Below are 57529 nucleotides of genomic sequence, written 5' to 3'. Positions count from 1 at the left end.
CGCGCCCGACTGAGAAAGCCGCCCGAGCACGCCGGAACCCATCCTGCCGACACCGACGAGGCCGATGCGCGCCTGGCGCGCCAAACCGTTGGCTGTCACCGTTTCACAGTGCCACAGACCAGGAAACTAGTGCGACGGAGCGCTGGTCGACTCGCGGAGCACCAGCCGGGTGGGGATCGGGATGGACTCCGCGACCGTCTCGTGCTCCTCGAGGGCGATGAGCACCTGCTGCATCGTCAGCGCCCCCAACGACGCGAAGTCCTGACGGATCGTCGTGAGCGGAGGGACGAAGTAAGCCGCCTCGGGTACGTCGTCGAAACCCACGACGCTGATGACGTCGGGCACCCGGAGCCCGCGGGCACGCAACGCAGCCATGAGCCCGATGGCCATCTGGTCGTTCGCGACGAACACCGCGGAGGTCGTCTCCGCGTTCAACCGCATCCCGAATTCGTGCCCGCTCGCCGCCGACCAGTCGCCGTGGCTGATCTCGGTCGCGACCAGGCGCGCCTCGGCGAGCTCGTCGCGCCATCCCCGCTCGCGTTCGAGGGCGTCCGGGGAGACCGCTGGGCCGGCTAGATGCGCGATGTTGCGGTGGCCCAGTTCCACGAGATGCCGGACCGCCTCGCGCGCACCGCGGTACTGGTCGATGGATACGGTGAGCGGTCCGCGATGCTGGCCCGCGGCGACCGCGACGATCGGGACACCGGCCTCGAGGCTGCGCACCACGTCGAGCTGGGCGACATCCTCGGCGATGAGGACAACGGCCTCCACCCGCTCGCGCAGCAGCGACTCCACCAGTCCGCGGATCGAGCTCACGTCCGCCGACACGGACGTGACGCTGATGACGCTGTAGCGCGCCTCCCGTGCCGCCTCGTTGAAGTGGATGGCGATGGACGATGGCCCGAAGTCGGCGCTCCCCGGCGTGATCAGGCCGATCATCCGGGTCCGCCGCGTCACCAGCGCGCGAGCGGCAGGGGACGGCGTGTACCGGAGCTGCTTGATCGCCTGCTCCACCCGCTGACGGGTCGCCGGCCTCACCCCGGGCACATCGTTGAGCACGCGGGACACGGTCTGGTGCGAGACGCTGGCCAGGCGTGCCACATCGAAGATGTTCGCCACCTTCGCCGGTCTGTCCTCGGCGCTCACCTCTGCGTCCGCCTCATGCGAGGTCGCCGTCGGTCTGCGCGTCGTCCGGGTCCGCGCTGGCGACAAGGGCCAGGAGGGATTCGAAGCTCACGTCGTCGGAGTCGAGGGTGGCGATGACCTCGCGGTCGCGGAGGACGATGATCCGGTGGCCGACGCGCAGCACCTCCTCCAGTTCTGCGGAGATGAAGAGGATGGTCATCCCGGACTCCGCCAGCTCGCTGACGAGCCGCTGGATCTCCACCTTCGCCCCCACGTCGATGCCGCGGGTCGGCTCATCGAGTGCCAGGATCCGGGGAGACAGGGCGAGCAGCCGAGCGAGCATGACCTTCTGCTGGTTGCCGCCGGAGAGGGAGCCGGCAGGTCGCTCCGGGTCGGCAGGCCGGATGTCGAGCGCCTCGATCCAGCTCGCGGTGAGCTCGTCCTGGCGTGCGCGCGGGATGCGGCGCAGCCAGCCCCTCTCGGCCTGCAGTGCAAGCGTGATGTTCTCGCGGACGGTCAGCTCCCCGATGATGCCCTCGAGCTTCCGGTTCTCCGACGAGTAGGCGATCCCCGCACGCAATCCGTCGCGCGGTCCGGAGAGGTGGGTGGGAGCGCCGCCGACCAGGATCGCTCCCCCGTCGATGCCGTCGATCCCGGCGAGGAGACGGGCGAGTTCCGTCCGGCCCGAGCCGAGGAGACCTGCGAGACCGACCACCTCCCCTTCGTACAGGTCCACGTCCGCGGGCTTGAGCATGCCGCGCCGTTCGATCCGGTTCGCCGAGAGCACCGGGGTCGCACCTTCAACGCTCGGCTGAGCCTCGGGACGCACCTCCACGCTTTCGAGCTCCGCTGCCTCGCGTCCCAGCATCTTCTGCACGAGGTCGATGCGCAGCAGCTCCGTCGTCAGGTACTCGCCGACCAGCTCCCCGTCGCGGAGCACGGTCACCCGGTCGCAGATCTCGTAGACCTGCTCGAGGAAGTGCGAGACGAAGAGGATGGCGACGCCGCGCGACCGCAGCTCGCGGATCACCCGGAAGAGCTCCGTGACCTCGTCCTGATCGAGGCTCGACGTCGGCTCGTCGAGCACCAGCACCTTGAGGTCGGCGGAGACCGCGCGGGCGATCGCCACCAGCTGCTGCACTGCGAGTGAGTACGAGCCGAGGGGACTGGCCGGGTCGATGTCGAGGCCGAGACTGCCGAGCGCATCCCGCGCGTCGGACCGCATCCGTCCCCAGTCGATGCCTCCCCGTCGGCGCGGCTCGCGCCCGAGCATGATGTTCTCGGCGACGGTCAGGTTCGGCAGCAGGTCCACCTCTTGGTAGACGGTGCGGATGCCGGCCTTCTGAGCCTGCCGGGGGTTCGAGAACGTGCGCGGCACGCCATCCAGTCGCACGACGCCGGAGTCGAGCCGGATGACGCCGGTGATCGCCCGGATCAGGGTCGACTTCCCGGCCCCGTTCTCCCCCATCAGCGAGTGGACCTCGCCGGGGAACATCCGGAAGTCGACGTTCGAGAGCGCCGCGTCGCCCGCGAACCGCACGGATGCGCCGCTGACCTCCACGACCGGGTCGACATGCATCGTCGCCTCGCGCTCCTTGTCCGCCCTGGGTGACGCTGACCACACTACTATCGGCCGGTGCTCACTTCCTGCTGGTCCGGGCGACGATGAGGCGCTGGACGACGACGAACGCGAGCAGCAGGATGCCGATCGTGATCCGGGTCCACGACGCGTCGGCGCCGAGGAACGTGATGGACACCTTGATGACGCCGTAGACGAGTACGCCGACCAGCGAGCCGATGACGTAACCGCTGCCGCCGGTGAGCAGCGTGCCGCCGATGACGACGGCTGCGATCGTGTCCAGCTCCGTACCGATCCCGTTCAGGCTGTAGCCCGCCGCGGTGTAGGACGTGAACAGGAGGCCCGCGATCCCGGCGCAGGTCCCGCTGATCACGTAGACGAGGACACGGGTGCGTGCGACCGGGAGACCCATCAGCAGAGCGGACTGCTGGTTGCCGCCGACCGCATAGACCGTGCGACCGAAGCGGGTGTAGCCGAGCACCCAGATGGCCACCGCGACGACGAGCAGAGCGATGATGACCGTCGGCGTGATGTACCAGCCGCCGGCTCCCAGCTTCGTCGACTGCAGCCACAGCACCGCAGGCTCCTTGACCTGGATCGCCTCGAGGCTGACGACGAAGCACAGGCCGCGCGCGAGGAACATCGCGGCGAGCGACGCGATGAACGGCTGCACGTCGAAGTAGTGGACCATGATGCCGATGGTCAGGCCGAACAGGGCTCCCGCCGCGATCATGAGCGGGATCACCAGCGGCGTCGGGATGCCCGCGGCGAGCATCTTCGCCGCCAGAATCCCGGTGAAGGCCATGACCGCGCCGACGGAGAGGTCGATCCCGCCGCTCAGGATGACGAAGGTCATTCCGGCTGCGAGGACGATCAGGTACGCGTTGTCGACGAACAGCGACGACAGGATGCGCGGGGTGACGAAGGTGCCGAGATACAGCTGCCCGGCGGCGAGCATCAGGATGAGGATGGTCACCGCGGCGAGCACCGGCGCCCACGACGCCTTGTTCCTCAGCCGGTGACGCCAGCTGGGCGTGACGCGGACGGTGCGGGTGGGTTCGAGGATCGGGGTGGCGCTCATGCCGCGCTCCTTTCGGCTTCGGCGGGCGATACGGCGATGCGGGGCTGCGGTGGTCGCAGACGACCGAGCCAGGTGCGCACCCTCCGCGACTGCGAGAGGCAGACGATGATGACGACGATCGCCTTGAATACGGGCGTGACCGCCGGCGGGACGCCGAGGAACGTGATGGTGGACGTCAGCGTCTGCAGGATGAAGACGCCGATGACCGTGCCCGCGAGCGAGAACTTGCCGCCGGCGAGGGACGTGCCGCCGAGCACCACCGCGAGGATGGCGTCCAGCTCGATGTTCAGGCCGGCGTTGTTCGCATCCGCAGCCATGATGTTGGAGCTGTAGAGGATGCCGGCGATGCCGGCGAGTAGACCGCTGAGGCCGTACAGGCTCCAGACGATGCCGCGCGACCGGACTCCGGCGAGGCGGCTCGCCGACGGGTTGATGCCGACGGACTCCGTCAGCACGCCGAGCGCAGTCCGGCGCACGAGGAGGCTGATCACGATGATCGCGCCGATCGACACGATGAAGGCGAACGGCAGCCCGAAGACGTACCCCTGGGAGATGTACGCATAGGGAGTGCTCGTGATGGTCGTGATGAAGCCTCCGGTGATCAGCAGCGCGATACCGCGCCCCGCCAGCATCAGCACCAGCGTCGCGATGATCGGTTGGATGCCCAGCACCGCCACGAGGAAACCGTTCCAGAGCCCGAACAGCAGCCCGATCACGACGGCGGTGAGAATCGCCGCGCTCACCGTCCCGAGGCTGCTCGGCGAATCGGAGCCCTTGATGATCGTCAGCGCCACCGCGCCCGCGATCGCCATCTGCGCTCCGACCGACAGGTCGATACCGCGCGTCGCGATCACCAGTGTCATGCCGAGAGCGATGAGCATCAGCGGCGCGCTGTTGCGCAGGATGTCGATGAGCGACCCGTAGAGCTCGCCATCCTTGACGGTGATGCTGAGGAAGCTCGGGCGCGAGATCGTGTTCAGCACGATCAGCGCCAGGAGCGCCCCGATCGGCCAGACCAGCCGATGCTTGAAGATCGTCCTCATGCTGCGCCCTCCTTGGCGATCAGTGCGACGATGTCGTCGACATCCAGGTGACTCTCATTGTCCAGTTCGGCGATCTTCCGACGATCCCTCATGACTACCACCCGCTGCGACAGGCGCACCACTTCATCCAGTTCGGACGAGATGAAGATGAGAGCGAGACCTCCCGCGGCGAGCTCGACGATGAGCCGCTGGATCTCCGCCTTCGCCCCGATGTCGATGCCGCGGGTCGGCTCGTCCAGGATGAGCAGCTGAGGATCGGTGGCCAGCCAGCGCCCGAGCAGCACCTTCTGCTGGTTGCCGCCCGACAGGTTGCGGATCAGCGCGTGCGGATTGGCCGGCCGGATCCCGAGGGACTCCATGTACTTACCGACGATCCGCGACTGCTCCGCCTTCGGCACCCTCCTCAGCCACCCGCGCTTCGCCTGCACGCCCAGGATGAGGTTCTCGGCAACGGTGAGGTCGGCGATGATCCCTTCTTCCCTGCGGTCCTCCGACGAGAAGGCGATGCGCTGGTCGACGGCATGGCGCGGGCTGGTCAGTCGCGCAGCCGACCCTCGGACCGAGATGCGGCCGTGGTCGGCGCGATCGGCGCCGTACACGAGGCGCGCCAGTTCGGTGCGCCCGGAGCCGAGCAGGCCGGCGATGCCGACCACTTCGCCGTCGTAGACCGCCAGGTCGAACGGCTCGACCGAGCCCTTCCGGCCGAGCAGCGTGGCGCTCAGCACCGGAGCGCCCTCGCGGTCGACCGGCCGGTCGGCCGACCGGCCGATGGACTCGAACTCGGCCAGCTCCCGGCCGAGCATGGCCGCGATCAGCTCCGTGCGACTGATCGCGCCGACGGCGTACTCGCCGATGAGCCGACCGTTGCGCAGCACGGTGAGCCGGTCAGAAATCTCGTAGATCTGGTCGAGGAAGTGGGAGACGAAGAGGATGGCGACGCCGCGATCGCGCAGCGCCCGCATCACCGCGAACAGCTGCTCGACCTCGAACCGGTCGAGGCTCGACGTCGGTTCGTCGAGGACGAGGACCTTGCAGTCGACGACCACGGCCCGGCTGATGGCGACCAGCTGCTGCACGGCGAGGGAGTGCGACGAGAGCGGCGAGCGCGGATCGATGTCGAGGCCCAGCTCCCCGAGGAAGCGCGACGCCTCCTTGTGGGTGGCCCGCCAGTCCACACCGAAGTGTCCGCGCTTCTCGTTGCCGAGCATCACATTCTCGCCGACCGACAGGTTGGAGCAGAGGTTGACCTCTTGATAGACGGTGGCGATGCCTGCGTCCTGGGCGTCGGCCGTGCCGGCGAACGTCCGGGTCTCCCCGTCGACGGCGATGCGCCCGCTGTCGATCGGGTACACGCCGGTCAGCGCCTTGATCAGGGTGGACTTGCCGGCCCCGTTCTCGCCGAGCAGCGAATGGATCTCCCCCGGGCGCAAGGTGAAGTCGACCTGGTCGAGCGCTTTCACCCCGGGGAATGAGATGGAGATCTCTCGCATCTCGACGACGTTGTCGGTCACGTCCTGGGCCCTACTTTCTTGATCGAGAGGGCCACGGGACGCGATCGCGCCCCGTGGCCCGGCTCATCCGGTCAGTACTTGCGTGTCGGCAGCGCTTCCTTGGCGGCCGCCTGGTCGAACGCGAGGTCCTTCGCGGTGTAGGCCTTCTCGACCTTCTTGCCGTCGATCACGTCCTTGACCACGGACGCGACCTGCTCGCCGAGCAGCGGGTTGCACTCCACGACGTAGTTGAACTGGCCGTCGGCCAGGGCGGTGAGGCCGTCCTTGGTGCCATCGATCGTGACGATCTTGATGTCCTGGCCGGGCGTCAGGCCGGCGGACTTGATGGCGTCGAGCGCTCCGAGCCCCATGTCGTCGTTCTGCGCGAAGAGCAGGTTGATCTTCTTGCCGTACTTCTGCAGGAAGCCCTCCATGACGGTCTTGCCATCGGCACGCGTGAAGTTGCCCGTCTGCGAGTCCAGCGTGGTGATGGACGTGCCGCCGATGCTGGACGAGAAGCCCTTCGCCCGGTCGATCGCGGGGGCCGAACCGGTCGTCCCCTCGAGTACCACCATGTTCGTCGGGGTGCTGCCGACCGCCTTCGCAGCCCAGCTGCCGGCCGTCTCGCCTTCCTTCTTGAAGTCGTCGCCGATCCAGCTGGCGTAGAGGCTCGGGTCGGCGTCGATGGTGCGGTCCTCGAGGATCACCGGGATGTTCGCGTCCTTCGCCTCCTTGAGGACGTCGTCCCAGCCGGTCGTGACGACCGCGGCGATCACGATCGCGTCGACGCCCTGGTTGATGAAGCTGTGGACGGCGGCGATCTGGTTCTCGGGCTTGTTGTCGGCCGCGTTGAAGATCAGCTTGAAGCCGTTCTTCGACGAGAAGGCCTCCTTCATGGACTGGGTGTTGGCCGCCCGCCAACCGCTCTCCGAGCCGGTCTGCGCGAAGCCGACGGTGATGACCTTGTCGCCACCGCCCCCGCCCGCTCCACCGGCTCCACCCGCCGAGCAGCCGGTCAGTGCGACGGCCATGAGTCCGATGGCGGCGATAGCGCCCGCAAGTTTCTTCATTCCAAACCTCCTTGTTCGGGTACCGGACGTCGCCGGCGACAGTGCCTGCGAATCGGGATCCGAAGCAGGATGGTCGCAATGTTAGCCTTCACATTGGGGCCAGGAGCAACACTGTCGTGGTAACGATCTGGTAACGGCGGCTAGACGATCGGCAAGGGAACTAGGCACATTTGCGTGCCCTCGATCACTCCTGCTGCCCAAATGTGAGGGATCACAACGACCGAGGACAGGGAGCGGTCACACGGTCAACGTCTGAAGACCGGTCACCCGCAGCAGGTCGAGTCGCGCCTCATCCGTACTGCCCGCAGCGACCGTGTAGACGACGATCCGCAGATCGCTGCCGGGCACCGTGAGCACGTCGCAGTCGACCGTGATCGGGCCGGCCGGCGTGCCCGTCACGGTCTTGCGGCTCGACCGATGCTCCGCGACACGCGCCTCGGCCCAGCGGCGCTCGAACTCCGGCGACTCAGCGCGCAGCCGCGTCACGAGGTAGGCGAGGCCGGAGTCGTCCGGGTAGCGTCCCACCGCTGAGCGCAGGTCGGCGGCGAGGTCGCTCGCGAACTCCTCGGCATGCTGAGCGTCGTACTCGATGCCGCCGTGATCCGAGGTGAAGTGCCGCCAGACCAGGTTGCGCTCGATGCCGACGAAGCGGGACGGGTCGCCGTTCACCGCTGCCCAGAGCGGGTTCCACAGCAGGATGTCGTGGCTCGCCGTGAAGACGGCCATCGGCACGTCGCTCAGCCGGTCGACGATGCGCTGCACGCCGGGGCCGATGTGGCGGGGGACCATCCCGCGCGACGGGGGTGCCGCCCCGGCGACCCGGTAGAGGTGGTCGCGTTCGCCGTCCGTGAGCCGCAGCGCCACGGCCAGCGCTCCCAGCAGCTGCGGGGAAGGATTCGTCGCGCGCCCCTGCTCCAGGCGCACGATGTAGTCGACGCTGATACCGGCGAGGGCGGCCAGTTCTTCACGCCGGAGGCCGGGCGCGCGGCGGTGTCCACCGGCGGGGAGGCCGACGTCCGCCGGAGTGACCCGCGCGCGCCACGACCGAAGCACACTCGCGAACTCACTCATGAGATCCATCCTCCTCCAGAGGGGCCGGCCCAGAGTGGTACTGCCGATCCCACCGTCGAGGAGTGCCTGGGAGATCGGGCAGTGCGGGCGCAGGCTCTAAGGCATGACAACCACACTGATCACCGGGGCAAACAAGAGCCTCGGCCTCGAAACCGCCCGCCGCCTCATCGAAGCGGGTCACACCGTCTTCGCCGGAATGCGGGACACCGCCGGCGGCGACGCGGCGCGCGCGCTGGGCGCGCATCCTGTGCAGCTGGATGTCACCGACCAGGCCAGCGTGGAGGCTGCGATCGGGAGCCTGCCGCACCTCGACGTCCTCATCAACAATGCGGGCATCCTGGGCAGCTCGCACGGCGTGGACGACCTCACAACGGCCGCCATGGCCGCCGTGCTCGAGACGAACGTGGTCGGCATCGTCCGCGTCACCCAGGCCGCGCTGCCGCTTCTGCGGGAGTCGGCCAACCCGGTCATCGTCAACGTCGCCTCGGGCGTCGGCTGGCCGCGCTACCTGAGCGCGGAGGGCCACGACGAGTTCCCGGTGCGCGGCATCCCGTACGCCGCGTCGAAGGCAGCGGTCATCGCGCTGACCGTGCAGTACGCGAAGAACCTGCCGGGCTTCCGGGTGAACGTGAGCGACCCCGGCTACACCGCGACCGACTTCAACCGGCACAGCGGCCACCAGACCGTCACCGAGGGGACTGACGCGACCGTGGCGCTCGCACTGCTGGGCGCCGACGGACCGACCGGCGAGTTCCACAACCGGCACGGCCGGATCGAGTACTGAGCCTCGTCCGTCAGGCCGTGGTGACGTGGAGAATGACCACTCGCTCCGGGAGCGACCGCGGGATCTGGAGCCCGGCCACTCCGAGCGCCCGACCGCTGAGCACCACTCCTGACCCGTCCCCGTACCACTGCGGTTCGGCGCGCCCGCGGTCAGGCGTGCCGACGATCACCGGAGCCACGCGGTAGCGCTTGTCGGGGTCGAGGCCCGGCAGCGTGAACCGGCCGTGCGGAGATTCGTCCGATCGGCCCACGAAGGCGAGGAACATGAGCGCCTCCGTCTTGTCGGCGGATACCGCTCCATACAGCTGGAAGGCGGGATCGATCTCGTCCGCACGCACGAGGTCGCCGCTGTGCAGCAGGGCGCGGTGCTGCTTATAGAACTCGACCCAGTCGGCGAGGTCGTGGATGTCGCGCTCGCCCGCTCGCGCGAGGTCCCATTCGATGCCGAAGTGGCCGAACACCGCCGTTCCCGCTCGGAACGAGAGCTCGTGGGCACGCCCGGTCGTGTGGTTCACTCCTGAGCCGACGTGCGATCCGAGGAGCTCGGCCGGGAGGAGCTGCATCGTCCAGCGGTTCATCTGCTGGCGCTCGAGCGGATCGACGCAGTCGCTGACCCAGACGCGGTCGGTCCGTTCCAGGACGCCGAGGTCGACTCGGCCCCCGCCCGAGGAGCACGATTCGATCTCGAGCCCGGGAAAACGACGCTTCAGCTCGTCCATCAGTCGGTAAGCGGCCAGCGTCTGTTCATGCACGCCGGCCGCGCCCGTCGGGAACGTACCCGCGTCGATCAGGTCGCGGTTGTGATCCCACTTGATGTAAGCGATGTCGTACTCGGTGAGGATGCTCGTCATCCGGTCGAGGACGTGCTCGTACGCCTCAGGGATCCCCAGGTTCAGGACCTGCTGGTTCCGGGACCGGATCGGGAGGCGGCCACCGGTCTGCATGATCCACTCGGGATGCGCCCGAGCCAGCTCGCTGTCCTCGTTGACCATCTCCGGTTCGAACCAGAGCCCGAACTCCATGCCCTGCCCCCGGACGTGGTCGACGAGGGGCCCGAGACCATTCGGCCAGACGTCGGCGTCCACGGTCCAGTCGCCCAGGCCCCGGGTGTCGTCCCGGCGACCCGCGAACCAGCCGTCGTCGAGGACATAGCGCTCGACGCCAACGCCCGCCGCACGATCGGCGAGGCCGATCAGCCGGTCCACATCGTGGTCGAAGTAGACGGCCTCCCAGACGTTGAGCGTGACCGGGCGAGGGCGGGACGGGTGTGTCCCGCGCGCCCGCAGGAAGCGGTGGAAGCGATGCGCCTGATCGTCCAGCCCGTTCCCGTAGGCGCCGTAGAGCCACGGCCCGCGGTAACTCGCGCCCTCATCGAGCAGGATCTCGCCCGGGAGCAGCAACTCGCCCCCGCCGACCACCTGCGATCCTGTGGAGAGGCGCTCCGCGTAGTGCCGGTGATTGCCGCTGAAGGCGACGTGGACGCCCCAGACCTCTCCGTGCTCGAACCCGAAACCCGGCGTGCCGACGCTCAGGACCGTGGCTGCGTCGGAACCGGTCCGACCCTTCCGGCCTTCGCGTTCGTGAGTACCGACGACGAGTTCGCTGCGCTGCGGGATGCGCTCCTTGCTCCAGCGGCCGGCGAAGTCGAGGATCTCGCGGGCGCGTGCCGGAAGCGGAAGGGCGATGTTCAGTTCGGTCAGCGCGTAGACGCCATGCCCGAGGTTGCTCACGGTCGCACGGGCACGGAGCAGCCCACTCGCCAGGAATTCGAACTCCAGCGTGAGACCCAGCCCCGCCACCTGATCCTGCGCGTGGAACGTGACGATGGCCGGGCCCGCGTCCACGAGGCGCCCGTCGCGTCGCGGCTGGGTGCCGTCGGCGGTGACGACGGCGACGGACGCGACCGTGAACAGCGGCGACCAGCCGGCACCGCTCCGGTGGCCCGCGAGGCCGGGCCGGCCTTCCCACCCGGCGTGGTGCTCAGGGAGGATGGCCACCCGCACGGCCTGATCGACCACGTTCCCGGTGTCCGGCTCCTGGGCGGCGGCGGCCAGCGCGCTCACGCTCTCGGCGGTCTGCGGACCGAGCGATGCTCCCCAGTGCACGACCGACGGCAGCCGCGCCGCCGTGGCGTCGAGCACGACACTGACGCCGCCCGCGCTGAGGTGCAGCAGCAGATCCGGCGAGGCTGGGGTGGTCTTCGGCACGGAATCTCCATCGTCGAGGTGCATGGTCAGCGTGTCACAGGGCCGCGAATCGGAAGCCGAGCGAACGGGCTTCTGGACGCAGGAGGGCATCCGGCCAGACGTCGGGGCCGCAGGCGCGCGATCCGAGTCCGTTCTGAGCGGCGTCGAGATAAAGATACGTCGCAACCCGAGCGGGCAGCTCGTGCTGGTGGGTCGCTACGCCCACCTCCTCGGCAGTGTGTCGTGCGAGGGTGAAGCCCGGTCGTCGGCCGCGCGCATCCTGTTCCGCATCGATCCGGAGCCATTCACGTCCCCGCGCGAGGAGGTCGAGCCGTCGCAGATCGCTGCGGTGGCCGCTCTCCTGCGGCCACGCGTACGGAACGGTCAGCTGGTCGATCCCGGCCCGATAGCGACCGACGAGCACACCCCGCCGCGAGTCCGGATACGACTCCCCCGGCCCCGTGCCGAACCACTGGGCCTCATCGACCTCGAGCGGCAGGTCGAAACGGACTCCGAGACGCGGCCAGACGATGTTCCACCGGGAGCTCGGGATCAGCTGCACGCTGAGCCGTACCGTCGTTCCGTCCGTCTCCCACGATTCGTCGAGCGTCACAGCGACACGTGTGTCGGCAGCGGCCCAGCGGGTTCGCCGTTCGAGAGTGTCAGCGGTCCTCGTGACGTCGAGGACGCGAGAACGCAGCCGGTCGAGCCCTGCCTCTCGCCAGAGCGACGCGTACGAAGGCCCGGGGACCCCGAGCCCACGACCCTCCATCGGGTCGCTGACGTCGTAACTCCCCATGTGCGATCCGCCGTCGTTATCGGTCGGAGCGCGCCACAGCTGAAGGCGCGGGCCGGTGACGGGAGTACCAGCGAGGGCGATCAGCCGCCCGTCCGCGAACTCGGCCGGGCCGAGTGCGTAGCGACCGGTGACCTCCAACGGCTGCCGGCGGCCCGGACGCCTCACTGCGGCCGGCGACGTAGCCGAGACGGGCTCCTGGGGCGCGGACGGCAGAGGAGCCTGTGATGCGGCGAGCGCGTGGCCCGCCGCCGCCCACGGCGTGTCGGCCGTGAGCGCCGCCGTGACGGTGAACCAGACCTCGCCCAGGCCCCTGGCCAGAAGGTTCTCGTTGAGCACCACATCGACCACGACGGACTCGCCCGCGGGCAGTGGACGGCCGTCAGGACCCGCGACGTCGAGCACGCCGGTAGCGATCGTCGAGCCGTCGCGCTCGATCCGCCAGGCAAAGACCAGGTCACCGGTGTCCGCTGAATGACGCAGGTTGCTGACCGTCACTCTCACGTTCTGCTCGACGACATCGATGGCGAAGCGGATGGGTGCGGTCACCGCGGCAAACTCCACCAATCCCGGCGTCGGGGTGCCGTCGGACATGACCATGCCATCCATGCAGAAGTGGCCGTCGTGCACACCGCTATCGCCGAAGTCTCCGCCGTATCCGAAGAACTCGACTCCGTCGGGTGTGCGGGTACGGATGCCGTGGTCGCGCCACTCCCACACGAAACCACCGTGGAGACGGGGGAACCGGTCCACCAGGTTCTCGTAGGTTTCGATCCCACCCGGACCGTTGCCCATCGCGTGCACGTACTCGCAGAGGAGGAACGGCTTTGTGCGCTGGCGTGCGGACTGCGCCCCGGATGCGTTCAGAAGCAGCGCTGTCGACTCGCTGCCGATGCTCTCCACCTCGGCGATGGAGGCGTACATCCGCGAGTAGACATCGGTGTAATCGCCGGCGTGATCGCCTTCATAGTGGACCGGCCGCTCAGGATCGCGTGCATGGACCCACTCCGCCATCGCCGCGAGGTTCGCGCCGGTACCGGACTCGTTTCCGAGCGACCACATCACGATGCTGGGATGGTTCTTGTCCCGTTCGACCGTGCGCTCGATGCGGTCGAGGTAGGTCGCCCGCCAGGCCGGATCCTCGCTCGGGTTGTCCATCCATTCGTCTGTTCCCGGCTCGAACTGGCTGCCACCGTGGTGGAAGGCGTGCGTCTCGATGTCGCACTCCAGCATCACCCAGAACCCGAGCTCATCGGCGAGGTCGAGCACCCGAGGATGCGGCGGGTAGTGGGCCGTGCGGATCGCGTTCACGTTGTGGCGCTTCATCAACTCGAGGTCGCGGCGGACGAATTCCTCGTCGAATCCACGACCCAGGTCCGGATGGGTCTCGTGCCGGTTCATCCCGTGCAGCACGACCCGTCTCCCGTTGACGAGGAAGCGGTCGCCCACGATCTCGACGGTTCGGAACCCCAGCCGTAGCGCGATCGTCTCCGCGCCTCCCCGGCTGACCAGGGTCGCGTCGTACAGCCGGGGGCTTTCTGCCGTCCACGGCTGGACTTCCCCGATTCGGATCGGCGTGACCGCGGAGGCGTCCGCCCATTCCACATCGATGCCGAGGCCGGGGATCCGGAGCCGCACCGGGAAGGCTTCGTCCTCCGCGCGGAGCTCCGTCTCCAGGACTCCGGCGCCGTTCCGCTGGTCGTATCCCGCCCGCACCCACAGGTCCTCGATCCCGCCGAGCGGACGCGCCTGCAGCGTCACGTCGCGGAAGATGCCCGGCAACCACCACTGGTCCTGGTCCTCGATGTAGGTGGACGCGGACCATTGGTGCACGCGCACGGCGAGCGTGTTGAGACCCTCCCTGAGCGCCTCCGTCACGTCGAACTCCTGCGCCAGTCGCGACCCGGTGCCGACGCCGATCTCTGTTCCGTTCAGCCAGACCCTGTAGCGGGACTCGACCCCGTCGAAGCGCAGCGCGACCGCCTCGTAGACGTCCCGGTCGAGCCACCCCGCGGGCAGCGAGAACGTACGACGGTGGTCGCCGGTCGGATTCTCGTCGGGTGAGAACGGTGGATCCTGCGGGAACGGCAGCTGCACGTTGGTGTACTGCGGCGAACCGTACCGACCTTCCCCGTGCAGCACCCAGTGACTGGGGACGGGCAGGTCGTCCCAGCCCGAGTCATCGAATGCCGGGTCTGCGAACGACTCGGGCCCCTCACCCGCGGGCAGGGCGTCGGGCGCTCCCAGGCTGCAGGGGACCCCGGTCAGGAGGCGGAACCGCCAATCGCCGTTCAGCGAGATGGTCGGCGCATCCGAGTGCAGCCACGATCGGGCCGCGCGACGTCGGCCCCTTCCGGGGCCGACGTCGTTGAGGTAGTGAACCGTCTCCTGCATGTGTCTTCCTTCACTCCGCGGCGCGCGGCGCACGGAATCTCACGGTCAGAAGCTCGAACGGACGGAGATCCAGCTCGAGCCGACGCTGCGACGACGAGAGGATGGCGGCCGTCTCGACGGGACGCTCCAGCAGGTCGGTCGCCTCCACCGCATCCCAGTCGATCGAGGTCGTCACCGTCGCCGACGAACGGTCGCCGTGCCCCTCGTACAGCCGCACCACGAGGTCACCGCTGCCGTCCTCCGCCAGCTTGACCGCCTCGACGATGACGGCCGGGTCGGAGACCGAGATCAGGGGCGCCACCGGCGTGCCGCGCGTCGGTCGCGGCGGCAGGCTCTGCCGGTAGCCGTCCTCGATCGCCTCGGGGATGCCCCCGGGCCGCAGACTCACCGTGAAGCTGTGCGCACCCTGGTCGGCGCCCGGGTCCGGATAGAGCGGCGCCCGCAGCAGCGACAGTCTCGCCATCGCCATCGGTCGTCCCGAGGGCGCCGCCACGGTGCGGATGTCGTGGCCGTAGACCACGTCATTGGCGATCGCGACACCCCAGGCCGGCTCCCCCACCTGGACCCAGCGATGCGCGACGGTCTCGAACCGTGCGGCATCCCACGAAGTGTTGCGGTGGATGGGGCGGTGCAGATGGCCGAACTGGATCTCGGATGCCGCTCGCTCGGCTCGCACGTCGAGCGGGAAGGCGAGCTTGAGCAGCTTCTGCGACTCGTGCCAGTCGATCTCGAACGCGAAATCGACGCGACCGTCGACCAGCCGGATCCGCAGGTCCACAATCGACGCGCCGAATTCGTGCCGGACGGCTACCGCATCTCCGTCGATGCCCACCGTAACGGGCTCGAGAAGTTCTCGTCCGGAGTGCTGGTCCTCCTCGTTGATGTCCCAGGCGTCCCATTCGCGGGGAGTGTCACGCAGAAGCTGCAGCACCCCGCCGGCCATCCCCTCGGGCAGCACCTCGCGGTCGGCGACCAGATCCCGTACCGAGACCAGGGTGCCCCTCGTGTCGACGGCAACCCGGAGGGCGTCGTCTTCGAGCACGAACACGTCGGCTTCGACGCGCGGCACCACGGGCTCGAGAGCGGACGCCTGCCCGATGCCCATCGCCGGGATGCCCTGCTGCGGGAGCGGCCCGGCGTTGGCCGCGAGCGGGACGTCCCCGTCGCCGGCGAGAGCGACGAGAGACGAATCGATGATCCCACCGAGGATCGCCGCGACCCGTTCGTAGGCCGCCTCAGCGTCCTGGTGCACCCAGGCGATGGAACTGCCCGGCAGGATGTCGTGGAACTGCTGGAGCAGCACCGTGCGCCAGGCATCCTGCAGTTCCGCATAGGGGTACGGCGTACCGCGAAGGATGGCCGCCGTCGCGGCCCACAGCTCAGCCTGCCGCAGCAGCGCCTCGCTGTGCCGGTTACCACGCTTGGTCGCCTGCTGCGAGACGAGGGTGCCGCGGTGCAGTTCGAGGTACAGCTCGCCGACCCAGACCGGCGGGTTCGTGAGTTCGGCCTCGGCCGCGGCGAAGAACGTGTGCGGATCGGACAGCACGACGCGCGGCGATCCCTCGAGGTCGCGCTTGCGGGCGGCCTGGGCGAGCATCTCGCGCGTGGGTCCCCCGCCGCCGTCGCCCCAGCCGAACAAGCCGAGCACCTCGCGTGCCGAGCCCTTCTCGCTGAACGTCCGCTCGGTGCGTGCCAGATCGAGCGCCCCGAGGTCGGAGTTGTAGGTGTCGGCCGGCGGAAGGTGCGTGAACACCCGCGACCCGTCGATGCCCTCCCACTGGAAGCTCGAGAACGGGATCCGGTTGGTCTCGTTCCACGACGGCTTCTGGGTCACGAAATACCGCGCCCCGGCCGCGCGCGCGATCTGAGGGAGCGCAGCGCTGTACCCGAAGGAGTCGGGAAGCCAGACCTCGTCGCTCTCGATCCCGAACTCCTCAAGGAAGAACTGCTTGCCCATCACGAACTGGCGGGCCAGCGCCTCGCCGCCGGGCATGTTGGTGTCGGACTCGACCCACATCCCGCCGACCGGTCGGATGCGCCCAGCAGCCACCGCCGCGCGCACCCGCTCGAACAGCTCGGGCTGGCTGTCTTTCAGCCAGGCGTACTGCTGGGCGGAGGACGCCGCGAAGACGAACTCCGGGTCGCGTTCGATGAGGTCGAGCACGTTCGCGAACGTCCGGGCGACCTTCCGGACCGTTTCGCGCGTCGGCCACAGCCAGGCGCAGTCGATGTGCGCGTGGCCGACGGCGGAGACCCGGAGGGCACTGGATGCGGCGGGCGCGGCGAGCACCGCGGCGAGCGCGTCCCGTCCGGCGGCGGCCGTCCCGGACACGTCGTCGGGGTCCATCGCGTCGACCATCCGTTCCAGCGCGTGCACGATCTGCGCGCGCCTGGCACCGTCCCGAGGCAACACCTCGACGAGACCGTCGAGGGTGACCACATCCTGCAGCAGCTCCCACACCCCGAGGTCGCGCCGAGCGATCTCGAGCCGCGCCACCCGGTAGATCGGGTCCACGCCTGCGGTGGCCTTGTCGCCCAGCGGCGTCGGCTCATACTCGTACGGCACCTGGATCATCGGGTTCGCCGCCGCCTCCAGCAGCAGCCGGAACGAACCGGCGGGGAGCGGCACCCACGCGTTGAAGGGCTCGATCGCCTTCACGATCGAGCCGTCGGGACGGTACGCCGTCGCTTCAGCTTGGAAGCCGGGCTGCTCCCCGGTGAAGCCGAGGTCGACCACGAGCTCCGTCTCATCGGTCGGCCAGTCGGCGGGAACCTCGCCTCGGACGTCGAACCAGACCGTGTCCCACGGCCGCCCCCAGGCGGCGCCAACCTCGACGGGCTCGAACGGCCGGTTCACCGCCTCCGCGAAGGGCACCGGCTCCCCGTCGACCTGCCACCTGGCGATGGAGACGGGGCGCGACTCGCGGTAGAGGGCCGGCTGGATGCGGAAACGTGTGAACCGGCGCACGCGCTGCATGGCGAGCGTCTCGGCGTCCAGGCGCGACCGTCCGTTCGGGTTGAACTCCTCCGCCACGCTCAGCTCTCCCGCGACGCGATGGGCTCGCGGGTGTAGTAGTCGACGAGGCCGTCGGGCGACGGCAGCACCGGACGGTCGAACTCGCCCGTGAGGTACATCGGCGTCACGACGTAGGGCTCGCGCGCCCGCTCGGGACGGGCCCAGCGGACGCCGTTCGCGATCACGCGCTGCACTTCGGGCTGGTGATAGACCGGGAACACCTCGTCTCCTGGGCTGAAGTAGAAGACACGTCCGTAGCCGCGGCGGTAGGTCACACCGCTCCGGAACACCTCGCCCCCGGAGAAGCTGCTGATGAACACGAGCTCGTCGGGCTCAGGGATGTCGAAGAACTCGCCGTACATCTCCTGCCCAGGGATGACGATCGGCTGGGGCACGCCTTCCGCGATGGGATGCCGCGGCGAGATGGTCCACACCAGTTCACGGTCGGCGTCGTTGCGCCAGCGCAGGCTGCAGGTCGTCCCCATGAGCCGGCGGAAGATCTTGGAATGGTGCCCGGAGTGCAGGACGATGATGCCCATCCCCTCCAGGACGTGGCGGTGGATGCGGTCGACGACCTCGTCATCCACCTCGTCGTGCGCCGTGTGGCCCCACCAGAGCAGCACGTCCGTCTCCGCGAGGGTCTCCTCGGTCATGCCGTGCTCGGGCTCGTCGAGCACCCGGGTGGAGACCGTCACGTCCTCTCCGAGCAGCGCCCTGATCCCGTCGGCAATGGTGGAGTGCATGCCGTCCGGGTAGATGCCCCGGACGACGGGGTTCACCTGCTCGTGGCGGTTCTCGCCCCAGACGACGACTTGGATCGGTTGGGTACTGGTCATCGGGCGCCTCCTGACGCGATCGTGGCCGGAGCGGAACCCCAGGCCGGTGTTGCGATACCGTCGGCAGCGCTGTTCCATGACGTGAGCAGGGCGGCGACATCGTCGCTCCGCTCGTCGGCGATGGCCTGGGCGAGCGATTCCTCGAGCAGCTCGGCGACGACGACCCGCTCGCCGCCGCGCTCACTGCTCCGGATCGCGCCCTCGACCATCGCGAGGCTGAGCACGTTCGCCCGCACCTCGTTCTGCGGGGTGGTGCCTGACCGCAGGGCGGAGACGAACTCCTCCAGGGATCCCTCGATCCCCTCGCGGCCGTCCGGGATCTCGATTCCGACGCCCTCGGCCTCCACCCGCACGACATCGTCGCCGTCCCAGGCAGCGGCCCCTCGCTCCGCATGGACGCGCCAGTCGGCGTTCCACGAGGTCTGCAGGCCCGGCGTGCACCGGCTGCCGGCGTAGACGAAGCGCGCACCGGAGGCGAGTTCGAACTCGGCAGACGCCGCCGCGTCGCCGGCGAACCAGCTCCATGCCGGGTTCCACGAGCTGCAGCGGACCGCGACCGGCTCGTCGCCGCTCAGGTAGCGCAGCTGGTCGAAGTGGTGGATGGACATGTCCACGAGCAGTGGATGCGCCATCTGCTCCCGAAAACCGGGCTCGTGATCGGCGTGGAAGAACTGCGCGGTCACAGCCCCGAGCGGGCCGAGGGCGTTGACGGCACTTCGAAACGCGGCCAGGTGGTTGAAGTACCGGCGGGACTGGCTCACCATCAGCAGTTCCCCCGTGACATCCGCGAGGGCGATCTGGCGGAGCGCCTCGGCGACCGTCGGGGCGAGAGGCTTCTCGCACAGCACCGGCAAGCCCGCACGGAGCGCCTGCTCGTTCACGACGCGGTGGGCCTGCGGCACGGTCACGTTGATGACGGCCTCGGCTCCGGCACGCTCGGCGACCTCCGCGACGGAGGCCCCCACCACGACGTCGTCGAGGCCCGCGGAGGCCGCGGTCGAGGTGGCGAGTGCGACGTCGAGGTCGACGACGCCGACCGGGACCGCGTGCGGCGACCGCGCGAGCATCCTGATCCACTCGCCGCCCATGGCGCCGGCGCCGACGACGACGACAGGCAGACGGCCGTCCGACGGGCCGCTGCCCTCGGTGGAGTCGTTCATCGGAGGGGTCATCCTTTCACCGCGCCGCCGAGGCTGGAGCGGAGGAGGTGCTTGCGCACGAAGACGTAGAGGATGGCGGGCGGCGCCACGTAGACGATGGCGCTGGCGGCGAGCAGACCCCAGTCCACCTGGTTGTGCTCGCTGAACGCCCGGAACAGACCGATCGACAGCGGGTACAGCTCCTGGCTCTGCAGCATCACGAGCGGGGTGAGGAAGTCGCCCCAGACGTTCATGAACGTCAGCATCGCGGCGGCGCCGAGACCGGGACCCACCAACGGGAGGACGACCCGCCAGATCGCCTGGAAGCGGGTGTTGCCGTCCACCCAGGCCGCTTCCTCGAGTTCGATCGGCACCGCGGAGATGGTGCCCTTCAGCAGCCACAGCGTGATCGGGAGCTGCAGCACCGCCTCGACCAGGATCAGCCCGAACAGTGTGTTCGTGAGCTGAAGGTTCACCATGATCAGGTAGAGCGGGACGATCGTCGCCGGAGCCGGGATGACCCGGATCAGGAGGATCCCGTACATGAAGGTACGGCGACCGGGGAACGAGAAGCGGGCGAGGGCGTAGCCTCCGGCCACGCCCAGGACGAGGTTCAGCACGGTCGCGCCGATGCCGATGATGAGGCTGTTGATGAGCAGCTGCGGCGTCCCCGAGTTCGTGAAGAAGCGCACGAAGTTGTCGAACGACAGCGCGGGGAGCTGAACGTTCGGGCCGGCGTGGCTGTCGACGGAGCTGAGGATCACCCACGCAAACGGCACCAGGCAGAACAGCGCCAGGATCACGAGCAGCAGGTAGCCGAGGACCCGCTGCACCCGGTCGACCGGAGTGAGGGGGCGCCTCCTGAAGCGGCGGCCCGGAGCGGCGGTTCCGGTGGCTGCCGCGTCCGGAGTCACGTTGCGACTGGTCAGAGTCGTCATTTCACACCTCGACTTTCGAGAGCCGCACGTAGACGATTCCGAGGACCAGGACGATCGCGAGGAGGATCATCGACGCGGCGCTGCCGATGCCGACCTGCGAGAACTGCAGCGCGCGCTCGTAGATGTAGATCGCGGCAAGGCGGGTCTGGCCCGCCGGGCCGCCCTGGGTGAGGAAGTAGACCAGCCCGAACACGCCGACCGTGCTGATCGTCGTCAGCAGCAGGTACAGGAACACCGGGCCGCGGATGAGCGGGAGAGTGACGTAGCGGAACACCTGCAGCGCCCGCGCGCCGTCGATCCGGGCCGCCTCGATCAACTCGACGGGCACATCCTCCAGCGCCGCCTGGAACATGATCATCGCGAAGGCGATGCCGCGCCAGATGTTGACGATGATGATCGACACCATCGGCACCACCTGGAGCCAGTCCGTGGGCCCGGCACCGAAGATCCCGGTCAGTTGATTGAGTGTGCCTGCCGGCCCGTTGGAGAGCACGCTCGCCCAGGCGAGCGAGGCCACCACCTCCGGAACCACCATCGGCATCAGGATCGCGGCGCCGAAGATGCCCTTTCCGCGCACCCACGGCCGGCTGAGCAGGATCGCCGCGACCATCCCGAGTACGGTCTGGCCGATGATCGCCGAGTAGAGCACGAACTGGCCGGTGTGACCGAGGGACGAGAGGAAGTCGGCGCTGGTCAGCAGATACGAATAGTTGTCGAGGCCGACGAACTTCGGGTCGCGCGCGGCGAAGCCGGTGAGCTGGGTGTTCGTGAAGCTGAGGTAGATGCCGTAGACGGCGGGCACCACGATGAACAACAGGATCAGCGCGACACCCGGGCCGAGCAGGATCAGCAGCAGCGGCCAGGAGCGCCGTCTTCCGCGCCGCCGCGGCGACGGCGGCCGTGAGGCCGCCGCCGCCGAGACGGGTACGTCGGTGATCGAAGTCACTACTTCACCAGATTGGGGCCGAGCAGGTCGGTGGCGTCCTTGACGAACGCCTCGTAGGCCTGCTTGCCGTCGGCCTTGCCATTGAGGATCAGCTCGGTCGAGCTGGCGATCGCCTGGGCGATCTGGTCGGAACCGTCGCCGGTCGGCACATAGACACTCGTGCTGAGGTCCTTGCCGGCCTGGATCAGCTTGGGCTCGTCGGCGTACGGCTTGACGTTCGCCAGGTCGTCGCGCGGCGCGGCTGCGCCGGAGGCGACCAGCTGGTCGGCCAGCGCCGTGCCGCTCGACAGGTACTGAGCCAGCAGCATGGCCTCGTCCTTGTGCTTCGACTTCTCCGGGGTGGCGTAGCCGAAGCCGAGTCCGCTCCAGCCGAAGGGCTTGTCACCGCTGCGGAGCGCCGGGTACTGCCAGGTGTCGACCTTGGTGGTCAGGTCCGGGATGGGCGTTGCGCCCTCAGGGCCCCAGTCGTACTTCCAGCCCCAGGTGCCCTGCGCCGCGACCTGGATCTTGCCGGCTGGGAACTTGTCATACTTGGTGGGCTCCCACGGGTTCGGGTTCTCCAGGTCCTGCACCGGCAGGAGACCCTTGGTGGTGAGCGTGCTGTACAGGTCGAAGACCGCCGGGAACCCGCTGCTCTTGAGGTCCCACTTGCCCGACTTCAGGTTGTAGTAGTCCTTGTCGGTGCCGCCGAGGATGGGCTGGAAGCCCTCGTTCCACGCGCCGCCGCCCCACGCCGTGCCGGCAGGGATCACGATGGGAGTGTCACCCGTCTTCGCTTTCACCTGCTCGAGGCGCGAGATCAGGTCGTCCCACGTCTTGGGCTGGCTGGTGTCGATGCCCAGGGAGGTGAGGATGTCCTTGCGGTAGAAGAGGTTCTGGACACCGGTGTCGTGCACGAGGGCGTAGATGTGCCCGTCCTGGCGGACCATCGCCTTCTTGAACTGCGGGTAGTAGTGGCTCCAGCCGCTCCACTTGTTCAGGTAGTCGTCGATCGGTGCGAGGTAGCCGGCGCCGGCGAATCCGGGAACCAGGCTGTCGCCCATGTCGATGAGGTCGGGCGCCTGGCCCGCGATGAGCTGCTGGGTGATCTTGGTCTTGAACTGGTCGTCGGTCAGAACATCGGCCACCAGCTTGACCTTGATGTCCTTGCCCTGCTTCTTCATCGCCGCCTCGAAGCCGGGGAGCAGCTTCTTCATCGAGTCGATACGGGTCTGCTGATACTCCATGACCGTGATGGTCGTGGGCCCACCGCTGTTGCTGCCGCCGGGTGAGCAGGCGCTCAGCCCGGCTACCGCGACGATGCTGACGGCGAGGGCGGCGATAACGCGGGTGCGCTTCATTGCGGTGCCTCTCCTGCTTGCCCCGTTGGCTACTTTGCCGAATCGATGGGACAAAGCCTTCGTCCGAATGTTAGGACATAGTTCTGATGTGCGTCAAGCGATTTTCCGCGCCGTGTACGGCTCTTGCCGCGACGCCTTTGCCGATAACGCGGGTGTTTTGCCAGTGACTCTACTCGATAGAATAATCCGCAGGGACGGCAACGAAGGCCGACCCGGCCGGACGGTCGAAACGGGAGGGCGACATGCTTCGAGGCACGAACCTCCCCCGCCTGGCCGACTACAACCAGGCCGTCATCCTCGACCTGATCCGTCGCGATCCCGGCACCAGCAGGGCAGAGCTGCAGCGCAGTTCGGGACTCGCCTCGCAGACCGTCTCGAACATCGCCCGGCGTCTGATCGACGCCGGAATGGTGGTCGAGAGCCCGCCGACCGAAGTGCTCCGCGGGCGCCCGAGCATCCCCCTGACCGTGAACGGCGACGGCGCCTTCGCCGTCGGCGTGCATATCGACCCCGCCCGCCTGACGCTGGTGCTGGTCGACGTCGCCGGTCAGGTGCGCCACCGCCAGCAGCTGCGCATCCCGCAGCCGTCCAGCCCCAACGACATGACCTCGCTCATCTCCGTCAGCACGGGCCGGCTGATCCGCGAGTTCGGGATCGACCGCGACCGAGTGCTGGGCCTCGGGATCGCCGCCCCCGGGCCGCTGGATGTCCGCACCGGCGTCGTACTGCGCCCTCCGCAGCTTCCCACCTGGCGCGATGTGCACCTGCGAGCCGATCTGCATGACGCCACCGGGATGCCGGTGCTTCTCGACAAGGACGTCACGGCGGCGGCCACGGCCGAGCTGCGCAGCTCGGCCAGCCCCGACTTCCTGTTCCTCTATCTCGGCTCCGGAGTCGGCGCCTCGGTCGTCTTCGGCGGCCAGGTACTCCGCGGCGGCAGCAACAACATCGGCGAGATCGGCGACATCCTCGTCGACCCCGCGGCCGAGGACCTCGGCTGGGGAGGGCGTCGCGGAGGACTCGCCGCGGCCTGCGTTCCCGAAGCGCTGGTCATCCAGGCGGCGCAGGCCGGCGTGATCCCGTTGCCCGACCTGAACGACTACCTGGCGCTCGACGACGCCTGCACCACGCTGTCGGAGCTCGCCGCGGGCGGGAATCCGACGGCGTCCTTCATCCTGGAGCGCGCCGCACGCCGGGTCGCGGTCGGCGTCGGCGTGCTCGTCAATTTCCTCGATGTGCCTCGGGTGGTGCTCGGCGGCCCCATGTGGAACCGGCTCAGCGCCGTGTTCCTGCCCCTGGTCGAGGATGCGGTCCGCGACGAACTCGTCGTCTCGCGCGACGAGCTTCAGGTCGTCGGCTCGGCGCTGAGCGAGCAGATCGCCGCGCTGGGCGCGGCTGAACTGGTGATGGACCACTTCCTCGCTCCGCACGCCAGCGTCCTCCTGATGGAATGATTATGTTCTCTTGTCAGTACATAGTAGGGTAAGCCGCGTGAAGCAGGAACTATCCGATGACGCCTATGACGTGCTGACCATGGGCAGAGTCGGTGTCGACCTCTACCCGCTGCAGGACGGCGTCGGACTCGAAGACGTCGACACCTTCGGCAAGTACCTCGGGGGCAGCGCGGCCAACGTGGCCGTTGCAGCTGCGCGCCACGGGCGCAGTGCCGCGCTCATCTCGGCCACCGGCGGCGATCCGTTCGGCCGCTATGTGCACCGGGAACTTGGCCGCCTGGGGGTTTCGGACCGGTTCGTCGGTGTCGCCCACGAGCTCCCGACGCCGGTCACGTTCTGCGAGATCTTCCCTCCAGACCACTTCCCCATCTACTTCTATCGAAAGCCGAAGGCGCCCGACCTGGCCATCACCGCGGAGTCGCTCGACCTGGAGGCGATCTCGCGTGCCCGGATCTTCTGGGCGACGGTGACGGGGCTCACTGAAGAACCGAGCCGCGGCGCCCATCATCGCGCGTGGCAGGCCAGGAGCCGACGTGAGTTCACCATCCTGGACCTCGACTACCGTGCGATCTTCTGGGATTCGCCCACGCATGCGACGGAGGAGATCGGGCGGGCCCTCCCTCACGTCACGGTCGCCGTCGGCAATCGGGAGGAATGCGAGGTGGCGGTCGGTGAAACCGATCCGCTCCGGGCGGCGGATGCTCTGCTCGAGCGGGGAGTCGAACTCGCGATCGTGAAGCAGGGACCGAGAGGCGTTCTGGCGAAGACGCGAACCGAGACGGTGGAAGTCCCGCCGTTCCCGGTCGCGGTGGTGAACGGCCTCGGGGCCGGCGATGGTTTCGGCGGGGCGTTGTGCCACGGACTCCTCGAGGGCTGGGACCTCGAACGGATTCTGCGCTTCGCCAACGTCGCGGGTGCCATCGTGGCGTCACGCCGTGAATGCTCCACGGCCATGCCGACCACGGCCGAGGTGGACGCCCTCCTGGTCGGGGACGCACATGCTGAGCGTTGACGGTACGTCGCCGGTCGGAGCGGCGCGATTGAGCGAGCCGGACTTCGACCGCCTCCGTCGCACGCGGGCGGAGGACCCGGCGCGGTTGCGCGCGGTGCTCGCCTCACGCCGGCGCCGTCCCCTGATCCATGGCGACGGCCGGCTCTTCATCGTCGCCGCAGACCACCCCGCGCGGGGTGCGCTCGGGATCCGCGGCGACGAGCTGGCGATGGCCGACCGCTACGATCTGCTCGACCGCCTGGCGACCGCGCTCAGCCGGCCGGGCGTGGACGGGGTGCTCGGCACTCCCGACATCATCGACGACCTGGCGCTCCTCGGCCTCCTCGACGACAAGGTCGTCGTCGGGTCGATGAACCGCGGGGGCCTCCGGCATGCGTCCTTCGAGATGGACGACCGCTTCACCGCGTACGACATCGCGGGAATCGTACGGGATGGCCTGGATTTCGCCAAGACCCTGCTCCGCATCAATTTCGCCGACCCCGGCTCGGCAGCCACGATCGAAGCGAACGCACGAGCCGTCAACGAAGCCGCACGGGCCCGGGTGCCGATCATGCTCGAGCCTTTCGTCAGCGACTGGGTGGACGGCAAGGTGGTCAACGACCTCAGCACCGACGCGGTCATCCGCTCCATCGCGATCGCCGCGGGACTCGGAACGAGTTCCGTCTACACCTGGTTGAAGCTTCCTGTGGTGCCCGATATGGAGCGCGTGATGGCCGCCACCACCATGCCGACCCTTCTGCTCGGCGGGGAAGCCCGGGCCGCGGAGGAAGAAGTCTTCGAGCTGTGGGAGGGCGCGCTGCGCCTACCCGGGGTGCGAGGGCTGGTCGCGGGCCGAAGTCTCATCTACCCGTCCGACCACGACGTCGCCGCAGCCGTCGACAGAGCCGCCGCGCTCGTCCACACCTCCACCGCGTCGTTGGCGGCGCCGGTTCTCACAAAGCCGGTTCTCACAAAGGAAGTGTCATGAAGACCAGTACTGCCACCGTGGTCCCGCACTGGATCGACGGCGCGGAGTCCCCGTCGTCCAGCGGCCGCACGAGCCCCGTCTACGACCCGGCGCTCGGCGTCGTGACCAAGGAGGTCGCCCTCGCCAACCAGGAGGAGATCGACGCGGCGATCGCGTCCGCCACGGCCGCATTTCCGGCGTGGCGCGACCTGTCCCTCGCACGCCGCCAGCAGATCATGTTCCGATTCCGGGAGCTGCTGGACGGCCGCAAGGACGAACTGGCCGAGATCATCACCTCGGAGCACGGCAAGGTCCTTTCCGACGCGCTCGGCGAGATCTCGCGCGGCCAGGAGGTCGTCGAGTTCGCGACAGGCCTCGCACATCACCTGAAGGGCGAATACTCCGAGCAGGTCTCGACCGGCGTCGACGTGTACTCCACCCGCCAGCCGCTCGGCGTGGTCGCGGTCATCTCGCCGTTCAACTTTCCGGCGATGGTACCCATGTGGTTCTTCCCCGTGGCGATCGCGGCGGGCAACTGCTTCATCCTGAAGCCGTCGGAGAAGGACCCGTCGGCAGCGATCTGGCTGGCCCGGCTGTGGCAGGAGGCCGGGCTCCCCGACGGCGTCTTCACCGTGCTGAACGGTGACAAGGAGGCGGTCGACGGCCTCCTCACCCACCCGGATGTCGCCTCGGTCTCGTTCGTGGGCTCGACGCCGATCGCCAAGTACGTCTACGAAACCGGAACAGCCCATGGCAAGCGGGTTCAGGCCCTGGGCGGCGCGAAGAACCACATGTTGGTGCTTCCGGATGCGGACCTCGACCTCGTGGCCGACAGTGCCATCAACGCCGGCTTCGGCTCCGCGGGCGAGCGCTGCATGGCGATCTCCGTCGTCGTGGCCGTCGAACCGGTCGCCGACGCGCTGATCGAGAAGATCACCGAACGGATGGCCGGCTTGACCGTCGGCGACGGGCGCCGTTCCTGCGACATGGGTCCCCTCGTGACCGAGGCGCACCGGGACAAGGTGGCTTCGTACATCGACATCGCGGCGGAAGACGGCGCAACCATCGTCATCGATGGTCGTGAGGTGGAGGTCGACGGCGACGAGAACGGCTTCTGGCTCGGCCCGACGCTGATCGACGACGTCCCCACCACCTCGCGCGTCTACACCGAGGAGATCTTCGGACCGGTGCTCTCGATCGTCCGCGTGAAGAGCTTCGACGAAGGTGTGGGCCTGATCAACTCGGGTGCATTCGGAAACGGAACCGCGATCTTCACCAACGACGGCGGCGCGGCCCGCCGTTTCCAGAACCAGGTCCAGGTCGGCATGATCGGCATCAACGTGCCCATCCCGGTGCCGGTTGCGACGTTCTCCTTCGGCGGCTGGAAGGACTCGCTGTTCGGGGACACGAAAGCGCACGGCGCCGAGGGCGTGAAGTTCTTCACCCAGCAGAAGGCCATCACCTCGCGCTGGCTCGACCCGAGCCACGGCGGCATCAACCTCGGCTTCCCCGAGCACGACTGATCCGATGACTCGGCGGAACGAATGGTTCTTCCCGCGCGGTGGGCTGGCGCGGGACGGGTGGGAATCCGTCGTCGACGGCCGTGTCGCCGGATGGCGGCACACGGGCCTGCGGATCGCGGAGCTCGCGCCGGGGGACGTCCTGTCACTCGGGTCGGACGCGGTGGAGCGCCTCGTCGTTCCCCTCGGCGGCAGCTTCACCGTGAGCCACGACGACGGCGTCACAGAGCTGGCCGGGCGCTCCTCGGTGTTCGACGGACCCACCGACGTCCTCTACGTGTCGACCGGTTCCGCTGCGACGATCAGCGGGCAGGGTCGGGTGGCCGTCGCAGAAGCCCCGGCGTCGGTCGCGTACCCCACCCGTCGCATCGAGCGCGACGAGGTGCCGGTGGAGTTGCGCGGGGCGGGCCGCTCGAGCCGGCAGGTCCACAACTTCGGCACGCCGCAGACTCTCGCTGCCGACCGCTTCATCGTCTGCGAGGTCATCACGCCGGCGGAGAACTGGTCGTCGTACCCTCCGCACAAGCACGACGTCCAGGACGAGGGCGAGTCACGGCTCGAGGAGATCTACTACTTCGAGACCGCGGTGTCCCGCTCCGTGCCGCCCGGACTCGCTCCCCAGGATGCCGACGCGTTCGGTTATCTGCGGACCTACTCCTCGGCCGCCGGCGAGATCGACACTCTCGCCGAGGTACGCACCGGTGACATCGGTCTCGTCCCGTACGGCTGGCACGGACCATGCGTCGCCGCGCCCGGCTACGACCTCTACTACCTCAACGTGATGGCGGGGCCCGACCCGGAGCGCGTGTGGAACATCAGCGACGATCCGGCGCACAGCTGGGTCCGCGGTACGTGGGACGGCCAGGACATCGATCCGCGGCTCCCCTACCTGTCACCGGACGACCGAACTGGAGAAAATCGATGACCACCCGCAGGATGACCGTCAGCCAGGCTCTCGTCGAATTCCTCGCCCACCAGTGGACCGTGGACGGCGACCACCGCGAGCGCACGATCGCGGGAACCTTCGGCATCTTCGGACACGGCAACGTCGCCGGCGTCGGTCAGGCGCTCAAGCAGCTGGATCACGATCAGCCCGGGCTGATGCCCTATTACCAGGCGCGCAACGAGCAGGCCATGGTCCACCAGTCCGTGGGATACGCCCGGATGCGCCGACGTCTCGGAACGATGGCGAGTGCGGCGTCGGTGGGCCCTGGGGCGGCGAACATGCTGACCGGGGCCGCTCTGGCGACGGCGAACCGCCTCCCCGCGCTGCTCCTGCCGAGCGACACGTTCGCGACCCGCGTCGCCGACCCCGTACTCCAGCAGCTCGAACTGCCGCACGACACCGGCGTGACCGTCAACGACGCCTTCCGTCCGCTGTCACGCTTCTTCGACCGCGTCCAGAGGCCCGAGCAGCTGTACTCGATCGCCCTTCAGGCGATGCGCGTCCTGACCGACCCGGCGGAGACGGGAGCCGTGACGATCGCGCTCCCGGAGGACGTTCAGGCCGAGGCGCTCGACGTGCCGATCGCTTTCCTGCAGGACCGTGAGTGGCATCTTCGCCGGCCACTGCCCGAGCGCGGGGCCCTCGATCGCGCCGTCGCCGCCATCCGCAGCGCGTCGCGGCCCTTCATCGTCGCGGGCGGCGGCGTCCTGTACTCCGGAGCCGAGGACGCCCTTCGCGACCTGGCCGAAGCGACGGGGATCCCGGTCGGCTCGACCCAGGCCGGTGGCGGCTCCCTCGTGTGGGACCACCCGCAGTACCTCGGTGGTGTGGGGGCGACCGGATCGATGCCCGCCAACCGGGCGGCGGCCGAGGCGGATGTGGTGATCGGCATCGGCACCCGGTACAGCGATTTCACCACCGCGAGCCGAACGGCGTTCCAGAACCCCGACGTCGTCTTCGTGAACATCAACGTCGCATCCTTCGACGCGTACAAGCACGGGTCCCAGCTTGCAGTGATCGCCGACGCGCGCGAGACTCTGCTCGCGCTCCGACGGGAGCTTGCCGGCTACCGCGTCGAGGACATGTTCGCGGCCGAACTCCGCCGCCTGACCTCCGAATGGAATGCGACGGTCGACACCGCATTCGCAGCGTCGGGCGCCGAGGTGCCCGGCCAGTCCGAGATCATCGGCGCCGTCCAGAGCGCGACGGACCCGCGGGACGTGGTCGTCCAAGCGGCCGGCTCGCTTCCCGGCGACCTGCACAAGCTGTGGCGAGTGCGGGATGCGCTGGGTTACCACGTCGAGTACGCCTTCTCGTGCATGGGCTACGAGATCGCCGGCGGGCTGGGCGTCAAGCGCGCGGCCCCCGACCGGGACGTCATCGTCATGGTCGGCGATGGCTCCTATCTGATGCTGCACACCGAACTCGTCACGGCGGTCGCCGAAGGGATCAAGATCATCGTCGTCCTCATCCAGAACCACGGCTATGCGTCGATCGGTCACCTCAGCGAGACCATCGGCTCGGAACGCTATGGCACGAGATATCGCCGGCAGGATGCGGACCACGGCTTCGACGGAGCGGAGGTGCTTCCCATCGACCTGGCGGCCAACGCGCGCAGCTACGGTGTGGACGTCATCGACGTGACTCCGGGCCGGGATGCCATCGATCGACTCCGCGCCGCGCTGGCCGAGGCGAAAGCCTCAGATCGTACGACGCTGATCCACATCAACAGCGACCCGCTCGACTACTCCCCCGACGGCGAAGGCTGGTGGGATGTGCCGGTCGCGGAAGCATCCACGCTCGCGAGCACACACGAAGCACGCGGGCGCTACGAGGAAGAACGGGCGCACCAGCGGCCGCTGCTCGGCTGAGCGCGACCTCGCCCTGTCACACCGCCGTCAGCGGTTGACCAGGGTGACTTCGAAGGAATAGAGGTCCGGACGGTAGCAGTGCTGACCGAACTCGACCGCACGACCCGAGTTGTCGAACGCGGTGCGGGACATCGTCAGCACGGCGCTCCCCCGCCGGATGTCGAGCAGATCCGCCTCGCTCGCCGTGGCCTCCCGCGCGCCGATCCTCTGCTTCGCCACGCGCATCGTCACTCCCCGCGCGCGCAGCAGTTGATAGAGCCCGTGCGTGCGGAGGTCGGCCGTATCGAGGTCGGTGAAGTCTGTGGGCAGCGTGTTCTCGAGGATCGCGATCGGCACCCCATCCGCCAGGCGCAGCCGCCTCACGTGAAGTGTCGGACTACCGGGTTCGATGTCGAGGATCGTCGCGGCGCGCTCGTCGGCGGGAACGACCGCGGAGTCGAGGACGGTCGTCTCCGGCTTCTGCCCCGAGCTCTCCAGGTCTTCGTAGAGGCTGGTCAACTCGACGTTGCGCGTTACCCTTCCGTGTACGACCTGCGTGCCCACTCCTCGGCGGCGCACGAGCAGCCCCTTGTCGACGAGCTCCTGGATCGCTCGACGGATCGTCGGGCGAGACAGCCCCAGCCGCATGGCGAGAGCGACCTCGTTCTCCAGGCGTGACCCCGCGGGCAGCGTTTCGTCGATGATCGCTTTTTCCAGACGATTCGCGACCTGGAAGTACATCGGGACCGGGCCGGAGCGTTCGAGATCCATGAACAAGTCAGTCGGAAGCGGGTGCTCCGCTTGAACCATCTGGGCCCCTCAACGCTGGTAATGAGATTGTGTTAACAATGACGTTCGTATTGTGGCAGATCATCGCTCACATCCGGGGGTGGATGAGGTGCTCTGCTTCGAAACCGAGCAGTTCCCGACTCCTGGTCACGTCATAGGCTCCGCTGAAGCCGTACTGATCCGCATCGAACGGCACCTCTGGGTGCCACAGACTCATGAGCTCAGCGAGGGGCTCGTCGAGGAGAACGTCGTCGGCGAGGACGTTCACCACCGAGCATCCGCGAACCGGGCCGTCGATCATGGCGCCGATCGCCAGTTCGATGGCGCGCGCGGCGTCGCGCACGTCGAGGTACGCCCACAGTTCTTTCGCCAATCGTGTCGTGGCATCGGCATCCGTACGGCGCGACTGGATGCTCTCGTTCGTGTCGGTGAAGGGGAATCGCATCGCCACGATCGGCAGACCCCAGCGCCGCGACGCCATGCGAGCGGCTGCCTCGTCGCATTCCTTGCTGAGCGCGTAGCCCTCGGTCGGCCGAAGCGGGTGGTCTTCATCGACCGGCAGGTACAAAGGACCCATCAGGTCGGCGCACCAGGCCATCCCCAGGATCGAAATGCTGGATGCCATCACGACGGCTTTGACGCCGTGCTCGCCGGCGGCCTCGAGGACGGTCATGGTCGTGATCGAGTTGGCGGTCAACAATTCGCGTGCGGTATGCCCCAGCGGTGCGGGGATCGCTGCGAGGTGGACGACCGCGTCGATCCCCGGCATGACGGAGTCCATGAGGCGCGCGTCGGATGCGTCACCGATCACCTCGGTCGTCGCCCGCAGCAGGCCCGCTGCGTGCGGGGCGGATGCCGTGCGCTCGACGGCGAGCACGTCGTGGCCGGATCGCACGAGTCTGTCCACCACGAACCGGCCGATGAGACCGGACCCGCCGGTGACGAGAATCTTCACAACTGCCTTCTTTCTGGTCAGAAATTCTCTATCACTGGGCGCGCAGGACGACCACGTCGCCGCGCCGCGGCGCACAGGAGACTATCGAGGGCGCCGCGCCAACCGAGGGTGAAGCACCGGGGGCTGCACTGTCTCAGGTGCGGGATGGGGACGCGAGTCTCCGGGCTGCTTCGACGACGAACCGGCGACGTCGTGCGCACTCCTCCTGGTCGTTGGGCCCGGCGCCGGTGATCATCTCGGCGAGCTGCGGCACGGTCTGCCACCATGCGGCTAGGGCGATCAGGGCGAAGACGAGGTGAGCGGGATCGAGGCCAGGATCGAGCACGCCGTCCCTCTGGGCCGTCGCGAAACGTTCCACTTTCTCCCGATAGTGCATCGTGCGTCCGACCACGTCCGCGGGCGGGCCGTCCTGCAGCCCCTCCCACTGCAGCAGGCGCCCAAGCTCAGGGTGGGCCGCGTGGTAGTCGAACGTCGCGCCCGCGAATTCTCCGATGTCCTCCAATCCGACTCCGGTGAGGCGGACGCCAGCGGCAAGGCGCTCCAACTCCGTCGCCAGCACGAGCTCCCACAGCGCCTTCTTGTCGCCGAAGTAGCTGTAGAGCCGTTCCTTGTTCACCCCGGCACGGGCCGCGATAGCGCCGACGGTGGTGCCGTCGAAACCCCGCGCGGCGAACTCGACCAGCGCAGCATCACGGAGTCGGCGACGCGTCCCCTCGGTGTCCCATGCCATGTCGCAAGAATACCAACGCCCTAGTTGGAGATTGTTCCCGAGCGCGCTAAAGTTCCAACCGTACGGTTGGAGTTGGGAGAGAACCATGAATCAGATCGAACGTCTTCACGCCGAGATCCCCTCACCCGCACCGAATTCGGTCGCGCTGGTCACCGGGGGAAACAGTGGCATCGGGTTCGCCATCGCGCAGCAACTTCTTGACCGCGGGGTGACCGTATGGATCGGCGCACGCGACCGTGAGAAAGGCCGGCTTGCGGTGAAGGAACTCGGCTCGAGTGCGCGCGTTGTGCAATTGGACGTGACCGATGCATCATCGGTCGCCGCCGCAGCGGAGCGGATTGGCGACCTGGACATTCTTGTCAACAACGCGGGGGTGAACCCGGGCCGCGAAGACATCACGGCCACCACGATCGAGCAGTTGAGGACCGCTTACGAGACCAACGTCTTCGGCCTCATCGCCGTCACGCAGGGCTTCCTCCCCGCACTCGGACGCTCGGCGCATCCTCGTGTCGTCAACGTTTCGAGCGGTACCGGATCGCTGTTCTGGAACAGCAACCCCAACCCGCAGTTCGATTGGGAACGGGTCCAAGGCGGCGGCCTCGCCTACCGAAGCTCCAAGACTGCGGTCAACGCCGTCACCCTACTGACGGCTCAGGCGCTCGGCGACCGCTTCAAAGTCAACGCCCTCGCGCCGGGCCTGCGCCGAACGAACCTCATTGCGGGCATGTCCGTCGGCGGCGACCCCGCCGAAGCCGCCACAGGAGCGGTCCGCCTCGCGCTGCTCCCCGACGACGGTCCAACCGGAGCCCTGTGGTCCTGGGACGGCACCCGCGCCCCCTGGTAGCCGGGGTCGGCTGTCGACCGGCCACGGAATCGAGCGTGCCCAGGCCTTCGTCAAGGAGATGACACCAGTGAACCAGCGACGCTACGGAAACCTCATGCAGGCCATCATCGACCAAGCGACAGCCTTCACCAAGAGCGGCGTGACGTCCCAGGCCGCGGCGACGGTCATCGCCGACGCGACCACCGTTCCGAAGCCGCGGACGCGCTACACCATCGGCCGAGACGCCGCGATGCTGACCCGTCTAGCCCGATTCCTCCCCGACACTGCGCTGGACCGCGTCAGCGCAGCAAACCTTCGACCGCACTACCCGAACGCCTGATCCGGGGTGACGAGTCATCAGCGCGGGAACAACGTCGCCAGCGGCTTGCTCCACACGCCCTCTCCGGTCAACGCCGCATAGGCGATGCGCTCGAGCGCCGTCGCGTGGGGGCGCAACGGAGCAGCCGCCACCCGCTCGGGCGTCGACCTGAACACGAACTTCGCGACGCTCAGCGCGCCATCCGGGTTCGAGGCGGTCGGTGGCACGTCGAAGCGCTCGATGAAGCGGCGCAGGTTGCTGGTCGGCGGAAGGTCACGGAGCCGGTCGTCGAACACCCAGCTCTCGCACACCAGAGGGGCGCCGTCGTGGAACCACTCGGCCGCCCGGGCGAACGCGTCGTCGACGGACTCCGGCGTAAGCGGGCCGGTCTCGGGAATGTGCACGTTGCGGCCGAACCGGCTGGGCACGACCTCGAATTGCAGGCGTCCCAGGGTGACGACCCGGCCCGTGAACACCGCCAGCAGCCAGTCGTCGTCGACCAGCTCGCCGTACAGCTCCAGCTTTCTGGGGATGTCGGCGAGCGAGGCCGCAGCGATAGGAGGAGGGAATCCCCGGGCGACGAGCGCAGCGACCGCCTCGTCGCTGACGTCGTCCATCGCCGCCGCGAGCTCGTGCCGGTCGACACCGCGCAGTGATCGCGGACGGCCCGACGCGAGCATGCTGCGCAACGAATCGCGCGGTTCTGCCGTAGCCCGGGAAGCGCTCATGACGTGGGCTGGCCGGCGGCGAAGTACTCCGCGAGGCCGGGATCGAGAGCGGGCACCGGCAGTGCGCTGCCGTCGCCCCGGAGGGAGAAGGTGGCGACCACACCCGTCGCGACGGCGTTCCGGGCGGCGACCGGGGATGTCTGCGCTTCGGCGCCGCTGCGTACGAACTCCAGAAACTCCGCGATCATGAGGGAATCCGCCCCGCCATGGCCGCCGATCCCCTCGGACACCACGAACGTCTCGTCGGCCGGCGCCGCGCTCCCGTGCCTGCGATTCCAGAGCCCGACCTGCGACCCGGCATCGTCTCCGAAGTTCTCGATGCGCCCTTCGGTGCCGATGACGGTGTAGTTGCGCCAATAATCCGGGGTGAAGTGGCATTGCTGGTACGACGCCAGAACCCCGTTGTCGAGCACCATGTTGACCTGCGAAATGTCCTCGACGTCCATCACCGGGTTGAGACCTTCGAGTGCGGTGGGTGGCCAGTTGTCGAGGCTGAACCAGTCCTGCATGCGCTCCCCCGCCCGGTCCCGCCGGTCGCCGATAGCTCCGTAGACACTCAGGGAACCGATCGCCTGCACCCGGCTCGAATAGCCGCCGGCGAGCCAGTGGATGACGTCCAGGTCGTGCGCTCCCTTCTGCAGCAGCAGCCCCACCGACTTGGACCGATCGGCGTGCCAGTCCTTGAAGTAGTAGTCCCCGCCGTTACCGACGAAGTGGCGGCACCAGACCGCCTTGACCTCGCCGATGCGGCCCTCCCGGATCAACTCGCGCATCAGCGTGATCACCGGCATGTGCCGCATGTTGTGGCCGACATACAGCCGCGAGCCGGTGCGATGGGCAGCTTCCAGAATGCGGTCGCAGTCGTCGATCGAGATCGCGAGCGGCTTCTCGCAGAATGCCGCCACGCCGGCTTCGAGCGCCGGGATGACGACGGCCGCGTGCTGGTCGTCCGGCGTCAGGACCATGACGGCATCGAGGTCGAGAGCGAGCAGGTCGTCGAGGCTGTCGGTCACCGTAGCGTCCGGAAATGCCTCGCGGAATTCGACGCGCGACCGCTCGCTCAGGTCGCAGAGGGCGACGACGATCGATCCCGCGCCCGGGCGGTGCGCCTCCCGCGCCACGCTGCCGCGGTTGCCGTATCCGACGACGCCGATCCTGAGGTCCATCGAGTCTCCTTCCGATCCCGTGTTCATCGGCCAGGCAGCGCCCGGAGCGCATCCGTCGCCAGCGGGGCCCCCGATACTTTCGCGGCGTAGAGTGCGGCCCCCACGTCCGGCTCGTAGCGGGGTGCGCGCAGGTCGTACCCGGCGTGGAGGGTGTCCAGCTCGGCGGTGAACGCGGCGAGCACCAGGTCGGAACGAAAGACGCCGCCCGAGTACGAGACGGCGACCTCGTCGCCCGATTCGTAGCCGAGTTGCCGGCGGGTGGCGTCGACCAGGCCGGCCAACTCCGCGCCGGCTGCGGCGAGGATGTCCGCGGCGACGCCGTCCCCCGCGGTCGCCGCCTCGGCGACGGTGCTGGACAGCGCCGCGATCCGGGTGCGCTCCTTCTGCCAGTCGGTGAGCACGAGCCCGATCAGATCGAGGTCGTCCGCGATTCCGGTGTGCTCCTTGATCAGCTCGTAGAGCGGGCCGCGTGGAAGCCGGCCGTCGCTCATCCTGGTGAAGGCGTTGAGGCCGTGCGAGGCGATCCAGTAGCCGGATCCCTCATCCCCGAAGAGCTCGCCCCAGCCGCCGACGCGGACACCCGACCCCTCCCGCTCGCCGTAGGTCATCGAACCGGTACCACCGACGACGTTTATTCCGTCGGTCGCGCCCAGGGAGCCCGCCCAGCCGCAGACCATGTCGTTGACGCAGAGGTACCGGTCCTGGCCGAGTGCGGCCAGAGGGACCGCGTCCAGCGTGTCCCGGTCGGTACTGACTTCGCCGTAGCCGGGTAGGCCGACCACAGTGAACGCAATCGCACCGGCCGGTATCCCGGCCTGCCGGCAGATATCGTCCACACCGTTGGCGAGCGTCCGGGTCACGCCCTCGACGCCGAGACGGTAGTAGTCGCTGCTCGGCTGCCGGGACCGTGCCAGCACGGAGCCCTCTGCATCGATGAGGACGAACGCCGTCTTGGTGCCCCCGCCGTCGATGCCCAGGAAGGGGCTCACGCGACCCCGCTCGCGGCTCCGTCGAGGGGGTGCAGCCGCACGCCCTTCACCACGCGGTTGACGTTGCCACTCGGGAACGGATTGTCCGGTGTCGTTCCGACACGCAGGGCGAACGAGAGTCCGAGGATCTGCGCGACGACGACATACACACTGGCGAGGAACGAATCGTTCAGTTCGTGCAAGCCTTCGAACGCGACCAACTGGCCGGTCGCCGTGGTGACGCCGTCGGGTGCGACCGCGATGACGCGGGACGGATCGAGTGCGCTCCTCAGCTCTGCGAGAATGTCGAGGTCGTACCGGCGCGTGTACGCGTCGGACGAGATGAAGACGACGACGAGGGTGCGTTCGTCCAATACGGACTTCGGGCCGTGCCGGAAGCCGAGGGCCGAGTCGTAGTAGCTCACGACCTGGCCGGCCGTGAGCTCCAGGAGTTTGAGGGCGGATTCACGAGCGAGTGCGGTGAGCGGCCCGCTGCCCAGGTAGACGACGCGCTCGTACCGGTCATCGGCGAGATCACTGATCGCATCCCAGCCGACGTCGACGATGCCGGCCGCAGCCGCGACGAGAGGCGCGACCTCGCTGGAGCCTCCGCCTCCCAGGACCAGGAGCACCGAAAGCAGCATCGAGGTGAAGCTCGACGTCATCGCGAAGCCCTGGTCGTTGGCGGCGGCAGGCATCAGCAGCACGTAGGACTTCTTGCGGCCCTGATGCTCCTGATTGAGCCGACCCGCCGGGTCGCAGGTCACGATCAGGTGGCTCACGTCGCTGAGGGACTCGTCGGCGAGCCGTGTCGCTGCGACGCTCTCCGGACTGTTGCCGGAACGCGCGAATGAGATCAACAGGGTCGGGACGTCTTCAGCGAGGAATTCGCGGGGGTTGGAGACGAGGTCGGTCGTGGCGATCGCCTCGATGCGTCGTGACAGCAGGCGCGACAGCTCAGGCGCGGCGACTCCGCCGACGAACGCGGACGTTCCGGCGCCCGTGAGCACGATTCGCAGGTCGGAGCGGTCGAGGAGCGGGGCGAGGAAGGTGTCCACCTGGGCACGTTCGGCCTCGACGTTCGCCGCAGCCTCACGCCACACTTCGGGTTGTTGGCTGATCTCGCCGATGGTGAACTGAGCGCCAGTGATCTCGGGTCGTACGGTGGTCGGGCGTGTTTCAGACAAGGAGTTCCCTCTGGTTTCGTGCGGTGGTTGGACGTGTGGCGGCGGCGTACGGACGCAGGGCGTCCCGGATCTTGTCGGTCACGAGTGAACGCGGCTCGGGGTCGAGTTCTCCGGCGCGGACGCGGACGTACTGGTCCGGCAGGAACTGTGCGATCAGTGGAAGCGGCAGTGTCCTGCCGGAGAGGTTGGCGTAGAGCACCGCTTCGGCGGACTCGATCGCGGGGTCGGGCCAGTAGTAGCGCAGCCGGTCGCTATAGCTGTAGCGGCGAGCGATGCGCTGCTCGTCCTCGTCGCCTTCGTAGTAGTTCTGCCAGTACCCGGGTTCTGCCAGCATGCGCTCCTCGATCACTCCGACGAGGTTGGAACGCCCAGCGGCCGGCACCAGTTCGTCTTCAATGGCAGCCAACGCGAACAGCGCCTCGCGCATGGCGAAGGTGAGGCCCGGTCCGACCTTCAGGATGGCCCAGTGGTCTTCGACCAGTTCGGTCAGTCGCGACTCCAGCTGGTAGTCGGTGGAATGCGCCTCGAAGACCATCCCCGGTTCGTCATCGAGCACGGCACGCAGTTCATGGGTGCGGTCGCGCTGGTAGTCGATGACCTGGAGGTGGTCGAACTCGACGCCGGGCTGCACGACCAGTGCGATGATCCGGGGCCACGCGCCCAGCACCCCGGCATCCGCAAAGGCCTCGCGGTGTCGTTCCAGTGTGCGCCGAGCCGCCTCGGGCGACGTGGGGATCAATTCCGCCAGCGTCTCGTGCGCGCCGCCGGGCACCGGTACCTCTGTGCCGATCACATACAGCTGGCGGCCCTCGATCCCGAGGCTCCGGGCTGTCTGTTCGGCGACACGGAGAAGCCGGGCGCTCCGTTCCGCGACGAGATCGTCTCCGAGCGGCACCGGATCCCCGCCGCACGACATGCTGCAGTCGAGGTGGATCTTCGTGTATCCCGCCTCGACGTACGCGGCGACGAGGGCGTCGGCGTTGGCGAGAGCTTCCGCAGCCGGTTGCCCCTGCCAGCGGTTGGGTCCGAGGTGATCGCCGCCGAGAACGATGCGGTCGCGAGGAAAGCCATGCTGGTCCGCGATCGAGAACACGAGTTCCCGGAAGTCGGCCGGGCGCATCCCGGTGTAGCCGCCGAACTGGTCCACCTGGTTCGACGTGGCCTCGATGAGGACGAGGCTCGAATCGGCCGCAGCCTGGGCGAAAGCCGCTTCGAGGACGACCGGATGCGCGGAGCACACCGAGTAGACCCCGACCGGTTCCCCGGCCTTGTGCCGCCGGATGGTCTCCCAGAAATGGTCGGTCATGCTGCTCCTTCAGAGTGTCGCGGATCGGTCACCGACGGGTCGGAGGCGAGGAAGGCCCTGATGCGGCCGGTGAAAGCGACGTTGAGGGCATTGGTCGTGGCGAGGCTCATGAGGCGAAGCGATCGTAGTGCGACGGGTCCGCCGCCACGGCGTCGTCGAGGATGCCGCGAGCGGTCTGCGCGTCCGGCACGAGAGGGTCGAGGGCGAGCGCCTGCAGGGCGAGTTCGCGTGCACCGCTGACGGCTGCCTGGACGGTGAGCTCCTGTTGCTGGGCTCGCGCCGTCAGCACGGCGGCAACCGCATCGGGGAGGCGGCCGACGGAGACTCCGTGGATGCCATGGGCGCCGACGACGGCAGGGACCTCGACGACGGCCTCCGGCGGCAGGTTCGTGATCACACCGGCGTTCGGCAGGTTGACGGCGAGTTCGACGTGTTCCTTCCCCGTCTGCAGCGCTTCGGCGATGGCCACCAGGCGTTCGGCCTCCTGGTTCCGGGCCGGTGCGAGGGGCTCGGTTCCTTCGGCTTGGGCGCGGAGCGAGTCCCATAGGCGGCCCTTCTCGTCGATGTACTCGCGCGTCATGTCCTGGCCGCCCTGAAGACCCCAGCCGAGGCCGCCATCGTCGCCGAGGGCGAGGTAGCCGGAGAAGAACTCGGATACATGGCGGTCGCCCGGAGCGGGGTACAGGCCGAAGGTCCGCATCAGATCCGCCGACACGGCAGAATGCACGCCTTCGCTGCGGGAGGTCCGAGCGTCCCGACCGCCGGCTCGCTCGCGCACCAACTCGCGCAGGCGCGGGTACAGATCCTGCGGCCCGGATCGGATGTCGAGGAGCCAGCAGAGATGGTTGAGCCCGGCGAACAGCGTGCTCACCGACGCCGGGTCGACGCCGAGGTCGCCGGCGAGCGCTGCCTTGGTGTGCATCGTGCCGTGGCAGAGACCGACCGCATTCACCGGCGTGTGCTTGGTAACGGCCCGGACGTTCGCCGTGAGCGGGTTGCTGTAGTTGATCAGCTGAGCGCTCGGCGCCACATCGGCGATGTCCGTCGCGATCGCCAGCAGTTCCGGGATGTGACGAAGCGCCCGCAGTGTGCCCCCTGGCCCGACGCTGTCGCCGACGGTCTGGTGGATGCCGTAGGCCTGCGGGATGTCCAGATCGGCCCTCCAGCCGGCCGCCGACCCCACCGCGATGGTGGTGGCTACGAAACGGGCGTCGCGCAGCGCTTCCCGCCGATCCGCGACCGCTTCGACGGTCATGGTGGAGCCGGCCGCTTCGGCGATCCTGCGGCCCAGACGAGCCATCGTCTCGGCCGCTTCCGGGACCACATCGACCAGGCGCACGGCGACGCCGTCGAACGTGCGCGACCGGGCGAGGTCGTTCAGCAGACCCGGGGTGAACACGGTGCTTCCGGCGCCGATGAGAACGAACGCCTCATGCGCCACGGCGCGCTCCTTGTTCACTTGACGCTCCCCGTGAGGAGTCCGCTGACGATGTACCTGTTGAGCAACACCGCGATCACGGCGGGGACAGCGACGGCGATCACGCCGGCGGCGCTCATCAGCGAGTACGGCACGGTGTGCCGGCCCTGGAGCGCCGCAATGACCACCGTAAGCGGCTGTGTCGACAGGTCGCTGGAGAGCACGAGCGGGAAGAGGAACTGCGCCCACGCCGAGAGGAACGTGATGATGGCCACCGAGACGATGCCCGGTCGGGCGAGCGGCAGCACCACATGCCAGAGCACGCGCATCCTGCTCGCGCCGTCGACCTGACCGGCCTCTTCGAGCGCGATCGGCAGGCTGCTCATGTAGTTGTACATGATCCAGGTCGCCAGCGGCAGGAAGCCGGAGATGTACACCAGCACGATGCCCGTGTAGGTGTTGACCAGTCCCAGCCCCGACATCATCTGGTAGAGCGGGATCAGGGTGGCGTACGCGGGGAACGCCATCGTCGCCAGCACCGCATAGAACAGCACGTCGCGGCCCCGGAACTTCATGCGGGCGAACGCGTAGGCCGCCAGCGTCGCGAGCACGACGGTCACGATGGTCGCCGCGGTGCACTCGATGAAGATGTTGAGCATCGACCGCCGGACCGAGTCGGCCAGGTCGCCGCTCCCGCCGAGGAGCGTGATGTAGTTCGTCAGGGACGGCGTGGGTGGCAGGTAGTTCGCAGGCTTTGCGCTGATCTGCGCATCCGTCTGCAGGCTCGTGTTGAGCACCCAGTACAGCGGCGTCAGCGTCCAGATCAGGATGAAGGCCACGCCGATCGGGCGCGCTATGGAACGTCTTTTCATCAGAACTCCACGGGGCGGTAGACGAGCCTCACGACGCCCAGCGACACGATGAGCGTGGCGAGCGTGATCAACAGGGACAGCGCATAGCCCTGACCGAAGTCGAGGTTCTGGAAGCTGATGAAGTAGGTCTGCATCGTCACCGACGAGCCGGTCGCGGCCGCGCCGTTCAACACGAAGGGCTGGTCGAACACATTCAGTGTCGCGATCACGGCCTGCACCATGGCGATGGCGATGCCCGGCCGCGCGAGCGGCAGCGTAATGCGGCGGAACATGTTGAACCCGGTGGCGCCGTCCAAAGAGGCGGCCTCGTAGAGCTCGCCCGGGATGTTCTGCAGCGAGGCCAGCACCAGCAACGCCGACAGCGGCGTGATCTGCCAGACCTGCACGAGTTCGATCGCCAGGATGGTCACGAACTGGTTCTGGCCGAGGAAGACCTGGTAATGGTCGATCAGGTGCAGCGACGACAGCACGCTGTTGAGCAGACCGTTGTTGCTGTCCCAGATGCCCGACCAGACGATGCCCTCCACGACGCCCGGGAGCGCCCACGGCAGAATCAGGATCGCGACGAGGACCGAGCGGCCGCGGAACGGCTTCTGCAGGGTCACCGCGAACAGAATGCCCAGCGCGGTCGAGAGCAGGACGCCGATGATGACATACAGCGCCGTGTTGCCCATGCTCGCGACGACGGCGGGGTCGTTGAACAGCGCGACGAAGTTGTCGATCCCATTGAAGTGGTCGGGCGGATTCAGCGGCTGGATCTTGAAGAACGCCTCGACGAGCGTGATACCGGCCGGGACCAGGGCCAGGCCGATGATGAAGATCGCGAGCGGTGCGACCAGGCCGTAGGGCAGGAAGTCGAGGCGGCGAACGAGCCGCGAGCGCGATCGGCCGGGGCCCGCCGCCGGCCGGGGCGGACCCGGTCGGCGGGGGGACTGGACGTCGACGCTCAAGAGCCGTTCGCCAGCTTGGTGGCCTGCGCAGCGATGGCCTTGATCGCCGCGTCGACGCTGATGGTGCCGACGGCGGCGGAGTGCAGGTTCGTGCTGACCGACCGCGAGAACTCCGGGTACCAGGACGGCGCACCCGATGCGAAGACCGGCTTGGACTTCGACAGCAGCTCACTGAGCTCGGCACCCTGGGCCAGCTTGCCGTTCTCCGTGAGGATCTTCATGGCCGACAGCCGCGACGGCGTCGGGTAGTTCGGCATCACCTTGTCGGGACCGTTTGCCCCGGCGAAGTCAGCCTGGTTCTCGCTGGCGGTGATCCACTCGATGAACTTGGCCGCGGCGGCTGGGTACTTGGCCTGCTTGGGGATGCCGATGCCGTCCGGGTTACCGAGATTGCTCGTGGTCCCGTCGACGCCCGGGGTCGGGATGTAAGCGGTCTTGCCGACGACGTCGGATGAGGCGGGCACGTCGTACAGGCTGCCCACGTTGCCCGAGTAGTCGGAGAACGTCGAGGAGACGACCCCCTTGGCCATCAGGTTCTGCATGCCCTGGGAGTCGGTGACGTTGATGTTGCCGGCCGGGACGAGTCCGTCCTTCAGCGAGTCGACCATCCACTTGGCGGCCTTGTAGCCGCCGGAGTCGGGGCTTGCGAACTGCGGCTTGCCCTTCGAGTCGAGCACCGTGCCGCCGAACGCCTCCGTCGCCTCGTACCAGTAGGTCGACAGACCCTCAGCCGCCGCGAACGGAATGTTGAGCGGAGTGGCGGAGACGCCCTTGGCCTTGATCTGCTTGAGGTCGTCTGTGTACTCGCTCATCGTGGTCGGCATCGTGGTGATGCCCGCCTGCGCGAACTGGTCCTTGTTGACCGTCGTCACCATGTAGGAGGAGTCGAAGGGGATGCCGATCACCTTTCCGCCGGACACGAACGAGCTGAGCTGCGGCATGTCCGACTTCAGCTTCTTGGTGTCGATGTAGTTGTCGATCGGATAGAACCAGTCCAGCCTGCTGAGCTGTCCGACGCGCGACCAGTCGACGTCGGTGACGTCGGCGAAGTACGTCTTCGAGGTCGCGGCTGCCGCGATCTTGGTCTGCAGGTTGTCCCAGTCGATGCTCGTCCACTTGACGGTGATGCCCGTGCTCTTGGTGAACGCGTCGAGGGCCGCCTTCGGTGGCGCGGGGTTCATCCATGCGACCGTGATGGTCACGCCCTTGGTCTGGGTCGATCCTCCGGCGGAACCGCCGCCGGTGCATCCGGTCAACGTGAGTCCGAGGGCGACGGCACCGGCGATGACGGCGTTTCGGGTATGGCGTCTGAGCTTGAGCGTCATTCTGCTCCTCCTTGGGCATAGGGAGCGTGTCAGCAACGATGCTGAGCGACACGCGATGCGAGCAACGATGACATGCGGTGCGCGCGGATTCAACAATTACCGAGGGAAAAGCGCGCATTTCGGCAAAATGGACATTTTTGCCGCTACGAATTGATCGCCCGCGCACTTTGGCTGCTCATTCGCTATAGTTCGACTGTGCAGCGCAAAGAACGTCTCCATCACATCGTTTCCGCCATCGTGGACAATCTCTCGATGGAGGTGCCCGAGCTCGCCGCACAGTTCGACGTCTCGGAGGCAACGATCCGGCGTGACCTCGAGTTGCTCGAAGAGCAACAGCTGGTGAGCCGCACGCGCGGAGGCGCTACGACCCACGTCGCGTTCAACGACCTCCCGCTCGGGTTCAAGACCTCGCAGGATCTGGACGAGAAGCGGCGCATCGCGCACAGCGCGCTCGCCTTCCTCGAAGGAGCCCGGGTCGTCGGCATGACCGGCGGGACGACCACGAACGAGTTCGCCAGGCAGCTGCTCACGCGCCGCGGCCTGACGGTCGTCACGAACGCGCTCAATATTGCGACAAGTCTGGTGACCAGTCCGGGCCTCCGGGTGTTCGCCGCCGGAGGCGAGGTCCGCAGCAGCAGCCAGGAGGTGGTCGGCCCGAGCGCCGAGGCGTTCCTGTCCGAGTACAACATCGACGTCTCGTTCCTCGGGGTGGACGGCGTGGACACCGAGGCGGGCTGCACGAACTACGACCCGATCGGCGCCCGGGTGAACGGGGTCATGCGCGCGCGCTCTCGCATGACGATCGTGCTGGCGGACGCCACCAAGATCGGCCGGGTCGCGCTCGCGAGCGTCTGCTCGATGGACGAAGTGGACGTGCTGATCACCGACTCCCGTGCGCCGCAGTCCGCGGTGGATGCCATCCAGCGCCGAGGGTGCCGCGTAATCTGCGCCTAACCTTATCGCTGCGATAACGCGCAGAAAACTGCAGGTTTTGTGCACATTGTTTGTGCGAATAGCGCAGTCGTGCAATATTGGCCGAATGGTCAAAGTAGCCTTCATCGGCGCCGGGAGCGTCGAGTTCACCCGCAACGTCGTCACCGATCTCTGCAGCTTCAGCGAGTTGCAGGGCGAGTTCGAACTGTCCCTCCACGACATCGACGCCGAACGCCTCGGCTACGCCGACGCGCTGGCGAAGCGGATCAGCGCCCAGCTGGGAGCGGATGCCCGCGTCACGTCGAGCCTCGATCGCCGGACGGCCGTGGCAGACGCCGACTACGTGGTCAACGAGATCCAGGTGGGCGGCTACGCCGCGACCCGCAAGGACTTCGACATCCCGGCGCGCTACGGCGTCCGCCAGACCATCGGCGACACGATCGGAATCGGCGGCATCTTCCGCGGACTCCGGACCATCCCGGTCCTCACCGGGATCGGTCAGGACCTCGCCGAGGTGGCCCCGGACGCCTACCTCCTCAATTACAGCAACCCGATGGCGATGCTCCCGTGGGCGGTCTCGGCCGGAACACCCTTCTCGCGTGTCGTCGGCCTCTGCCATTCCGTGCGCGACACCCACCACCTCCTCGCGGAGCTGGTCGGTGTGGCGGAGGACGAGATCACGTTCGAGACCGCCGGCTTCAACCATCAGGCGTTCGTCCTGCGGTTCGAGCGGGACGGCGAGGATCTGTACCCGCGGCTGCGCGAAGCGATCGACGGCGACCCCGAGCTTCAGCGTCGCGTGCGCGTGGAGCTCTTCCGCCGGTTCGGATACTTCCCCACCGAGTCCAGCGAGCACAGCGCCGAGTACGTGCCCTGGCTCATGCACAGCGACGCCGCCATCGAGCGCTTCCGCATCCCCGTCGGCGAGTACCTCACCCGCTCCGAGCGGAACATCGAGGAGTTCGACGAGACCCTCGCCACCCTGCAGGCGGAGGGCGAACTGGATCTCCAGCCGACCTCCGAGATGGCCTCCGAGTTCATCCGCGCCCACGTCACCGGCAAGCCGGCGAGCCTGTACGTCAACGTGCAGAACGACGGACTCATCGAGAACCTCCCCGCAGAGTGCTGCATCGAGGTTCCCGGCGTCGTGGACAAGGATGGTCTGCACCCGCAGGCCGTCGGCGCCCTGCCCCCGCAGCTCGCCGCGCTGAACCGCACGTTCCTCAACGTCGTCGAGCTGACCGTCAAGGCCGTCCTCGAGGGCGACCGCGAGCACGTCTACCACGCTGCGCTGCTCGACCCGAACACCGCTGCTACTCTCGGCATCGACGACATCCGGAGCATGTGCGACGAGCTGCTACAGGCGCACGGTGACCTCATCCCCGAGGCCCTCCGCCTTCCCTGACGGAGCAGAGTGAGAATAGGCATCCTCGGCACGGGGCCGATGACCACCGCACTCGGTGCCCGTCTCGCGCGAGCCGGGCACGAGGTCGTCATCGGCTCCCGTGAACCGGCACGCGCTCGGTCGCTGAGCGCGGACATCGGTGCCGCGGGCGCTGGGGACTACCGCTTCGCGGCGCGGGCCGACGTGGTGATCGTCGCACTGCGCGACACAGAAGTTCTGCAGATCGTTGAGTCCCTCGACGACATCCTCTCCGGCATCGTGGTGATCGATCTCAACAACCCGCTCGATCCTCCGTGGTTCGAGAGCCGGTACGCCGGAGCGGAGTCGCTCGCCGAACGGCTGGCGGGCGTCGCTCCGGGGGCCAGAGTCGTGAAGGCGTTCAACACGGTCTATGCCGAGTGGCTCGCCGACGGCGCTGAGGCGCGCTTCCCTGCAGTGCAGGTATTCCTGGCCTCGGACGACGAGGGCGCGAAAGACGCCGTCGCAGCACTCGTCCGGCAGATCGGCGCGGAGCCTGTCGATGTCGGACCGCTCCGGACCGCACGGCAATTGGAGACCCTGGCCGGATTCGAGGTCGCGCTGGTCGACCGCGGCTACGCGCCGTACGTCGGTCTCCGGCTGGTCGCCGGGCTCGATGCATCCCCGACGACCGGGGCCACATCATGACGTTCGTCGGCGTCGACGGCGGCGATGAGACTCGATTTCCGAGTGAGGGCGAGTGTGGGCGAATCGTGCCGGAAACGCCAGGTCGCTAAGTGCTACTCCTTCGGCGGCGTGGGCTCGCCGAGCGACAGCATGAGCCGGTTCGCCCAATTGAAGAACGCGGCGCCATTGATGGCGTCGATGATCGCGACGTTGTCGAGGCCGGTCTCCCGGAGCGCCCGGATATGGTCCGAACCGAAGTCGTTCGGGATCACGGTGAGGGCGACGGACGCGTCGATCACGGCGCGCCACTGCGGGTCGTCCTGCTCCGCGGCGGTGCCCTCATCGAGCAGGCGCTGCACGTCGTCGCGGCGCTTGGAGTGGTGACTGGCGAACCGGGAGTGCACCGAGGCGCAGAAGATGCAGCCGTTGGTGCGCGAGGCGCTGGCCGCGGAGAGTTCGCGGAGAGCGCGCGTCAGCCCGCCCTTCTCGTTGTAGAAGATGTCGTTGTCGGTGCGTGTGCGGGCGCCGAGGATCTCGGGGTCGCGGACCAGCAGCCTGAAGTATGGGCTGTTCGCGCGTCCCTTGTCGACGAGCCCGTCGTAGTGCCGCTCGGTGAGGTCCTCCAGCGGCAACGGCTCGAGCCATGCCTCCCAGCCGAGTTCGGCCTGCGTGAAGGCGTTGGGCGCCTCGAACGTGTGCCGCACGACGTGCTCGGCGGCTACCTCTTCACTGACGATCTGCTCGCTCATGCGAGTTCTCCTTTCAACACGGTGAGACCGGCGACCACACGGAGTTGGAAGCTGAGGAAGGCGACGAGTTGCGACAGCGTGACGATGCCGGTGGTGGTCCATCCGGCGTCGAGCAGACGCTGCAGCGCGTCGGCGGAGGAGTCCCGCGGCCGGTAGACCAACAGATGCGTGTGGGCGAGCGCCGCGGCGAGACGCGCGCCCAGGGCGGCGGTCAGTGCGGCGCTTGGCTCCCAGACCAAGCCGGCGACGTTCTCGACCGTCAGCGGTCCATCGGGGTAGTCGCCATACGGGCCGGAGGTCACTGCGCCCGGCAGGGCTGCGTCGAGCGCGGCGAGCGTGGCGCTGTCCTCGGCGGCGAGCAGGCCGCCGTAGAACCGCGCGGTAGGCGACTGGGAGAGCGCGACCGTCCAGTAGCCGAGGGCGAGTCGCTCGAGCCGTGTGACGTTCTCGGGCTCGGTCGCGTCGTCCGGCGCTCCGAACAGCGCCTCGAAGCTCGCCTGCGCGTTCGCTCGGGCGTTCGGCCGCTGGTCACGCAGCGCGTCGAGGGGGTCGCCGGGGGCGATTCCGACGAGCCGGTCGATGACATCCGTCACGGTAGTTCCTTTCGATCTGTCGAGCCGTTCAGGCCTGGTCGGGCGACCAGCCGAGGAGTTCGGGTGCGATGCGCGTCGCGATCAGTTCGAGCGAGCGCAGCACGGCCTCGTGCGGCGGATCGATCGGATGCGGCTGAAAGGCCACGTCGGTCGCCCGCGCGAGGATCGCGTCCGTCCGAAGTGTGGCGAGCACCTGCTCGGGCGTGCCGACGTGGATGTCGAGCCAGGCCAGCAGCTCGGCATCGCTCACATCGCTGGGCAGCTCGACGCCCTGCGACGAGAGGAGTGCACGGCTGCGGTCGATGCCGCGACGGATCCACTCCTGCGCTTCGGCCTCCGTGTCGACGACGAGCGCCGAGCGCGAGGCGAGGATTCGAGGCCGCACGCCAGCAGGCAATGCTGCCAGGTAGGCGTCGACGATGGGGCCCTGCAGCTCGGGCGACGTAGAGCCTCCCCAGACCTGCCGAGGCTGAGTGCGCGAGAGCATGAGACCGTTGCCGCGGCGTCCGATCCGTTCCGCACCGGCGACCGAGAATGTCGCCTCCCAGATGGCGTCGAGCACGTCGGGGGCCGATGGGTAAAGGGCCCCGCCGTCGGTGGTCAGCTCGTCGCCGCGCAGCGCGCGCACCAGCGTCTCGCGGTGGCGGTCGTAGACGGCGGCGCGGTCGGCGGACTCGTGGCCGAAGGGCGGGAAGGACGAGGGGGTGCCGCCGGATCCGATCCCCAGTTCGAGCCGGCCACCAGAGAGCAGTTGCAGCACCGCCGCGTCCTCGGCCACCCGGAGCGGCGCTTCGAGCGGCAGTGTCACGATGCCGGTTCCCAGGTGGATGCGCGACGTGCGCGCCGCCGCCTGGGCGAGCAGCACGAACGGTGACGGCAGGCCGCCCTCGTCCTGGTGGAAGTGGTGCTGGGCGACCCATACGCCGTCCAAGCCGAGCTCTTCGGCGCGCACGAATTGGTCGAGCGCGTTCCGGTAGCGCTGCAACGGTGTGCCGTCATCGAGCAGCCGAGTGAAGAATCCCAGCCGCGTGCGTCCTGCCGTCTCGTTGGTCACTCGTGGGCTGCCTTTCCGAGGTACGCCTCTTGGATCTGGGGGTCGTCGAGCAGCTCCCGCGCCGTGCCCTGCAGCACGATCGCGCCCGTCGCCAGTACGTAGCCTCGCGAGGCGATGGAGAGCGCCAGCTCGGCCTGCTGCTCGACGAACAGCACGGCGACGCCGAGGTCGCGGTTGATGCGCACGATCTCGTCGAGTACCTGGTCGACCAGTTTCGGCGAGAGCCCCATGGTGGGTTCATCCATGCAGATGAGGTTCGGCCGGCTCATCAGGGCGCGGGCGAAGGCGAGCATCTGCTGCTCGCCGCCGGACAGGGTGCCGGCCTGCTGCTTGCGGCGCTCCCCCAGGCGCGGGAAGTGCGTGCGCATCCGCTCGAGGTCTTCGGCCACCCCGGCTTTGTCGCGCCGGGTGTACGCGCCGGCGATGAGGTTCTCGTCGACCGTCATCTCGGGGAACACGCGGCGTGCCTCGGGTACCGAGGCGATGCCCGCCTTGACCCGTCGCCGCGTCGACGCGTTGGTGATGTCCTCGCCGGCGAACCGGACGGTGCCTGACTTCGGTCGGACGAGCCCAAGGATGGTCTTCATCGTCGTGGATTTGCCGCTGGCGTTGCCGCCGAGCAGCGAGACGATCTCGCCTTCGCCCACCGTCAGGCTGTTTCCGCGCAGCGCGTGGAACGGGCCGTAGTAGACGTTCACGTCGTCCAGTGCGAGCAGCTCGGTCATACCAGGTCCACCCCTCCGAGGCCGCGGCGGCGCCCGAGGTACGCCTCGATCACGGCCGGGTCGGTGCGCACGGCGTCCGGCGCCCCTTCAGCGATGATGCGACCGCCGTCCATGACGATGATCCGGTCCGACACCCGCATCACGAGGTCGAGCTTGTGCTCGACCAGCAGGATGGACTGGCCGGCCGCCTTGAGCTCCAGCAGCTGCTCCAGTACCTCGGCGGTCTCGGACGGGTTCATCCCGGCCGTGGGCTCGTCGAGCACCAGCAGCTTCGGCTCGAGCGCCAGCGCCCGCGCGATCTCTGTGCGGCGCCGGTTGGCGTAGCTGAGCGAGTATGCGGGGTCGTCGCGGCGCGGGCCCAGCCGGGCCTCGAAGCGGTCGATCTCCGCCTCGACGGCCGCCTGGATGCGCTTCTGCTCCCGTCTCGACGCGGGCGTGCCGAAGATGGCGATGAAGAGTTCGGCCAGTAGCGGGATCCACCGCAGCAGGAACACATTCGACAGGGACCGGAACGGCCGGTTGGCCTGGAGCGTGGAGTGAAGCCCCACTTCGATGTTGTCCGCGACCGACAGGGTCGCGAACACCCGCCCGTTCTGGAACGTGCGCGCAATGCCGTGCTCCGCGATGCGTGCGCTGTCGGCGCGGTCGATGCGTTCGCCCTCGAGGGTGATCGACCCTCCGTTCGGCCGGAGCGCTCCCGTCACCAGGTTGAGCGTGGTGGTCTTGCCCGAACCGTTCGGCCCGATGATCGACACTACCTCGCCGCGCGCCACGGCGAACGAGATGCCGTCGACGGCCGCCAGTCCCTCGAAGTGCCGCTCCAGATTCTCGACGTTCAACAGTGTCTCTGTCATGAGTTCCTCACCAGGATCCCGCCCGGGCGGAACCTCACCACCAGGATGAGCACCAGTCCGTAGACGATGATCCGCAGCTCGGGCGTGAAGCGCAGCAGTTCCATCGCGCCGATGAGGATGATCGAGCCGACCACCGCGCCGTACGGGAGACTGATCCCTCCCATGATCACGATGGTGACCACCAGGAGCGACATCAGCATCGTGAAGATGGTCGGGTCGATGTACGTGTACTGGTGCGCCAGCAGCGAGCCGCCGATCCCTGCGAAGAATCCCGAGACGGCGAAGGCGAGCGCCTTGTAGTTGCGCCCGCGCACGCCGGAGGCCATAGCGGCCACCTCGTCGGACCCCACCGATGAGATCACTTTGCCCAGGTGCGAACCGCGGATGCGCCACATCACGAGCAGTGTCACCACCAGCACGCCGAAGTCGATCAGGTAGTAGGCCTGCGGCGAGTTGAGCGGGGTGCCGAACCAGTCGGGCACGGGAATGTTGTACAGACCTTGAGGCAGCACCAGCTGGATGACTGCGACGATCGCGATCCCGAGCCCCAGGGTGGCGATCGAGATGTAATGCCCCTTCACCCCCCAGATCGGCGAAGCGAGGATGGAGGCGACGACAGCCGCCACGATGCCCGCGATCGGCAGCGCGACCCAGAACGACACGTGCACGTACAGCGTGAGCAGCGCCGACGCGTACGCGCCGATCGCGATGGGGCCGGCCTGCCCGAGGGCCAGCACGCCCGCCTGACCCGCCGTAACCGTGAAGCCGGCTCCGATGATCGCGTAGATCAGCACCTGCGTGCCGGTGGTCAGGACGTAGTCGTCGGCGACCAGCGGTATCACTACACCCGCGAGCACGAACGCGGCCGGCCACACCCAGCGCGGGATGCGGAGCGGGCGCCCCTTGCCGAGGAACGTGCCCGTCAGCGGTTCCGTCGAGATCAGCGGGACCTTGCCCAGCAGCCCTCCCGGCCGAACGATCAGCACCACGATCAGGATGACGAAGACGATGATCTCGCGCGCCGTGTCGCCGAAGAAGTGGATGCCGAAGGCCTCCAGGATGCCGAGGACGAAACCGCCGATCACCGCACCGGCGAGCGACCCCAGGCCACCCAGCGTCGCCGCGACGAACGCGGTGAGGCCGACGTCGAGCCCCGAGTTCGGATTCGCCACCCCGACGTACAGGGCGATGAAGACACCAGCCAGGCCGCCGAGCGCGGACGCAATCACGAACGAGATGTGCTGCACCTGGCCGACCGGAATGCCCATCTGGAGCGCGGCCTCCTGATCCTGCGCGGTGGCGCGGATGGCGCGGCCGACCTTGCCGTACTTGAGGAACAGCGACATCACCACCATGACGACAGCGGTGGTCCCCAGCATCACCAGGTCGGAGGTGCCGAACCGCATGTTGCCGATATGCAGGTTCGAGGTCGGCAGCACGTCCGGGAACACCCGGAACTGGGCGGTGAACGCGATCTGCGACGTGTTGTCGAGGATCTGCGCCACCGCGTAGGTGGAGAGCATGGCCGCCAGCGGTAGGAACTTGGCCAGCGGGCGGACCACCGTGATGTTGATGATCAGGCCGAGCAGGCCGCAGATGGCGAGCACCGCGAGCAGCGCCAGCCAGAATGGCAGGCCGATCTTGACGATGAAGAACCAGGAGAGCATCGCGCCGAGCCCGAAGAACGAGAACTGAGCGAAGTTGACGACGTTCATGACGCCGAAGACCAGAGAGATGCCGACTGCTCCGAGGGCGTAGACGTTCCCTCGGAGCAGGCCGGCGATCAGAGTATCGAGCATGATGTCAGTGCAAGCGGCCGATCAGCCCTTGTACGCGACCCACTTCCCGTCCTTCAGAATGCTCGGGGTGAGCTGCGGCGAGGCAACGCGACGGGTGGACTCGTCGAAGGTGATCTTGCCGTAGACGACGCTCGGCACATCCTTGACCTTCTTGAAGCCGGCGAGGATGCCCGCGCGGTCGGTGCCGCCGATCTTCGCGGCCTCGACCGCGACGTTCAGCGCGTCGTACGCGCCCGCCTCGAAGCCGGTGACATCGCTCTCCTGCGGGTACTTCTTCTTGAACGCCTTCACGAAGGCCTGCACCTCGGGAGCCGGGTTGGACTGCAGGAACTCGGCGCCGTTGATCGCGCCCTCCGCATCCTTCGTGCCGTCGAACGACTGCTCGTCCTGGCCGCCGTAGAAGGTCTTGTCGTAGCCGATCGCGCGCAGCTGCGTGACGATCTTCGCCGCGTCGGGGCCGTAGCCGATGTGGACGAAGGCGTCCGGCTTGCCCGCGACGGCCTTGGTCAGCGACGGCCGGTAGTCGTCGCTCGTGTCGAGCACGCCCTCGGCGTCGGTGATCTTGAGGCCGACCTTCTTGGCCTCGGCCTTGAAGGCGTCGAACGCCGGGATGCCCCAGTCCGCCGTGTTGAGGTACGTCACGCCGACGGAGTCGATGCCCTGCTTCTTGATGTAGTCGGCGGTCCAGGTGTACGTCGCGCTCGTGGTGATGGACGTCGACCACTGGTACTGGGTGCCCTTGGCCGTGAAGTCCGGATTCGAATTGTTGAAGCCGTACTGCACCAGTTTGCCCGCCGTATAGATCGGGGAGGCCGGGATGGACGCGGCCGACGAGTAGTCGCCGAAGACCAGGCTGACGCTGTCGTCGCCGACGAACTTCTGCGCAACCGCGACGGACTGCTTGGGGTCGGACTGCGAATCCTCGTACTTCAGCGCCACCGGGTGGCCGTCGATGCCGCCCTTGGCGTTCACCTGCTCGACCGCCAGGTCGAACGCCTCCTTGAACTGCTCGCCATACTGCGCGTACTGGCCGGTTGTCGCCGCCGAGACGCCGAAGTAGACGGTGCTCTTGCCGGACGAACTGTCGGACGACGCCGCGGAACCGCCGGCGCACGCCGAGAGGCCGACGACGGTGAGCGCCGCAACCGAGGCGACGGCTGTGCTCCGGAGAAATCTGTTCATGGTGTGTCCTTCACATCAGGCTGGACGGATCGGGGGAACTGGTGCACGCCAGACGTTAGAACCCGGTTGCGCGGGAGCGCAGCCCGCGCCGTCACAATCGGTAGCCATGTTTCATCCGCGTCACAAAGTTTGCGAACGGCGCGAGTTTGTGGATGGCTTCGCTACGGTTTTTGACGGTCCGACTCGCGTCAGCGAATGCGACGCGGCACGCTCTCTCCATGAGCTTCGGACCGGCACGCCCCTTGGAGCAGCTCTATGCCACCCGCTCGAGCATCAAGTGGCGCCGCTACCCCGCCGACGTGCTCCCCGTTTTCGTGGCGGAGATGGACTTCGACGTCGAGCCTTCGATCCTCGACCGCGTCGCCGAAACGCTGCGCCACTCGGACACCGGCTACCTCGACTCCGCCGGCCCCCTCGCTCCGGCGTTCGCGGCTTTCGCCCGCGAGGAGTGGGGCTGGGACGTCGACCCGGAGTGGGTGCACTTGGCCACCGACGTGACCGTCGGCGTTGTGGAGGCGCTACGACTGGCGATCCCCGCCGTGGGTGGGCACGTGGTGCTGACCCCGCCGGTCTATCCGCCGTTCTTCGAGATGGTGCACGAGGCCGATGCCGTCCCCGTCACCGTGCCCCTGCTCGAAGACGAGGGCTGGAGTCTCGACCTCCCCGGCATCGAAGCGGCGTTCGCGGCCGGCGCCGACGCGCTGCTGCTGTGCAACCCGCACAACCCGACCGGGCGATGTCACAGCCGCACGGTCTTGGAGGAGCTCGCTGCCCTCGCCGCCCGCTACGGCGTCTTCGTCGTCAGTGACGAAGTCCACGCCCCCCTCGCCCACCCGGGCACCGTCTTCACGCCGTTCGCGCCGATCGCGCGGGCGGCCGGCGCCCCTTCCGTCACGGTCACTTCCGCGAGCAAGGCCTGGAACCTTGCGGGCCTGAAGTGCGCAGTCATCATCGCCACCGACGATCGCTCGGCGGCGCTGCTGACCGAGTTGCCCGAGGAGCTTGCGGCCCGCACCAGCATCCTCGGCCTGCACGCCAACCTGGCCGCGCTGTCCTGCCGGCCCTGGCGAGACGAACTGGTCGAGTTGCTCGTGGCCAACGTCGCCCTGCTCGAGGCCGAGCTCGCCATGCACGCCCCCGCCGTCCGGCTGGTCAAGCCGGATGCGGGCTACCTGGCCTGGCTCGACTTCCGGGGCACGAACCTCGGCGACGATCCCGCGCGCGTGCTCATCGACGAAGGACGCGTCGCGCTCAACTCGGGGCTGCCGTTCGGCGAACCCGGCCGCGGCTTCGCCCGCATCAACCTGGCCTGCAATCCCGAAACCGTCGTCGAAGCGGTCCAACGAATCGCCGCCGGTCTGCGCTCAGCGAACCACAGGGTCAGCCCGCTGCCGCTCTGAGCCCGCGTTCGAGGTCATCGACGATGTCTCGCAGACTCTCGATCCCAATGGACAGACGGATCAGTCCGGGCGTGATCCCCGCCTCGAGCTGCTCGTCGGCGCTCAGCTTGGCGTGGATGGTGCTGCCCAGGTGGAGCGCCAGCGTTCGCACGTCGCCGATGTGCGTCATCGGCGAGATCAGCTCCAGGGCATCGATGAAGCGGCGCGCCGCCTCCCGCCCGCCCAGGTCGATCGACACGATCGATCCCGCCCCGTCGGGCAGGTAGCGGCGGGCGCGTTCGTAGTACGGGTTGGTGGGCAGTCCGGGATAGAACACCTGCGTCACTTCGGACCTTGCCTCCAGCCACTCGGCGACGGCCTGGGCGTTGGCGACGTGACGCTGCATGCGCAGTGACAGCGTCTCAATGCCGTGCAGCAGCAGGAACGTGCTGGTCGGCGGCACGGTCGGGCCGTATTCGAGCACGATCACCGAGCGCACGTAGGCCAGGTACGCGCCCCGCCCGAAGCGGTCGACGAACGAGGCGGCTCCCGGGCGCGGCGCCTGCGTGAGCTGCGGGAACCGAGCCGCCTGGGCACTCCAGCCGAACCGCCCGGCGTCGACGATCGCCCCGCCGATCACGGACGCGTGCCCGGAAAGCCACTTCGAGGTCGAGTGGATGACGACGTCGGCGCCGTCTTCGATCGGCCGCCACAGGTACGGAGTGGGTACCGTGTTGTCGACGACCAGCGGCACCCCCGCCGCGTGCGCCAGTCCGGCGATCCGGGCGATGTCGACCACCTGGCCCAGCGGGTTCGGCAGCGTCTCGGTGTACACCGCCTTCGTCTCCGGCCGGAACCGCGCCGCCCACTCCTCGTCGTCCGCCTCGTCGGGCACGTACTCGAACTCGATGCCCTGCCGCTGCAGCACGCCACGGAACATCTCCCGGGTGCCCTCGTACAGCGACCGGGTAGCGAGGATGTGGTCGCCTGCACCCGCCAGAGCACTCAGCGCCGTGGCGATCGCCGCCTGACCGCTGGCCACTACGATGCCGTCGACGCCGCCCTCCAGGTCGGCGATCCGCTGACCGGCGACCGCGTTCGTTGGGTTCTCGTTGCGCGAGTACGCCCGGTACCCGCTCCGCCCCGCGAACCGCTCCTCGCCGTCGTCGAAAGAATCGAAGACGTACGCGGCCGTCTGATAGATGGGCGTCACACGCGACTTGGTCTGGGAGTCGACCACCGCCCCCGCGTGGATCTGGCGGGTCTCGAAGTCGAGGGGACGTCGCGTCTCATCCGGCATGCCCGACACCCTAGTGAGAGCGACGACCCCGCGCCAAGCGGGGATGCGGGACGCGTCGGCGGGTCAGACTTCCCCCTATGCCAGCCGAGCTTTTCTGTCGCATCCTTGCCGACGCCGTACTCCCGAAGGTTCGCGGGTCCTAGGCCGTCCCCAGGACCTCGAACCCGGCGGTGAGCAGCGCCGCCTCGCGGGAGGAGGGGCCGACGAGAAGTTCGAAGGCGCCCGCTTCCACTCGGCGGGTTCCGGCGGCGTCCACGATCGAGCAGTCCCGCACCGGGAGCTCGAAGCGCACCCGAGCCGTCTCGCCCGGTTCCAGTTCGACCTGACGGTAGGCCTTCAGCTCTTTGTCCGTCCAGCTGACGCTCGTGACCGTGTCCCGCACATAGACCTGGACCGTCTCACGGACCGGTCGCCCGCCGGTGTTGCTCACGCTGACCTCGGCGATGATGTCCTCGTGCGCCCCGAGCTGAGTGCGCGCGAGAGTCAGGTCGGCGTACTCCACGCTCGTGTACGACAGCCCCTCACCGAACGCCCACGCGGGCTCCTGCGTCAGGTCGGCGTACCGGTCGCCGTGCTGCCCACGGATCTGGTTGTAGTACGTCGGCTGCTGGCCGACGTGCCGGGCGAAGGAGATCGGCAGACGCCCGGACGGCTCGATGCGGCCGGCCAGGATCTCAGCGATCGCCTGACCGCCCAGCATGCCCGGGTTCGCGGCCCAGATCACCGCGGCGGCGTCGGCAACCGACGGCGGCAGGACGAGCGGCTTGGAGGCGAGGAGCACCACGACGACAGGTTTCCCAGTCGCGATCATCGCG

50 protein-coding genes (2 of these 50 only partly in view) are annotated in these 57529 nt (G+C 68.2%); 13 read left to right on the top strand and 37 right to left on the bottom strand.

The window, feature by feature from the left end; all coding sequences use genetic code 11:
• The 8 genes from AB7E03_RS15630 to AB7E03_RS15595 all read right to left on the bottom strand — a co-directional run.
• A protein-coding gene (locus AB7E03_RS15630; protein WP_489942254.1) for an NAD(P)-dependent oxidoreductase crosses the window boundary here: on the bottom strand, positions 1–99 show its 5' end (the start). The gene continues 807 nt to the left of window position 1, outside the view; only the first 99 of its 906 coding nucleotides appear in the window; the start codon lies at positions 97–99; its stop codon lies beyond the left edge, outside the window.
• Between the two features lie 27 nt (positions 100–126).
• On the bottom strand, positions 127–1146 hold the full coding sequence (locus tag AB7E03_RS15625) for a LacI family DNA-binding transcriptional regulator (RefSeq protein WP_489942253.1): 1020 nt from the start codon (positions 1144–1146) through the stop codon (positions 127–129).
• A gap of 13 nt (positions 1147–1159) precedes the next feature.
• Positions 1160–2704 (bottom strand): sugar ABC transporter ATP-binding protein, encoded by a 1545-nt coding sequence (locus AB7E03_RS15620; protein WP_489942252.1) that lies wholly within the window; start codon positions 2702–2704, stop codon positions 1160–1162.
• 61 nt (positions 2705–2765) lie between these two features.
• Complete coding sequence (locus tag AB7E03_RS15615; protein ID WP_489942251.1) at positions 2766–3785, bottom strand: ABC transporter permease subunit; 1020 nt, start codon at positions 3783–3785, stop codon at positions 2766–2768.
• The gene (locus AB7E03_RS15610; RefSeq protein ID WP_489942250.1) at positions 3782–4828 is read right to left on the bottom strand and encodes an ABC transporter permease; all 1047 of its coding nucleotides are present in this window, start codon (positions 4826–4828) and stop codon (positions 3782–3784) included. The genes AB7E03_RS15615 and AB7E03_RS15610 overlap by 4 nt, the downstream gene beginning before the upstream one ends.
• On the bottom strand, positions 4825–6318 hold the full coding sequence (locus tag AB7E03_RS15605; protein WP_489942926.1) for a sugar ABC transporter ATP-binding protein: 1494 nt from the start codon (positions 6316–6318) through the stop codon (positions 4825–4827). The genes AB7E03_RS15610 and AB7E03_RS15605 overlap by 4 nt, the downstream gene beginning before the upstream one ends.
• Positions 6319–6410: 92 nt before the next feature.
• Complete coding sequence (locus AB7E03_RS15600) at positions 6411–7388, bottom strand: ABC transporter substrate-binding protein (protein WP_489942249.1); 978 nt, start codon at positions 7386–7388, stop codon at positions 6411–6413.
• 237 nt (positions 7389–7625) lie between these two features.
• A complete protein-coding gene (locus AB7E03_RS15595; protein ID WP_489942248.1) occupies positions 7626–8459 on the bottom strand; it encodes a helix-turn-helix transcriptional regulator in 834 nt (277 codons plus the stop codon).
• Positions 8460–8562: 103 nt separating this feature from the next.
• Here AB7E03_RS15595 and AB7E03_RS15590 point away from each other — a divergent pair, with 103 nt between their 5' ends.
• Entirely contained in the window at positions 8563–9243 is a 681-nt protein-coding gene (locus AB7E03_RS15590) for an SDR family NAD(P)-dependent oxidoreductase (RefSeq protein ID WP_489942247.1), read from the top strand.
• A gap of 10 nt (positions 9244–9253) precedes the next feature.
• On the opposite strand, the gene AB7E03_RS15585 is transcribed toward AB7E03_RS15590, so the two are convergent.
• From AB7E03_RS15585 to AB7E03_RS15550, 8 genes are read right to left on the bottom strand one after another with little or no spacing between them, the layout of a single operon-like run.
• Entirely contained in the window at positions 9254–11449 is a 2196-nt protein-coding gene (locus AB7E03_RS15585) for an alpha-galactosidase (protein WP_489942246.1), read from the bottom strand.
• Positions 11450–11483: 34 nt separating this feature from the next.
• Positions 11484–14618: a glycoside hydrolase family 2 TIM barrel-domain containing protein gene (locus tag AB7E03_RS15580; protein WP_489942245.1), complete on the bottom strand. Its 3135-nt coding sequence runs from the start codon at positions 14616–14618 to the stop codon at positions 11484–11486.
• A gap of 10 nt (positions 14619–14628) precedes the next feature.
• Positions 14629–17595 (bottom strand): alpha-mannosidase, encoded by a 2967-nt coding sequence (locus AB7E03_RS15575; protein ID WP_489942925.1) that lies wholly within the window; start codon positions 17593–17595, stop codon positions 14629–14631.
• 59 nt (positions 17596–17654) lie between these two features.
• Positions 17655–18470 carry a ThuA domain-containing protein gene (locus tag AB7E03_RS15570; RefSeq protein WP_489942244.1) on the bottom strand — a complete coding sequence of 272 codons (816 nt, stop codon included), beginning with the start codon at positions 18468–18470 and terminating at the stop codon, positions 17655–17657.
• Positions 18467–19630: a Gfo/Idh/MocA family protein gene (locus AB7E03_RS15565; protein WP_489942243.1), complete on the bottom strand. Its 1164-nt coding sequence runs from the start codon at positions 19628–19630 to the stop codon at positions 18467–18469. Before AB7E03_RS15565 ends, AB7E03_RS15570 begins: the two co-directional genes overlap by 4 nt.
• A gap of 8 nt (positions 19631–19638) precedes the next feature.
• The gene (locus tag AB7E03_RS15560; RefSeq protein WP_489942242.1) at positions 19639–20547 is read right to left on the bottom strand and encodes a carbohydrate ABC transporter permease; all 909 of its coding nucleotides are present in this window, start codon (positions 20545–20547) and stop codon (positions 19639–19641) included.
• A gap of 1 nt (position 20548) precedes the next feature.
• A complete protein-coding gene (locus AB7E03_RS15555; protein ID WP_489942241.1) occupies positions 20549–21493 on the bottom strand; it encodes a carbohydrate ABC transporter permease in 945 nt (314 codons plus the stop codon).
• Positions 21493–22833, bottom strand: a complete 1341-nt coding sequence (locus tag AB7E03_RS15550) for an ABC transporter substrate-binding protein (RefSeq protein ID WP_489942240.1) — start codon at positions 22831–22833, stop codon at positions 21493–21495. Before AB7E03_RS15550 ends, AB7E03_RS15555 begins: the two co-directional genes overlap by 1 nt.
• Before the next feature lie 242 nt (positions 22834–23075).
• Here AB7E03_RS15550 and AB7E03_RS15545 point away from each other — a divergent pair, with 242 nt between their 5' ends.
• From AB7E03_RS15545 to iolD, 6 genes are read left to right on the top strand one after another with little or no spacing between them, the layout of a single operon-like run.
• The gene (locus AB7E03_RS15545) at positions 23076–24287 is read left to right on the top strand and encodes an ROK family transcriptional regulator (protein WP_489942239.1); all 1212 of its coding nucleotides are present in this window, start codon (positions 23076–23078) and stop codon (positions 24285–24287) included.
• A gap of 37 nt (positions 24288–24324) precedes the next feature.
• Positions 24325–25299, top strand: coding sequence for a 5-dehydro-2-deoxygluconokinase (gene iolC / locus AB7E03_RS15540; RefSeq protein ID WP_489942238.1), 975 nt, complete (start codon positions 24325–24327; stop codon positions 25297–25299).
• Positions 25286–26266 (top strand): class I fructose-bisphosphate aldolase, encoded by a 981-nt coding sequence (locus tag AB7E03_RS15535; protein ID WP_489942237.1) that lies wholly within the window; start codon positions 25286–25288, stop codon positions 26264–26266. The genes iolC and AB7E03_RS15535 overlap by 14 nt, the downstream gene beginning before the upstream one ends.
• Entirely contained in the window at positions 26263–27768 is a 1506-nt protein-coding gene (locus AB7E03_RS15530) for a CoA-acylating methylmalonate-semialdehyde dehydrogenase (protein ID WP_489942236.1), read from the top strand. Before AB7E03_RS15535 ends, AB7E03_RS15530 begins: the two co-directional genes overlap by 4 nt.
• A gap of 4 nt (positions 27769–27772) precedes the next feature.
• Positions 27773–28690, top strand: coding sequence for a 5-deoxy-glucuronate isomerase (gene iolB / locus AB7E03_RS15525; protein WP_489942235.1), 918 nt, complete (start codon positions 27773–27775; stop codon positions 28688–28690).
• Positions 28687–30582 (top strand): 3D-(3,5/4)-trihydroxycyclohexane-1,2-dione acylhydrolase (decyclizing), encoded by a 1896-nt coding sequence (gene iolD, locus AB7E03_RS15520; RefSeq protein WP_489942234.1) that lies wholly within the window; start codon positions 28687–28689, stop codon positions 30580–30582. Before iolB ends, iolD begins: the two co-directional genes overlap by 4 nt.
• Positions 30583–30609: 27 nt before the next feature.
• On the opposite strand, the gene AB7E03_RS15515 is transcribed toward iolD, so the two are convergent.
• The 3 genes from AB7E03_RS15515 to AB7E03_RS15505 all read right to left on the bottom strand — a co-directional run bounded on the left by AB7E03_RS15515 (position 30610) and on the right by AB7E03_RS15505 (position 33035).
• A complete protein-coding gene (locus AB7E03_RS15515) occupies positions 30610–31371 on the bottom strand; it encodes a GntR family transcriptional regulator (RefSeq protein ID WP_489942233.1) in 762 nt (253 codons plus the stop codon).
• 67 nt (positions 31372–31438) lie between these two features.
• On the bottom strand, positions 31439–32305 hold the full coding sequence (locus AB7E03_RS15510; RefSeq protein WP_489942232.1) for an NAD-dependent epimerase/dehydratase family protein: 867 nt from the start codon (positions 32303–32305) through the stop codon (positions 31439–31441).
• 133 nt (positions 32306–32438) lie between these two features.
• Positions 32439–33035 (bottom strand): TetR/AcrR family transcriptional regulator, encoded by a 597-nt coding sequence (locus AB7E03_RS15505; protein ID WP_489942231.1) that lies wholly within the window; start codon positions 33033–33035, stop codon positions 32439–32441.
• A gap of 85 nt (positions 33036–33120) precedes the next feature.
• Here AB7E03_RS15505 and AB7E03_RS15500 point away from each other — a divergent pair, with 85 nt between their 5' ends.
• The gene (locus AB7E03_RS15500) at positions 33121–33879 is read left to right on the top strand and encodes an SDR family NAD(P)-dependent oxidoreductase (protein WP_489942230.1); all 759 of its coding nucleotides are present in this window, start codon (positions 33121–33123) and stop codon (positions 33877–33879) included.
• 67 nt (positions 33880–33946) lie between these two features.
• Positions 33947–34198 (top strand): hypothetical protein, encoded by a 252-nt coding sequence (locus AB7E03_RS15495; protein WP_489942229.1) that lies wholly within the window; start codon positions 33947–33949, stop codon positions 34196–34198.
• A 17-nt stretch (positions 34199–34215) separates the two neighbouring features.
• Here the strand turns inward: AB7E03_RS15495 and AB7E03_RS15490 are convergent, their stop codons facing one another.
• From AB7E03_RS15490 to AB7E03_RS15450, 9 genes are all read right to left on the bottom strand, one after another.
• Entirely contained in the window at positions 34216–34857 is a 642-nt protein-coding gene (locus AB7E03_RS15490) for a hypothetical protein (protein ID WP_489942228.1), read from the bottom strand.
• A 44-nt stretch (positions 34858–34901) separates the two neighbouring features.
• Entirely contained in the window at positions 34902–36071 is a 1170-nt protein-coding gene (locus AB7E03_RS15485; protein ID WP_489942227.1) for a Gfo/Idh/MocA family protein, read from the bottom strand.
• A 23-nt stretch (positions 36072–36094) separates the two neighbouring features.
• The gene (locus AB7E03_RS15480) at positions 36095–37060 is read right to left on the bottom strand and encodes a BadF/BadG/BcrA/BcrD ATPase family protein (RefSeq protein ID WP_489942226.1); all 966 of its coding nucleotides are present in this window, start codon (positions 37058–37060) and stop codon (positions 36095–36097) included.
• A complete protein-coding gene (locus tag AB7E03_RS15475; protein ID WP_489942225.1) occupies positions 37057–38226 on the bottom strand; it encodes an SIS domain-containing protein in 1170 nt (389 codons plus the stop codon). Before AB7E03_RS15475 ends, AB7E03_RS15480 begins: the two co-directional genes overlap by 4 nt.
• Positions 38219–39532, bottom strand: coding sequence for a D-tagatose-bisphosphate aldolase, class II, non-catalytic subunit (locus AB7E03_RS15470; protein ID WP_489942224.1), 1314 nt, complete (start codon positions 39530–39532; stop codon positions 38219–38221). The genes AB7E03_RS15475 and AB7E03_RS15470 overlap by 8 nt, the downstream gene beginning before the upstream one ends.
• Positions 39533–39638: 106 nt before the next feature.
• On the bottom strand, positions 39639–40991 hold the full coding sequence (locus AB7E03_RS15465) for a family 4 glycosyl hydrolase (protein ID WP_489942223.1): 1353 nt from the start codon (positions 40989–40991) through the stop codon (positions 39639–39641).
• A complete protein-coding gene (locus AB7E03_RS15460) occupies positions 40988–41821 on the bottom strand; it encodes a carbohydrate ABC transporter permease (RefSeq protein WP_489942222.1) in 834 nt (277 codons plus the stop codon). Before AB7E03_RS15460 ends, AB7E03_RS15465 begins: the two co-directional genes overlap by 4 nt.
• A complete protein-coding gene (locus AB7E03_RS15455; protein ID WP_489942221.1) occupies positions 41821–42771 on the bottom strand; it encodes a carbohydrate ABC transporter permease in 951 nt (316 codons plus the stop codon). Before AB7E03_RS15455 ends, AB7E03_RS15460 begins: the two co-directional genes overlap by 1 nt.
• A complete protein-coding gene (locus AB7E03_RS15450; protein ID WP_489942220.1) occupies positions 42768–44096 on the bottom strand; it encodes an ABC transporter substrate-binding protein in 1329 nt (442 codons plus the stop codon). Before AB7E03_RS15450 ends, AB7E03_RS15455 begins: the two co-directional genes overlap by 4 nt.
• A 195-nt stretch (positions 44097–44291) precedes the next feature.
• Here AB7E03_RS15450 and AB7E03_RS15445 point away from each other — a divergent pair, with 195 nt between their 5' ends.
• From AB7E03_RS15445 to AB7E03_RS15435, 3 genes are all read left to right on the top strand, one after another.
• Positions 44292–45050, top strand: coding sequence for a DeoR/GlpR family DNA-binding transcription regulator (locus AB7E03_RS15445; protein ID WP_489942219.1), 759 nt, complete (start codon positions 44292–44294; stop codon positions 45048–45050).
• 85 nt (positions 45051–45135) lie between these two features.
• Positions 45136–46434 carry an alpha-galactosidase gene (melA, locus tag AB7E03_RS15440; protein WP_489942218.1) on the top strand — a complete coding sequence of 433 codons (1299 nt, stop codon included), beginning with the start codon at positions 45136–45138 and terminating at the stop codon, positions 46432–46434.
• A gap of 9 nt (positions 46435–46443) precedes the next feature.
• A complete protein-coding gene (locus tag AB7E03_RS15435; RefSeq protein ID WP_489942217.1) occupies positions 46444–47100 on the top strand; it encodes an NADPH-dependent F420 reductase in 657 nt (218 codons plus the stop codon).
• Positions 47101–47192: 92 nt separating this feature from the next.
• On the opposite strand, the gene AB7E03_RS15430 is transcribed toward AB7E03_RS15435, so the two are convergent.
• Genes AB7E03_RS15430 through AB7E03_RS15400 form a run of 7 tightly spaced genes read right to left on the bottom strand, consistent with a single transcriptional unit; the run spans position 47193 to position 54035 of the window.
• A complete protein-coding gene (locus AB7E03_RS15430) occupies positions 47193–47828 on the bottom strand; it encodes an alkylhydroperoxidase domain protein (RefSeq protein ID WP_489942216.1) in 636 nt (211 codons plus the stop codon).
• Complete coding sequence (locus AB7E03_RS15425; RefSeq protein ID WP_489942215.1) at positions 47825–48421, bottom strand: CMD domain protein; 597 nt, start codon at positions 48419–48421, stop codon at positions 47825–47827. Before AB7E03_RS15425 ends, AB7E03_RS15430 begins: the two co-directional genes overlap by 4 nt.
• Positions 48422–48449: 28 nt before the next feature.
• Positions 48450–49475: a putative FMN-dependent luciferase-like monooxygenase gene (locus AB7E03_RS15420; RefSeq protein WP_489942214.1), complete on the bottom strand. Its 1026-nt coding sequence runs from the start codon at positions 49473–49475 to the stop codon at positions 48450–48452.
• Entirely contained in the window at positions 49472–50200 is a 729-nt protein-coding gene (locus AB7E03_RS15415) for an ABC transporter ATP-binding protein (protein ID WP_489942213.1), read from the bottom strand. Before AB7E03_RS15415 ends, AB7E03_RS15420 begins: the two co-directional genes overlap by 4 nt.
• Complete coding sequence (locus AB7E03_RS15410; RefSeq protein ID WP_489942212.1) at positions 50197–51054, bottom strand: ABC transporter ATP-binding protein; 858 nt, start codon at positions 51052–51054, stop codon at positions 50197–50199. The genes AB7E03_RS15415 and AB7E03_RS15410 overlap by 4 nt, the downstream gene beginning before the upstream one ends.
• Entirely contained in the window at positions 51051–52853 is a 1803-nt protein-coding gene (locus AB7E03_RS15405) for an ABC transporter permease (protein WP_489942211.1), read from the bottom strand. Before AB7E03_RS15405 ends, AB7E03_RS15410 begins: the two co-directional genes overlap by 4 nt.
• Positions 52854–52874: 21 nt before the next feature.
• Entirely contained in the window at positions 52875–54035 is a 1161-nt protein-coding gene (locus AB7E03_RS15400; protein WP_489942210.1) for an ABC transporter substrate-binding protein, read from the bottom strand.
• Positions 54036–54253: 218 nt separating this feature from the next.
• Here AB7E03_RS15400 and AB7E03_RS15395 point away from each other — a divergent pair, with 218 nt between their 5' ends.
• The gene (locus tag AB7E03_RS15395; RefSeq protein WP_489942209.1) at positions 54254–55435 is read left to right on the top strand and encodes a MalY/PatB family protein; all 1182 of its coding nucleotides are present in this window, start codon (positions 54254–54256) and stop codon (positions 55433–55435) included.
• On the opposite strand, the gene AB7E03_RS15390 is transcribed toward AB7E03_RS15395, so the two are convergent.
• Together AB7E03_RS15390 and AB7E03_RS15385 are read right to left on the bottom strand one after the other, a co-directional pair.
• Positions 55416–56714 (bottom strand): O-acetylhomoserine aminocarboxypropyltransferase/cysteine synthase family protein, encoded by a 1299-nt coding sequence (locus AB7E03_RS15390; RefSeq protein ID WP_489942208.1) that lies wholly within the window; start codon positions 56712–56714, stop codon positions 55416–55418. The two genes, AB7E03_RS15395 and AB7E03_RS15390, sit on opposite strands and share 20 nt — an antisense overlap.
• Positions 56715–56853: 139 nt before the next feature.
• On the bottom strand, positions 56854–57529 hold the 3' end of the coding sequence (locus tag AB7E03_RS15385; protein ID WP_489942207.1) for an exo-beta-d-1,3/1,6-glucosidase. Its footprint extends 1628 nt past the window's final position; only the last 676 of its 2304 coding nucleotides appear in the window; the start codon falls outside the window, past its right edge — the gene reads right to left on this strand; it ends in the stop codon at positions 56854–56856.

Source organism: Leifsonia sp. RCC_180, assembly GCF_058138205.1.
This window is presented reverse-complemented; position numbering and strand designations above follow the sequence as displayed.

Coding starts and splice junctions, on each gene's coding strand:
- AB7E03_RS15500 (WP_489942230.1), top strand. CDS start 33,121: ATGAATCAGATCGAACGTCTTCACGCCGAGATCCCCTCACCCGCACCG.
- AB7E03_RS15430 (WP_489942216.1), bottom strand. CDS start 47,828: ATGAGCGAGCAGATCGTCAGTGAAGAGGTAGCCGCCGAGCACGTCGTG.
- iolD (WP_489942234.1), top strand. CDS start 28,687: ATGACCACCCGCAGGATGACCGTCAGCCAGGCTCTCGTCGAATTCCTC.
- AB7E03_RS15400 (WP_489942210.1), bottom strand. CDS start 54,035: ATGAACAGATTTCTCCGGAGCACAGCCGTCGCCTCGGTTGCGGCGCTC.
- AB7E03_RS15390 (WP_489942208.1), bottom strand. CDS start 56,714: ATGCCGGATGAGACGCGACGTCCCCTCGACTTCGAGACCCGCCAGATC.
- AB7E03_RS15395 (WP_489942209.1), top strand. CDS start 54,254: ATGAGCTTCGGACCGGCACGCCCCTTGGAGCAGCTCTATGCCACCCGC.
- melA (WP_489942218.1), top strand. CDS start 45,136: ATGGTCAAAGTAGCCTTCATCGGCGCCGGGAGCGTCGAGTTCACCCGC.
- AB7E03_RS15615 (WP_489942251.1), bottom strand. CDS start 3,785: ATGAGCGCCACCCCGATCCTCGAACCCACCCGCACCGTCCGCGTCACG.
- AB7E03_RS15485 (WP_489942227.1), bottom strand. CDS start 36,071: ATGGACCTCAGGATCGGCGTCGTCGGATACGGCAACCGCGGCAGCGTG.
- AB7E03_RS15490 (WP_489942228.1), bottom strand. CDS start 34,857: ATGCTCGCGTCGGGCCGTCCGCGATCACTGCGCGGTGTCGACCGGCAC.
- AB7E03_RS15545 (WP_489942239.1), top strand. CDS start 23,076: ATGCTTCGAGGCACGAACCTCCCCCGCCTGGCCGACTACAACCAGGCC.
- AB7E03_RS15560 (WP_489942242.1), bottom strand. CDS start 20,547: ATGACGACTCTGACCAGTCGCAACGTGACTCCGGACGCGGCAGCCACC.
- AB7E03_RS15600 (WP_489942249.1), bottom strand. CDS start 7,388: ATGAAGAAACTTGCGGGCGCTATCGCCGCCATCGGACTCATGGCCGTC.
- AB7E03_RS15410 (WP_489942212.1), bottom strand. CDS start 51,054: ATGACAGAGACACTGTTGAACGTCGAGAATCTGGAGCGGCACTTCGAG.
- AB7E03_RS15575 (WP_489942925.1), bottom strand. CDS start 17,595: ATGCAGCGCGTGCGCCGGTTCACACGTTTCCGCATCCAGCCGGCCCTC.
- AB7E03_RS15530 (WP_489942236.1), top strand. CDS start 26,263: ATGAAGACCAGTACTGCCACCGTGGTCCCGCACTGGATCGACGGCGCG.
- iolB (WP_489942235.1), top strand. CDS start 27,773: ATGACTCGGCGGAACGAATGGTTCTTCCCGCGCGGTGGGCTGGCGCGG.
- AB7E03_RS15415 (WP_489942213.1), bottom strand. CDS start 50,200: ATGACCGAGCTGCTCGCACTGGACGACGTGAACGTCTACTACGGCCCG.
- AB7E03_RS15590 (WP_489942247.1), top strand. CDS start 8,563: ATGACAACCACACTGATCACCGGGGCAAACAAGAGCCTCGGCCTCGAA.
- AB7E03_RS15470 (WP_489942224.1), bottom strand. CDS start 39,532: ATGACCGACCATTTCTGGGAGACCATCCGGCGGCACAAGGCCGGGGAA.
- AB7E03_RS15535 (WP_489942237.1), top strand. CDS start 25,286: ATGCTGAGCGTTGACGGTACGTCGCCGGTCGGAGCGGCGCGATTGAGC.
- AB7E03_RS15550 (WP_489942240.1), bottom strand. CDS start 22,833: ATGAAGCGCACCCGCGTTATCGCCGCCCTCGCCGTCAGCATCGTCGCG.
- AB7E03_RS15450 (WP_489942220.1), bottom strand. CDS start 44,096: ATGACGCTCAAGCTCAGACGCCATACCCGAAACGCCGTCATCGCCGGT.
- AB7E03_RS15515 (WP_489942233.1), bottom strand. CDS start 31,371: ATGGTTCAAGCGGAGCACCCGCTTCCGACTGACTTGTTCATGGATCTC.
- AB7E03_RS15460 (WP_489942222.1), bottom strand. CDS start 41,821: ATGAAAAGACGTTCCATAGCGCGCCCGATCGGCGTGGCCTTCATCCTG.
- AB7E03_RS15610 (WP_489942250.1), bottom strand. CDS start 4,828: ATGAGGACGATCTTCAAGCATCGGCTGGTCTGGCCGATCGGGGCGCTC.
- AB7E03_RS15620 (WP_489942252.1), bottom strand. CDS start 2,704: ATGCATGTCGACCCGGTCGTGGAGGTCAGCGGCGCATCCGTGCGGTTC.
- AB7E03_RS15580 (WP_489942245.1), bottom strand. CDS start 14,618: ATGCAGGAGACGGTTCACTACCTCAACGACGTCGGCCCCGGAAGGGGC.
- AB7E03_RS15405 (WP_489942211.1), bottom strand. CDS start 52,853: ATGCTCGATACTCTGATCGCCGGCCTGCTCCGAGGGAACGTCTACGCC.
- AB7E03_RS15595 (WP_489942248.1), bottom strand. CDS start 8,459: ATGAGTGAGTTCGCGAGTGTGCTTCGGTCGTGGCGCGCGCGGGTCACT.
- AB7E03_RS15605 (WP_489942926.1), bottom strand. CDS start 6,318: ATGCGAGAGATCTCCATCTCATTCCCCGGGGTGAAAGCGCTCGACCAG.
- AB7E03_RS15505 (WP_489942231.1), bottom strand. CDS start 33,035: ATGGCATGGGACACCGAGGGGACGCGTCGCCGACTCCGTGATGCTGCG.
- AB7E03_RS15565 (WP_489942243.1), bottom strand. CDS start 19,630: ATGAACGACTCCACCGAGGGCAGCGGCCCGTCGGACGGCCGTCTGCCT.
- AB7E03_RS15570 (WP_489942244.1), bottom strand. CDS start 18,470: ATGACCAGTACCCAACCGATCCAAGTCGTCGTCTGGGGCGAGAACCGC.